Genomic DNA, 42,356 nt, shown 5'->3' on the forward strand with positions numbered 1-42,356 from the left:
CCGGCGGCGGCCCCGGCGGTCCCGGCGGTCCCGGCGGTCCCGGCGGTTCCGGTGTGACCGGTCGGCCGTACGACCCGGCGTGGCCGCCCGCGCCGGACGGCGCCGGCGCGGCGCGGCCCGCCCAGGAGTTCCGGCCGGAGAGGCCGGCGGAGGGTACGGACGGCGAGGGCGCCGAGCCCGCGGCGAGTGCTGCCGCGGCCCGTCCGGCCTGGGACGACGGCCTGATCGCGCGCCGCGCGCCGTACGCGGGGCGGGAACGGCCGGGCGGCGCGCCCGGCGACCCGGATGCCCCGGACGGGGGAGCGGCCCCCGGAGCGGGGGACGGCACCGGTGACGCGCCGGGCTCCGGAGGCGCCCCCGCCGCAGTGCCGGACGGAGGTGTGCGTACCCCGGCGGCGGGATCGGCGCCCGAGGAGAGCGGCGCGGCCCCCGCTGCCTTCACGGAACCCACGGAACCCCGGCAGCCCACGGCCGCCACGGCTGCGGTGGCTCCCGCACCTCCCGGGGCGCCCGCGGCCCCTGCCGCACCGGCCGGGAACGGGCCGGCCGCGGGAGGAGGACCGGAGTCCCGCGACGCGAGCCGGGGCGGCCCCCTCGGCCCCCGGGGGGCGGTCGGCGTGTCGGAGCCGTCCCGCGGGGACCGTACGGACCGTCGGGGCTCCGGCCCCACCGTCCGGGAGCGGGGGCCCGACGCGGTCCCGTCCACCGGGGCGGCGTCGCGGCCGCGACCCGAGCCCGTACGCCCGGAAGACGCGCCCCACGCCCGCTCCGCGCGCCCCGAGCCGGCGCATCCGGACCCGGCGCACCAGGGCAGCGCACCCCGGGATCCGGCGCTCGCCGCTCCGCCGTCGGCACCCCGGGACGTGCGTTCCGCCGATGCCGCGCCCGCGCACGCCGGCGCGCCCGGAGAAACGCCCGCGCTGCTGGGTGCACCGGTCCGCCCGGCGCCCGCGCGGCCCGCTCCCCGGCACGGCCGGGGAGCGGCGCCGGAGGCGCCCCGCACGGTCGTCGACGGCACCCTGCGGCGCCGGCTGGGCGCACTGCGAGAACTCATCGGGCTGTCCCGGACACGGCTGGACGGCGCCGTGCTCGCGGAGGCCGGCCGGGTGCTGGACGAGGCCGGCGCCCGGGCGCAGCTCTCCGGGGCGTACACCACCGTCGCCATCGCGGGCGCGACCGGCGGCGGCAAGTCCACGCTGTTCAACGCGCTGGCCGGGCGGGCCCTCTCCGAGGTGGGCCTGCGGCGCCCGACCACCGCGGAGCCCGTCGCCTGCACGTGGGAGGCCGAGCGGGAGGGCGGAGCGGACGGTCTGCTCGACCGGCTGGGCGTCCCCCCGGCGACCCGGCGCCGGGTCAAGGACGCCGAGCTGCACGGGCTGGTGCTGATCGACCTGCCCGACCACGACTCCGTCGAGCCCGGTCACCGCGAGCAGGTGGACCGGCTGCTGCGCCTGGTGGACGCGGTGGTGTGGGTGGTGGACCCGGAGAAGTACGCCGACGCGATGCTGCACGAACGCTATCTGCGGCCGATGGCGCGGCACGCCGAGGTGACCTTCGTGGTGCTCAACCAGGTCGACCGGCTGCCCGGCGAGGCCGCCGACGCCGTGCTGCACGACCTGCGGCGGCTGCTGGACGAGGACGGCGTGGCGCTCGGCGAACACGGGGAGCCGGGTGCGGAGGTGATGGCCCTCTCGGCGCTGACCGGGGAGGGGGTGCCGGAGCTGCGGCAGGACCTGGCCGCCTTCGTCGCCGCCCGGCAGGCCGCGGCGCGGCGGCTGACCGCGGACCTGGACGGGGCGACGGAAAGGCTCCGGCCCGTCTACGCCGATCCCGCGCTGCCCCGGCCGGCCGGTCTGACCGAGCAGGACCGCGAGGAGTTCGAGGACCGGCTGGCCGCGGCGGTCGGCGCCGCGGCCGCCGGGCAGTCCGCGGAACGGGCCTGGCTGCGCCATGCGGAACGGGCCTGTGGCACACCCTGGTCGCAGCTGGTCCGCTGGGTGGACACCCGCCGGCAGCGGGCCGGGGAGCAGCGGTCCGGCGGCGCCGTCCCGGGCCCGGACTCCGCGACGGCGGGTGAGGGCCCCGCGGGCGGGCCGGGCGCGGTTCCGCCGGCCGGCGGCGGGGACCCGGCGGTTTCCGGGGCGGAGCCCTCCGCCCGGTCTGCCGGGCGGGACGCCGGGGCGCCCCCCGCAGGGCCGTTCGTACGGTCGGCCCCCGACGCGGCGCACGCCGGGACGCCCGGCGGGACGGGGCGGGGTCACGCCGCGGACCCCGGGGCGCTCGACGCTGCGCACGACCCGGCGCGGGTGGCCCGTCCACTGCTGGCGCAGGCCGTCCGGGACCTGTCCGACCGTGCGGTCCGCGGACTTCCGGAGGCCTGGCGGGAGACCGTGCGGGCGGCGGCCCGGCGGGGCGCGGAGGGACTGCCGGAGGCGCTGGACCGGGTCGTCGGGGACGCGTGGGGCGGCCCCGGCGCCGTACCGGGTGACGGCCCGCCGGGTGGCGGCGCGCCGGGGGACGCGCCCAGGGCCGTGCGGGGGGACGTGCGGGGGGACGTGCCGGGGGAGGGGACGCGCCCCGCACGGCTGCCGCGACCCGCCTGGTGGGTGGCGGCGACGGCGGCGCAGGGACTGCTGATGGCCTTGCAGGTGCTCGGGCTGGTGCTGCTGACCGGAGCGGTCCTCGGAGCGTACGGCGGGGGACTGTGGGGGCCGGTGTTCCTGCTGCTGGGCGGTGCCGTGGCCGGGCCGCTGCTGGCCGCGCTCTGCCGGGCCGCGGCACGGGGGCCGGCCCGGGCGTTCGGGCGGGAGGAGGAGCGGCGGCTCCGCCGGCTGGCGGCCGCCTGCGGGCGTACCCGGGTCCTGGAACCGGTGGCCGCGGAGCTGTTGCGCTACCGGGAGGTGCGGGAGCAGTACGTCATCGCCGCCGGGGACGCCGAGCTCTGACGGGCGGTCGCAGCCAGGCGGCCCGGCTCCCGGAAGCCCTGGTGGCACGCACCCCGGAAGCCGGATGCGCCCGGGGCCGGTAGACCGGTAGGCCCCGGTCTCCTGTCCCTGACCCACGGTGCGAAGTAGCGCGTGATCACGTACTCGCTGCCATGGCGGCCTGCTCGTCGTGGTCGCGCAGCGTCTGCATGACGGTGGCCGGTGAGGGCCGCTGACGCTTCTTCAGCCGTCGCCGACAATTCCCGGGGCGCGAACCCGGCGCCGCCGGCCCGCTCGGGTGCACCGCGTCAACGCCATCCGGCTTCCGTGTCGATTCTGTCCGTGTTGCTGCGTGGGACGTCGGGGTCCCGGACGACTGCCCGGCCTCCGCTCAGCTCCTCCGCTCACTCAGAACGCAGAACTCGTTGCCCTCCGGGTCGAGGAGGGTCACCCAGTGCTGCTCGTCCCGCACGGTGTCAGCGCGCTTGGCACCGAGGGAGAGGAGCCGGGCGACCTCGGCCTCCTGGTCGTCGGGGCGGAAGTCGGGGTGGAGCCGGTTCTTCGACGTCTTGCCCTCGGGGACGGGCACGAAGAGCAGCCCTGGCATCTGGTCCGGCTCAGGCCGGATCTCGATGATCTCCTCGGATTCGTCGACCACTACCCAGCCGAGAGCCTCGGCCCACCAGCGCCCGAGAGCGACGGGGTCGGCGGAGTCGACGATGATCTGTTCCCATTCCAGTGCCATGGGCCTGAGCATAGCCAGGACCGGCGGCCCACCTACGAGGGGCGGGCTGTGGGCATCAACAGCATCCTTCCACGATCGTGCGGGCCGCTCCCGGCGCCCCTGGCTCATATCAACGACCAGGCCGGCAAGCGGCCAGCACCCAGGTCGCCCAGGCACTCAACGGTCTGCCCGCAGAAAACCCGGTCCGCCCGGGCCCGAGCGGCCGCCACGATCCGTTCGATGCGGCCCGTAGGCTCGACACGTTCGCAGCGGCGCTGCACGAACAGGGCCTCGCGCAGCCGGTCTTCCACCCACTGGACCGGAACGGACCTCCTCGGCAAGCCAGGCCGTCAGCTGCACTTCGTCCGCACGGGTCGCCGGCCGTCAGAGACGGGAGACCCGGGCCCGGTCGCCGTGGTTCCCGGGCGCCGGGCAGTCCGCGGGCCCGCACGTCCGGGACCACAGGCCGGCAAGCCCGGGGCCGGAAGTCCGGAGCCGGGAGGCGGCGCGGGGCCGGGGGCCCCCGCGCAGCCGCGGGCTCCGGTGGCGGGGGACCGTGCCCCGGGAGTCCGCCCCCGACGTGCAGGAGCACGTGAGCACCCCTTGCGGGTGACCGAGTTGTCCCCAACCGCGGGGCTGTCCACAGGCCCCGGCGAGCGGGCGCCGGTTCGTGCACGATGGCTTCCGGGCGGTGCCGCAGGCGGCGCCGCCGGCCGCGGAGAAGGTCCGCGGCTCCACGACCTCACGGGGGAGCGTCCCATGCACGAGACCCAGACGACCGTCGTCGGCAACGTGGCGACACCGGTGGACTTCCGGACGACCGAGGCGGGCGTGCCCGCAGCCCGGTTCCGGCTGGCGAGCACGGTCCGCCGGTTCGACCGCGAGCGCGAGGCGTGGCACGACGCCTACACCAGCTTCTACACCGTGTGGGCTTGGCGCAGCCTCGCCGTCAACCTCTCCTCCTCCGTCTCCCTCGGCGAACCGCTCGTGGTGCACGGCCGGTTGCGCATCCGCGAGGACGAGCGGGACGGGCGGCGGGTCTTCTCGGCAGAGCTGTACGCCTCTGCCGTCGGTCACGATCTGGCGCGCGGCACCTCGGCGTTCGCCCGGACGGGTGCGAAGCCGGAGACCGCGGCACCCGGCCCCGCACCGCCATACTGGGGCGGCCATGGGGGAGTTGGCGTGCCTGCCGGAACCGCCGGGCCGGCGTCGTGATCGTCCCGGTCCGCCGGATTCCCGGATAACGATTGCGAGTCGGTACGCGTAAGCGGCCGGATTCCTGGGGACCGTGGTGCACTTGGTCTCTACGATCCCTCTGGTACTCACGGGGGCACCAGATACTTGTTCGGCGGGGCGGCGTCGGCTCCCGACCCAGCACCGTCCCGCCCCAGAGGGGAAGAGCATGACTTCTGTACGCAGACGGGCCGTTTCCCGGCTCGCCGCCGCGGTGCTGGCCCCGGGTCTGCTCGCGGCCGGGGCGATAGCCGGTGCGGCCCCCGCGGCCGCCGACGACCAGCCGGGACAGCCGGGCGGTGCGACCGCCACCCTCGACGGGCTGAAGACCTTCGACAAGGCCGTCATTCACTCCGACGGGGGTGACAAGCGGGTGGGCGCCGGTCTGTTCGAAATGACCGTCGACGGCGGCGGCACCCTGCAGACCTACTGCATCGACATCGCGAACCCGACCACGGACAAGGCCCGCTACGGCGAGGTCTCCTGGGACGAGTCGTCGCTCAACGACAACAAGGACGCCGGGAAGATCCTCTGGATCCTCCAGAACTCCTACCCGCAGGTCAACGACCTCAACACGCTGGCCGACGCCGCCAAGCTCGGCGACGGCGAGAAGCTGACCGCGCAGACCGCCGCGGCAGGCACCCAGGTCGCGATCTGGCGCTTCTCCGACCACGCCGACGTGGAGGCCGTGGACCCGGCCGCCGAGAAGCTGGCCGACTACCTGGAGCAGAAGGCCGAGGACGTCCCCGAGCCCACGGCCTCGCTGACCCTGGACCCGCAGGCCGTCTCCGGCAAGGCCGGCGAGCGCCTCGGCCCGGTCACCGTCGGCACCAACGCCCCGTCGGTGACGGTCGGCGCCCTCACCGGCGCGAGCGCCTCCGGCGTGCAGGTCGTCGACAAGGACGGCAACAAGCTCACCAGCACCACCGACGGCGGCGAGCTGTACTTCGACGTGCCGAAGGGCACCGAGCCGGGCAGCGCCGCGCTGACCCTGAAGGCCAGCACCAAGGTGCCGGTCGGCCGCGCCTTCACCAGCCTCGGCGGCCACAAGAGCCAGACCCAGATCCTGGCCGGCTCCAGCCAGTCGACGGTCTCCGCGACCGCCACCGCCACCTGGGCGGACGGCGGCCCGATCGCGGCCGTCACCGCGGAGAAGGAGTGCACCGCGGGCGGCGTGAAGGTCACCGTCACCAACAACGGCGACGCGCCCTTCGAGTTCACCCTCGCCGGTGAGAAGAAGACCGTTCCGGCGATGGAGTCCACCGAGGTGACGGTGCCGGTCGAGGAGGACCAGCGCTACAACATCACCATCACCGGTCCGGACGGCTTCGAGAAGACCATCTCCGGCGTCCTGGACTGCGAGACCGCCGGCACCGGCGGCGGCGAGGACGAGGGCACCACCCCGCAGACCGGCTCGGACGGCGGCTCCGGTGAGGACCAGCCCGCCGAGGAGCAGGACGAGAGCGACACCGACCTGGCCGCGACCGGCAGCAGCAGCAACACCCCGCTGATCGTCGGCATCGCCCTCGCGCTGGTCGTGCTCGGCGGCGTGGCCATGGTCATCGTGCGGAAGCGCAAGCCCGCCACGGCGTCCGGCAGCGACGACTGACGGCCGAGGACGTACGGAACGGACCCGCACCGGTTCCCCGGCGACGGTGACCCGCCCGCCTCGCGGCGGATGGTCACCGGACGGTGACCGGCGGTGACGGGGCGGCCCCTGGGCGGGCCGCCCCGTTTCGGTGTCCGAGGGGATGTGCGGCAAGATGGGGTGCGTATGCCCCTACGCGGCCCGGCTGCGCACGGACCCGCGGCACCCGCCGCGCCCGGATCCCGCGGCCGGACCGCGGGCGGCAGACCCCGCGGCACGCCGGCGGACCGACCGCGGCACCCGCCGCACAGCGACCCCGCGGCGCAAGCCGCAGCCAGACCAGCGGCATGAGCCGCGCCAGAACCTACAGACTGCCGGACGGTTTCTCTTGGCTGAGTACATCTACACCATGCGCAAGGCGCGCAAGGCGCACGGCGACAAGGTGATCCTCGACGATGTCACCCTGAGCTTCCTGCCCGGGGCGAAGATCGGTGTCGTGGGCCCGAACGGTGCCGGCAAGTCCACCGTGCTGAAGATCATGGCGGGCCTCGAGCAGCCGTCCAACGGCGACGCCTTCCTCGCCCCCGGCTACAGCGTGGGCATCCTCCTCCAGGAGCCGCCGCTGGACGACTCCAAGACGGTCCTGGAGAACGTGCAGGACGGCGTGGCGAGCGTGAAGCAGAAGCTCGACCGGTTCAACGAGATCGCCGAGCAGATGGCGACCGACTACTCCGACGCGCTGATGGAGGAGATGGGCAAGCTCCAGGAGGAGCTGGACCACGCGAACGCCTGGGATCTGGACGCCCAGCTCGAGCAGGCCATGGACGCCCTGGGCTGCCCGCCCGGCGACTGGCCGGTCACCACCCTCTCCGGCGGTGAGCGGCGCCGCGTCGCGCTCTGCAAGCTGCTGCTGGAGCAGCCCGACCTGCTGCTCCTCGACGAGCCCACCAACCACCTGGACGCCGAGTCGGTGCAGTGGCTGGAGCAGCACCTCGCGAAGTACCAGGGCACCGTCGTGGCCATCACCCACGACCGCTACTTCCTGGACAACGTCGCGGAGTGGATCCTGGAGCTGGACCGCGGCCGCGCCCACCCCTACGAGGGCAACTACTCCACCTATCTGGAGAAGAAGCAGACCCGGCTGAAGGTCGAGGGCCAGAAGGACGCCAAGCGCCAGAAGCGCCTCAAGGAGGAGCTGGACTGGGTCCGCTCCAACGCCAAGGGGCGCCAGGCGAAGTCCCGTGCGCGCCTGACCCGCTACGAGGAGATGGCGGCCGAGGCCGAGAAGACCCGGAAGCTGGACTTCGAGGAGATCCAGATCCCGCCGGGCCCGCGCCTGGGCAACGTGGTGGTCGAGGTGGAGAACCTCAGCAAGGCCTTCGGGGACAAGGTCCTCATCGACGACCTGTCCTTCTCCCTGCCGCGCAACGGCATCGTCGGCGTCATCGGCCCGAACGGCGCGGGCAAGACCACGCTGTTCAAGATGATCCAGGGGCTGGAGGAGCCGGACTCCGGCACCATCAAGGTCGGCGACACCGTCAAGATCTCCTATGTCGACCAGACCCGGGCCAACATCGACCCGAAGAAGACCCTCTGGGCGGTCGTCTCGGACGAGCTGGACTACATCAACGTCGGCCAGGTCGAGATGCCCTCCCGTGCCTACGTCTCGGCCTTCGGCTTCAAGGGCCCGGACCAGCAGAAGCCGGCCGGCATCCTCTCCGGCGGCGAGCGCAACCGGCTGAACCTGGCGCTCACCCTGAAGCAGGGCGGCAACCTGCTGCTCCTCGACGAGCCGACCAACGACCTCGACGTGGAGACCCTCTCCTCCCTGGAGAACGCGCTGCTCGACTTCCCGGGCTGCGCCGTGGTGGTCTCCCACGACCGCTGGTTCCTGGACCGCATCGCCACCCACATCCTCGCCTACGAGGGCGACAGCAAGTGGTTCTGGTTCGAGGGCAACTTCGAGTCGTACGAGAAGAACAAGATCGAGCGGCTGGGCCCGGACGCCGCCCGCCCGCACCGGGCGACGTACAAGAAGCTCACCCGCGGCTGAGCCGCCGGCCGTCCCGGTGGCCCGCCGGGACGGCCTCGCCGCCCGCGGCCACCGGGCCGCCGGGACCCGAACGAGAAGACGGACGGACGGAACGTGCGGCACATCTTCCCGTGCACCCTGCGCTGGTCGGACATGGACGCCTTCGGGCACGTCAACAACGTGGTCTTCCTCCGCTACCTGGAGGAGGCCCGGATCGACTTCATGTTCCGGCTGGCGCGGGAGGCCGGTCCGGAGACCTTCAGCGGCGGCTCGGTCGTCGCCCGGCACGAGATCGACTACCTGCGCCCGCTGGTGCACCGGCACGAGCCGGTCACGGTGGAGCTGTGGGTGACGAAGGTCACGGCCGCGTCGGCCACGCTCGCGTACGAGATCAAGGACGAGGAGACGGTGTACGTCCGGGCGCGGACGGTCGTCGTCCCCTACCTCCTGGAGCAGGGGCGCCCCCGCAGGCTCACCGCCGAGGAGAAGTCCTTCCTGGAGGGATACTTCGATGACAGCGCCGACACCACGGCGACTGACCTTCGCTGACCCCGGGGAGGCGGCCGGTCTGGCCGCCTTCCTGGGCCGGCTGCTGCGCTGGGAGAAGGCGGCGGCCGTGCGGCTGCGGGCCTCCGACGGCGTGCTCGCCGTCTTCGCCCGTCCCGCCCGCTTCGAGGTGCTGGCCGTGCTCAGCGCCCGGCTGCCGGAGCCCGTGGAGGAGCTGGACACCACGGTCTCCGCGGGCGAGCTGCTGGAGGGCGTCGACGAGCAGGCGGAGACCTGCACCGTGCCGCGGGAGGTGACCGGCCCCTCCTGGGCCGGTCTGCTGCCGCCGCGCGGCGGCTGGCGCCCGCTGACCGAGCTGCCCGCGGGCGGGGTGCGGGAGACGGCGACGGCGCTGGTCGCCGAGTTCCGGGAACGCACCGAGCGGCTGGAGCCCGAGGAGCGGACCCGCGGCGCGATGGACGCCCTGGCCGAGGAGCTGTGGGGCCGCCGCCTGGGCGGCACCGCGCTGCCGCTGCGTGCCGTGCACGCCGCGCATGTGCTGGGCTTCCTGCGCGGCACCGGGCCGGTGGCGCTCTACGACACCGGGGACACCGGCGCCTGGCTGCGGCTCCGCACGCCGTACGGCTCGGTGGTGGCCCGCGCGGAAGGGCCCGCCCCCGGCCGCGGGCTCACGGTGACCCCGGTCTAGGCTTCCCGGAGCCCCGGCCGGGGCTCCGGTCAGTCCTCGGGGTCCGCGGAGTTGATCAGGGAGCCCGCCGCGTAGACCAGGTAGTCCCAGAGCTGCCGCTCGTGCCCGGGGTCCAGCTCCAGGCTCTCCACGGCCTCCCGCATGTGCCGGAGCCAGGCGTCGTGCGCGGCACGGCCGATACGGAAGGGCGCGTGCCGCATCCGCAGCCGCGGGTGCCCACGGTTGTCGCTGTAGGTGCGGGGGCCGCCCCAGTACTGGATGAGGAACAGCGTGAGCCGCTCCTCGGCGGGGCCGAGGTCCTCTTCCGGGTACATCGGCCGCAGCAGCGGGTCCTCGGCCACGCCCTGGTAGAAGCGGTGGACGAGCCGCCGGAAGGTCTCCTCGCCGCCGACCTGCTCGTAGAACGTCTGCGTCTGCAAGGTGCCGCGTGGAATCTCCATCACGCACCCATGGTCGCAGATGCCGCAAGGGGCGGTCCGCGGGCTGTCGCCTCGTGCGTGGCGGGGTGGGACGCGGACTGCCGACGGCCCGTCGGCGGTGCGCCCCCGGGGCGGTCCGGGGACCGGCGCGTCCGGGCGGAGGACCGACCCGTCAGGCAGGCACGGTGTGGGCTCGCAGAGTGAACATGCCGCCGCACCGGAAAGTGGGGAGAGGTACGGGACGCGTCCTACGGGAGCATGACCGCGTATCGTCTCCGAGTGTGTCGCGCCGGTGTTACGGCGTGCAGGGGGAGCGCCTGTGCGCAGCGCCCGGAAAGCGCGGGGTCCCGTGGCGGCGACGGCTGAGCAGGGCTTCGCCGGACGCGTGGGCCGCGCCGGGGGGTGGGCCGCGGACCACGCCCGGATCGTGATGCTGGTGTGGATCGGAGTGACGCTCGCGCTCGGGGCCTTCGCGCCACGGGTCGAGCACGCTCTCTCCGGTGCCGGGTGGTATGCGTCCGGGTCCGAGTCGGTCCAGGCCCGGCAGGTCGTCCAGCAGCGGTTCCGCGGTCAGGGCAGCTACGCGCTGCAGGTCGTGGTCTCCTCCTCCCGGCTGACCGTCTCCGATCAGGCCTTCGCCGGAACCGTCGGCGAGGTGCGGCGGATCCTCTCCGGGGAACCTGCCGTGTCACAGGTCATCGCTCCCCGGCCGGGCGTGACGATCTCCCCGGACCGGCACACCGCGGTCGTCGTGGGCGGGTCCGCCCGCTCCCCGGACGACATGGTCCGTGCGGCGAAGGACGTACAGGGGCCCCTTGCCGCAGCCGCCTCCGAGGACATCCGCGTGGATCTCACCGGCGCCGCGGGGATGTGGGCCGACTTCAACGAGGCCAACAAGTCGGCCATGCTGAAGTCCGAGGTGCTGTCCTGGCCGGTCACCCTGGCCATCCTGCTGCTGGCCTTCGGCTCCGTCGTCGCCGCCGGGCTTCCCCTGATGCTCACGATCGTCGGACTGGTCTGCGCCGCAGGCATGCTCTACCTCGGCACTCTCCTCTTCGACATCTCCATCTGGGCGATGAACTTCGCCCTCATGTTCGCCCTCGCTCTGGGCATCGACTACGCGTTGTTCGTGGTGGCCCGGTTCCGCCGCGCGCTGGAGGAGGGCTCCGACGCGCGTCAGGCCGTCGTCACGGCGATGGAGACCGCCGGCAAGGCGGTGGCCTTCTCCGGGCTCACGGTGCTGGTCTCCCTGTCGGCGGTCATGCTGGTGCCGAGTCCCGCGTTCCGGTCCATGGCGCTGGGCATCATGCTCGCGGTCGTGTTCGTGCTCGCCGCGTCGCTCACCCTGCTGCCGGCGGTACTCGGCATGCTCGGACGCCGAGTGAACAGGTTCCGTCCGCCCTTCACCCGGGGCAGGATGCACCGGTCCGGCCGCCTGGCGTCCTGGGCGGCGCGCACATGGCGCCGCCCGGTCCTCACCGGTCTGGCCGGCGTCGGGCTCGTCGCCGCCCTCGCCTGGCCGGTCGCCGGTCTCGAGACCGGCATGCCCTCCATCACCGTGGTGCCCGAGGGCGAGCAGGCCCGGCAGGGCTACCAGCAGCTCCAGCAGGCGTTCGGCACCGGCGCCCCCGCCCGGCTGCAGATCGTCGTCCCCTCCGGTGAGGCCGGCGCAGCCGTCCGCGTCGTCCGGACCGACCCCGGCGTCGCTTCCGTCCAGCCGCTGCAGCGGTCCGGTGACACCACTCTGATCCAGGCCGTCCCACGGGGTTCCCCGTCCGGCGACGAGGTCAGCGCGACCATCCAGCGCCTGCGGAGCGACCTGCCCGACGGGGCGTTGCTCGGCGGTACGGCTGCCGAGAACGTCGATCTCGAACAGAAGCTCACCGAAGTCACCCCTTACGTGATCGGCGTGGTGCTGCTGCTCGGGTTCCTCCTCCTGCTCTTCGCTCTCCGGGCACCGGTCGTCGCCGCCGTCAGCGTGCTGCTCAACGTGCTGGCGACCCTGGCCGCCTTCGGTATCGCGAAATGGATCTTCCAGGAGGGCGTCGGCCACGAGTTGCTGGGCTTCGAGCCTCAGGGCTACCTCGACGCGTGGGCACCGGTGTTCTTCTTCGCCATGCTCTTCGCCCTCGCCATGGACTACACCGTCTTCCTGCTCGCCGTCACCAAGGAACAGTGGGACCGGAGCGCCGACGCACGCGAGGCCACCGTCGAGGGCCTCGCCACATCCGGCAAGGTCATCACCGCCGCCGCCGGAGTCATGATCGCGGTGTTCTTCACCTTCGCACTCTCCGGTCCGCTCCCTCCCAAGGAGATGGGCGTCATCCTCGGGCTCGGCGTCCTGATCGACGCGTCGATCGTCCGCCTGCTGCTCATGCCCGTGGTTCTCCGCCTCCTCGGCCGGCATGCGTGGTGGCTCCCCGCCTCGCTCGACCGGGTGCTGCCCGACGTACGCTTCGGGCACTGAGCGACCCGGCCGCCCCGGACGAGCGGCCTGCGCAGCGCCGAGCGGGGCGTGCCGGGCCCCCGGCCCGGCCGGTGTTCCGGTGGGCGCCCGGGCGGCCTCAGGCGTCGTCCCAGCGGAACAGCCGGTATGCGAGCAGCGTGAGCACCGCGGCGAAGGCCAGCAGCCCGCCCATCACCGGCAGCGCCGCCTCCCAGCCCTGCCCGCGGGAGAGGACGTCCTGCATGGCCTGCGTCAGGTGCTTCAGCGGCAGGAACTCCGCGACGGTGCGGACCCACGCGGGAGCCACGTCCAGCGGGAAGAAGGCGCCGGAGAGGAAGGCCATCGGGAGCACCACGAGCTGCGCCAGCCCGTTCGCCGCCTCCTCGGTCTTCGCGAAGGCGCCGACCACCAGGCCGATCGACAGGAACGCCAGCGCGCCGGTGGCGATCAGCGGGAGGGAGAGCCACCAGTGCCCGGTCAGCCGCAGCCCGTAGTAGGGCGTCACCGCCACCCCGAGGAAGATCGCGGTCTGGGTGAAGGCGAGCAGCAGGTTGACGCCGATGCGGGCGCCGATCACCTGCCCGGCGTTCACCGGGGCCAGCCAGAGCCGGCGCAGCAGTCGTTTCTTGCGCCAGTTCACCAGGTTGAGCGCGGAGCCGAAGACCCCGCCCATGGCGACCGCCCAGCCGAGCAGGCCGGGGGTGAGGAACTGGATGGCCTTGACCGACTCGTCCTCCACCCGCTTCGCGGTGAGCGTCCAGGCGGGCGGTTGCCCGGTCGCCCGCTGGTTCGCCTGCTGGATCACCGAGTTCACCAGACCGTGCACGCTGCCGGCGCTCACCTGGTCGGCCGCCGAGAAGCGGAGCACGACGTCGTCGCCGCGTTGCAGCACCGCGGCGTCCACGTCGCCGTTCCGCACCTGGCGCAGCGCGTCCTCGCGGGCCGCGGCCGAGCCGTCGGTCTTCTCGATGCTGAGGACGTCCCGCAGCCGGGCGCGTTCGGCCTCCGGCATGGCGTCCAGCACCCGTACGTCGCCGACCTGGATCACCTCGGTCTTCGAGGCGCCGGCGTCCTTGAAGAGCGCGCCGAAGAGCATCAGGAACATCAGCGGGAAGAGCAGCATGAAGAACACGGCCGCCCGGTCGCGCAGCAGCCCCAGGGCCATGGCGCGGGAGAGGCTGAGGAAGGAGGTCACTCGCGGTACTCCCGTCCGGTGAGCTGGAGGAAGACGTCCTCCAGCGACTCCGCGCCCAGCTCCGCCACCAGCTCGGCGGGCGGACCGCTCCGCAGGATGCGGCCCCGGTCCATCACCGCGACGCGGTCGCAGAGCCTCTCCGCCTCCTCCATCGAGTGCGTGGTGAGGACCACGGTGCGGCCCTCCGCGTTGATGTCCCGCAGCAGGTCCCAGAGGTTGCGCCGGGCCTGCGGGTCCAGGCCGGTGGTCGGCTCGTCGAGGAAGACCAGCTCCGGTTCGTGCACCAGGGCGCAGGCCAGCGAGAGGCGCTGGGCCTGGCCGCCGGAGAGCCTGTCCTCGCGGGTGCCGGCTTTCTCGGTGAGCCCGACGCGGTCGAGCATCGCGTCCGCCCGCGCGGCGGGGACGTCGTAGAGCGCGGCGAAGGTGTGGAGCTGTTCGCGCGCCGTGAGCTTCTCGAAGAACGCGGAGGCCTGCAGTTGTACGCCGATCCGGCGGAGAAGGTCCGGTCGGCGCGGCCAGGAGGGCTCGCCGAGCAGCAGCGCGGTGCCTTCGTCGGGCTCGCGCAGTCCCTCCACGAGCTCGAGCGTGGTCGTCTTCCCGGCCCCGTTGGGGCCGAGGATCCCGTAGAACTCGCCGGGCCGTACGTCGAAGGAGACGCCGTCCACGGCGTGTGTGCCCCCGTACCGTTTGTGCAGCCCCGCGACGGATATCGCGGCTGTGGTCATGGGCGGCAACCTAGTGGCGGAACATCACCTTCCGGTGACGCGTGTCCTCCGGTGTGCCCGGTGTGCCGTCCGCGCACCGGCTTCCGCGGCGCCGCACAGTGGACCCATGGACGCCCCCGAGCAGAGGGCACGACGGCTCGCCCGTGAGCTCGTGGAGCGGGGTGCCCTGCGCGACCCCCGCTGGCGCGCGGCCTTCGAGGAGGTGCCGCGCGAGTACTTCGTGCCCTCGTACCACGCCCCCGCGCCCGGCGGCGGCCGCGAGCGGCTCTGGTGGCAGGACCCCGACCCGGATCGCCGCCGCCGCTGGCAGCGGGGCGTCTACACCGACGCCCCGCTGGCCACCCGGATGCGCGAGGGCGAGCTGCTCTCCTCCAGCAGCCAGCCGTCCCTGATGGCCCGCATGCTGGAACGGCTCGCCGTGCACGAGGGCATGCGCGTCCTGGAGGTCGGCACGGGCACGGGATGGAACGCGGCGCTGCTGGCCCACCGGCTCGGCGACGAGCGGGTGACCACCGTCGACCTGGACCCGGAGATCACCGAGGCCGCCCGCCGTCATCTGGCGGTCGCCGGGTACCGGCCCGCCGTGGTCACGGGGGACGGCGCGCGGGGCGTACCGGCCCGCGCCCCCTACGACCGGATCATCGCCACCTGTACGGTGCCCGCGGTGCCGCGCGCGTGGCTCGCGCAGTGCGCACCCGGCGGGCGGATCCTCACCCCGCTGGCGACCGGCCTGCTGCGGCTCACCGTGCACGACCCCGGCCACGCGGAGGGCCGGTTCCTGGACGTCCCGGCCTACTTCGTGGGGCTGCGCGGCGGCCCGCCGCCGCGGGCCGAGGTGCCGGCCACGGGCGTGCCCGCGGAGGCCCGGCGTGCGGAGTCGTTCGTCTTCCTGCTGGCCCTGACGGCGTACCGGGTGCCGCCGCGGGCGGCCTACGACATCTGGCGGGCGGAGGGACGGCCGCACCGCGAGCGGTACGGCGTCACCGTGCGCGGCGACGACCAGTGGGCCTGGCTCGACGCCCCGGACGGCGACTACCGCTGGCCCCTGGACGGCTGACCGGGGCGGCGCCGCCCCCGGCCGGGGCGGCGGGGATCAGCCCTGGTAGAGGGTGATGGTCGTCCACGCCCCCACGTGCACCCGGTCGCCGTGCCGGAGGGGGACCGGGACGAAGGGCTGGATCGGGTCCTCCGCCCCGTTGATCGTGGTGCCGTTGGTGGAGTCCTGGTCCACCACCGCCCAGGTCCCGTCCGGCTGCGCGACCAGCACCGCGTGCTGGTGCGAGACGCCCGGGTCCTCCGGCTGCCGGCCCAGGTCGATGTCCGGGGACTCCCCGGTGGACTGGCGGCGGCGACCGATGGTGACCTGCTGCCCGGTGAGCGGCAGTTCCTGCCCGGCGGCGTAGCCGGGCATGGAGAGCGACGCCGCCTCGGGGCCGCTGCGGTTCATCATCGCCGTGAAGTACTCGGGGTCCGGCGCGACGACCGCCGTCCACGGGCCGCCACCCGGCGGTTGCCCGCCCCCGGGCGCGCCCTGCGGACCGGGGCCTCCGTGCTGCCCCGGCGCGCCCTGCGGCGCGGGGTGTCCCGGGCCGGCGTGCCCGGGCTGCTGCCCGTACGGCCCGTGCTGCTGGTCGTACGGGTCCGGCTGTCCCGGCGGACCGGGCTGCGGCGGGACGCCGGGCGGTGCGGCGGGGCTTTGCGGCGCGGCCCCGCCGGGCGGGGTCAGCATCCAGTCCCCCGTCGGCTGCGCCTGCTGCGGGTGCGGGGCCTGCTGCGGCCCGCCCTGCGGCCCCTGCTGCCCGCCGGGTCCCTGCGGCGGCGGTCCCTGCGGTGGCGGTCCGTGCTGCCCCGGCTGCCCGTGCCGGCCGGGCGTGCCCGGCTGCTGCGGGGGCGGGGGGTACGGGCCCTGCGGGGCACCGGGCTGCGGTCCCGGCGGCATCCCGTGCTGCCCCGGCCCCGCCGGCTGCTGCGGGTAGCCGTATCCGCCGCCCTGGCCGTGGGCGCCCTGGTCCGCCGGGCCCTGCTGCGGGTAGCCGTAGCCGCCGGGTCCGCCCTGCGGCGGCCCGGCGGGCGGAGGGCCGGGTTGCTGCGGCGGCGCCGGGGCGGAGGCCGTCGGGGTGTTGGTCAGGAAGTTGTAGCGGCACTCCCCGCAGAAGGGCGCCTGCGCCTCGCGGGGGGTCCCGCACTGCGGGCAGCGCTCCGGCTGCCCCTGCTGGGGCGGCTGGGGCGGCTGGGGAGCGGCGGGCTGCGGCGGGGCGCCGCCCCCCGGCTGCGGATAGCCGTACCCGTGCTGCGGCTGCTGCGGCGGACCGGGCGGTGCGGGAGGGCCGCTCGGCTGGGGGTAGCCGTAGCCGCCGCCCGGGGCGGGCGGGCCGGGCGGTGCCGGGGCGGCACCCGCGTGCTCACCGGGTGCGCCGGACGGCGCGGCCATCGGGTGGCCGCACACCTCGCACCAGTCGTCGGCCGCCGACTGGTGGCCGTTCGGGCAAGTCGGCATGGTGGTGCCTCCCCCTCAGTCCTGCTCTTCCGCCTCGGAGCGTCGCACGCGGACCGGCCCCGTGGCACGCGTCTCCGAGGTTCTCTCCCTCGGCGGCGCCCTTCACCTTCCGTCGAACAGTACCGGGCGCCGCGCCCGGCGCGTCGGCCACCTTCGAATGGGGGTTCGCCTCCGAGACGCCGGTCACCGCGCTCGTGCCTCCGTGAGCCGGTGCGCCTCCCCGTCCCGCGCGCCTCTGCCGCTCCGGTACCCGTCCCGTGCCGCCGGCCGCCGGTCACGCCCGTACGGCGCCGTCCGCCCCGTCCGCCGGTGCGGGGACCGGGACCACCGCGACCGTGACGTTGTCGTGCCCCCCGCCGTCCAGCGCGTATCCCACCAGATGCCGGGCCGAGTGCAGCGGCCGCTCGCCGGCGTCCGCCGGTACGGCCGCCGCCATCTCCGCCGCGGACTCCGCGTAGTTCCACAGCCCGTCGGTGCAGACCACCACCACGCCGGCGCCTTCCGGCCGGAAGGAAGCGGTGTGCGGGTCGAGTTCGTACGCGTCCGCGCCCAGCCAGCCGGTGATCGCGTGCGCCCGGGCGTCGGCGTACGCCTCCGCCTCGCCCAGCAGCCCGGCGGCCACCATCTGGGCCGCCCAGGAGTCGTCCTCGGTCAGTCGTGCCGCCGGCGCGGTGCGGTCCCGCGGCACCCAGTACGCGCGGCTGTCGCCCACCCAGCCCACGGTGAGGTCGCTCCCGGCGACGACCGTCCCGACGATCGTGCAGGCCGGGGCGTTCTGCTGGGTCTCCCGCTCGGCCTCGGTGGCGAGCGCGTCCACCGCCTCGGCCGCGGCGAGCAGCGCCTCCCGCATGGCACGCCGGGCCTCCACGCCGCGCGGCAGCGCCGTGCACAGGGCGGCGCCCGCCGCCTCCGCGGCGGCCTCCGCCGCCTCGTCGGAGCGCGCCGCCGAGGAGACGCCGTCGCACACCACCGCGACCGAGGCGGGGGAGCCGTCCGGGAGCGACGCGGCCGCCACCGAGAAGAAGTCCTCGTTGTGGTGGTGGCGCAGGCCGCGGTCGCTGGCGCCGGCGACGCCGGGAGCCTCGCGTTCCCAGTGGTCGCGGGCGAGCGGCTGCTGGTGACCGCAGTGGGCGCAGTAGCCGCCGTCCACCCGGCCCGTCCCGCACGCCACACAGCGCACCGCCCGCTCCCGCGCCTCCTCCGGACGGTCCGTCCCGGCCGCCGGCGGCTGCGCGCCGGCCGGCGCCCCGGACGCAGCCACCGGCGCCGTCGCGACGCCCTGCGCCGGTGTGTCTGTCGCGACGCCCTGCGCCGCTGTGTCTGTCGCGACGCCCTGCGCCGCTGTGTCTGTCGCGAAGCCTTGCGCCGGTGTGTCTGTCGCGACGCCCTGCGCCGCTGTGTCTGTCGCGACGCCCTGCGCCGCTGCGTCTGTCGCGACGCCCTGCGCCGCGACGAAGGCCCCTTCCGCGGAGGCGTGTCCGGCGGGACCCGCAGGCTCCTCCGCGGCGCGCAGGTCCGCGCCGCAGTCAGCGCAGAAGCGGGCGTCCGCCGCCGGAGTCTCCGTGCAGCGGGGGCAGGCGGGCAGTCGGTCGAGCTGAGGCATCGTCACACCCATGTCCCGGGGCGGAAACGGTTCTCCCGTTCCGCCGGTTCGTTCCTTGCCGAGGCGGACGGCGCCGGCCGGGCCCGCCCGCGGTACCACCTTCCCGGGCCCGGTGGGCCCTCGTGCAGCGGAGCGCCCGGCGGGCGCGGCACGCCGGACCCGGTGGGGCCATTGTGCCCGTTCCGTCCGCTCTGTACGGCCGTCCCCCGGTACGGCGCGCGGAACCGGAGCCGGGCACCGCCCGCCCCGCCCCTACCGCCCGTACGGCTCACCGGTCTCCCTGCCGTTCCCCGTGCGCGGGCTCCCCGCCGCGCTGCCGCGGCACCAGGTACTCCTGCGCCGCGTGCTGGTAGCGCCGCACCGCGTCCTCCGCGGCCCGCAGGTCGCAGGGGGCGCTCCAGAGGATGCGGCGCGCCACGTCGTAGCGTTCGGCGAGCACCGCGTCACCCGCGGCGCCGTGCTCCGCCACCTTCGCCTTGTACGCGTCGAGGCGCCCGCGCAGTTCCGCCCGTACGGCCAGCGGGGCCGTGACGGCGGCCAGTGAGGCGCGGGCCCGGTCGAGTTCGTCCTCGGCGCGTTCCTCCAGGCTCTCCAGCAGCGGCGACAACCGGTGCCACTGCGCGTGCCGGCGGTAGTGCGCCGCACGGCTCAGCTCTTCCTGGAGCGCGGTGGGCGGCCCGCTGACCGCGGGCACCTCGGACGCGGCGATCTTCGCCAGCACCTCGCCGCGCGCCAGCCGCGCCTCGGCCAGGGTGCGGTCCGCCCGGGAGAGCATGTCCCGCAACTTCATCAGCCGCTGCTCCGCGTCCTGCCGCACCGCCAGCACGGCCTCGATCTCCCGCCGTACGTCCTCCAGGGCGCGGGCCGACGCGTCGTACCGCGCGGTGTCGGGGCGGCCGCCGCCCGGAGCCGAACTGCCCCCGTCCGGGAGCCAGAAGGCCAGCGGGTCGCGCAGCACCTCGGCACGCAGGGCGGCCAGATCGGCGGTGATGCGGCCCAGGTCGTCCCCGGACGGGTGTTCGCCGGGCCGCACACCCACCTGGTGGGCGAGGGTGCGCACCCGTCCCAGCTCTTCGGCCAGCAGGTCGATGCGGGCGGGCAGGGCCGACCACACGGCGTCGGCGGCGATGACCACGTCCAGCGCCTGCGCGTACCAGGAGTTCATCCGGTCCACGAGCGCGGAGAGGGTCAGCTCCTCGCTTCCGGAGCCCCCCGGGCCCGTGCGGTCCCCCGCACCGTCGCCCGCCGTCTCCGGGGCTGCGGCCGGCACGGTGACCGTGCCGCGCAACAGCGCGGTGAGCTCACCGAGGTCGTCCCGGGTGGGCCAGCGGTGCCGGGCGCGCAACGCGTGGGCGGTGCGCAGGGTTTCCGTGTAGCGGTCGAAGCACGTCCACAGCCGGCCGACCAGCTCCTCGGTCGCCGCCCAGCGGCGCGCGGTGACCCCGGTCAGGTCCGCGCCCTCCAGCAGCCTGCGGCCCGCGTGGTCCTGGAGCGCCAGCAGGGTCGACTCGACGGTCTCGTGCTCCGTGTCGAGGCGGGCGAGCGCACGGTCCGCCTCCTCGCGGCTCATCACCGGTCCGGCGGGTCCCGAGGGGCCCATCGATCACCTCGCTGCTTCCTCGTGTGCTCCGCGGTGGTCCTGCGCTGCCCGCCGTCGCAGTGGCCCCGGCGTGCCCGGTGCCACGGCCAGCAGTATGGCGGCAGCGACGCCCCGCCACACCGCCGACGACGGGATCTCCCGGCGCGCCCCCGCGGCGCGCCTTCCCCCACATCCGCACCTCCCGTCCACACGTGGACCGCACCCGTCGCGGTTCCTTCCCCTACGATGCCGTCGCATGCCGCCGAACTCCGCGCCCGGCTCCCCGCCGTCCTCCCCGGCGCTGCGGGTGCCTTCCGGACTGGCCCCGCCGGACGGCCACGCACCCGGTGCCGCGGTTGCGCGGGACGCCGTGCCGCTCAGCCCGTTCGTCGTGGGCTGCCTCGGGCTGCTGGGTCTGTGCGCGGGCGTCGCCGCGGTGCAGGCGGCCTTCCGGGCGACCACCCCGGGATACGGGGCCGTCGTCCTGCTCTGCACCCTCGGCCTCGCGGCGCTCCTCGCCCGTCCGCTCGTCGGTGCTCTGCGCGGGATCCGGCAGCAGCGCGTCCTGGCCCGCAAGCCGGACGCCCTCGCGGTCGACACGCACGGCGTCGCGGCCCGCTGTGACGGGCGGGCGCCGTTCCGCTACGCGTGGAGCCAGGTGCGGCGTCTGGACGCGGGAGCGGGGGACTCCGCCGGCTGGCTGCGGCTGTGGCTCGTGGACGGCGTCCCGGAGCCGCCGCGCCTGCCCGCGTCGCGTCGTACGCCGGAGGGTGCCCTGCTGGTGCTGCGCTTCGGCGACGGCGCGGAGCGGCCTGCGGTGGCGGAGGCGGTACGCCGTTACGCGCCCCCCGGGGTCCGTACCCGCCTCTGACCCGGAGGTGCCGGGCAGGGACACCCGCCCTGTGCCGTGCGCTCAGTCCGCACCGGAGGCGCCGGGGCCGGCCGTGTCGGCGGGCCCGGCAGAACCGGCGGACCCGGCGCGCGCGGGGGACTCCGCCGCTGCGGCCGTCCCCGCGGGCCCGGCCGGCGGCGCGTAGTGCGCGCGCAGCCGGGCGTACGCCGCACCGCCGGCGCCCAGCCGGTCCAGCCCCAGCAACGCGGCGCCCAGTACCGGGGGAGCGGCGACCGGCCGGGGCACCGCCCGCGGCGCCCGCTCGGCCAGCCGCTCCGTCAGCCGGTCGTGCAGCAGCGGATGACGGGCCGCCAGCACGCCGCCGCCGAGCAGCACCGGCGTCCGGACTCCGAGCAGCCCGAGCCGTTCCAGGGTGACCGCCGCCAGCGCGACCACCTCGTCCGCCTGGCGGTGCACCAGGCCGCGGGCCACCGCATCGCCCGCGTCGGCCACCGCGAAGAGCACCGGCGCCAGCTCGTTCCGCCGTTCCGGCGCGATCCGTCCCAGGTGCAGCGCCTCGATGAGCTCCGCCATGCCGGACAGGCCGAAGTGGGCCGGCAGCGCCCGCTCCAGCTCCGTGCCGCTGCCGCGCCCGTCCGCGGAGCGCGCCGCGTGCCAGAGCGCCTCGCCGGCGAGCCCGGCGCCGCCGCCCCAGTCGCCGGAGAGGCGGCCCACGGCCGGGAAGCGGTGCGTGCGGCCGTCGTCCGCGCGGCCGACACAGTTGATTCCCGCGCCGCAGACCACGGCGACCCCGTGCCGCACGGAGCCGTCGTCCGGCAGGCCCGCGCGCAGGATCGCGAAGGTGTCGTTGCGCACCCGGGTGGCGTGCCCCCAGCCCAGCCGGGTGAGCGCGGTGCCGAGTTCCCGCTCCTCGGGCGGCAGGTCGGCGTTGGCGAGACAGGCCGACACCTCCGCGACCAGCGGCCGGTCCGTCTCGCCGCCGGGGCCGAACCGCTCCCGGCCGCCCCCGGCCGCGACCACCGCACGCGCCACGGTGCGGGCGAGCGCACCGACGGCCGCCGGCACGCCGACCGCGGGCGGCTGGAAGCCGCCGCCCCGGGCCGTTCCGAGCACGGTGCCGTCCGCGGACACGACCGCCACGTCCGTCTTGCTGTTGCCGGCGTCGACGGCGAGACAGGTGTCTTCCGCTGCCGGGTCTGCCGCCGCACCGGCCGCCGGGCCCTGCGTCAGGTCCACGGCAGGTACTCCCGGTTGTGGGCGAGCAGCCGGTCGGTCAGGCCCTCGGCGGCGGTGTACCGGCCCACCAGCGGGTGGGCGAGCAGCGCGCGGAAGACCCGGTCCCGCCCGCCGTGCAGGGCGGCCTCCAGGGCGAGCCGTTCGTACGCCGTCACATGGGCCACCAGCCCCGCGTACAGCGGGTCCAGCCGGGGCGCGGGCAGCGGCACGGCACCCTCCCGGGAGACCCGTGCCGGGACCTCGACCACCGCGTCGTCGGGCAGGAAGGGCAGCGTGCCGTCGTTGCGCACGTTGACCACCTGGACGGCGCCGGCGCCTCCGTCCCCGGGGCCCCCGGCGGCGCCGCCCGGGTCGCCGAGCAGGGCGGCGGCGAGCGCGACCGCCGCCTCCGAGTAGAACGCGCCCCCGCGCCGCGCCAGCAGCTCCGGCTTGGTGTCCAGCGCCGGGTCGGCGTAGAGCTCCAGCAGCTCCCGCTCCATGGCCGCCACCTCGGCGGCCCGGGACGGCTTGCTCCGCAGCTCCTCGACGACCTCGTCGTGGGCGTAGTAGTAGCGCAGGTAGTACGAGGGCACCACGCCCAGTCTCTCCAGTACGGGCAGCGGGAGCCGCAGGTCCCCGGCGATCCGCGGGCCGTGCTCGGCCAGCAGCCGGGGCAGCACGTCCTCGCCGTCCGGCCCGCCGCGCCGTACGCCCAGTTCCCAGGTGAGGTGGTTCAGCCCGTAGTGGTCCAGATGCACCGTCTCCGGCGGGGCCTCCAGCAGCGCCGCGAACTTGCGCTGGAGATGGATCGCGACGTTGCACAGCCCGACCGCCCGGTGGCCGGCCTCCAGCAGGGCGCGGGTCACGATGCCGACGGGGTTGGTGAAGTCGATGATCCAGGCACGGGGGTTACGGCGCCGCACCCGCTCGGCGATGTCCAGCACCACCGGCACCGTGCGCAGCGCCTTGGCCAGCCCGCCCGCGCCCGTGGTCTCCTGGCCCACACAGCCGCACTCCAGCGGCCAGGTCTCGTCCCGTTCCCGGGCCGCCTGGCCCCCGACGCGGAGCTGGAGCAGCACCGCGTCCGCGCCGTCGACGGCGGCGTCCAGGTCACCGGTGGCGGTGATGCGCCCGGGGTGGCCCTGCCGGGCGAAGATCCGCCGGGCCAGCCCGGCCACCACCTCCAGGCGCCCGGCGTCCGGGTCGGCCAGCACCAGTTCGGTCAGCGGCAGCGTGTCCCGCAGCCGGGCGAAGCCGTCGATCAGTTCGGGGGTGTAGGTCGAGCCGCCGCCGACCACGGCGAGCTTGCAGGTCATCGGCCGTGCGCTCCTGTTCCGGTTCCGGTCGGGGCGGCGCTGTGCTGGGCCGCGCCCGGGGCGAGGTGATCGTGGGTGAGCGGGGGTGACGGGTCAGCGCGCGGTGTCGAACACCTCGTCCCGGGTGGTGATCAGGGCGCTCTCCAGGGCCCCGCTCAGCACCGGGTGCGCGGTGAGCGCACCCGGCACCAGCCGGGGCCGGGGCACGGCCAGCTCCGCCAGCTCGGCGCGGATCCGGGCGCGCAGCGGCTCGCCGCCCGCGGTGAGCACCCCGCCGGAGAGCACGATCAGCGCCGGGTCCAGCACCGCGACCAGCGCGGCCAGACCGACGGCGGTGCCGGTCGCGAAGCGGTGCAGGAGCGCCGCGGCCTCCGCGGGGCCGGGGACCGCGAAGGCGTCCGCCTGCGTCCCCCGCCGCCCCGGGCCGGACCCGGACGCGGACCGGGAGCCGGGCCCGGAGCCGTCCGCGGTGTGGGCGTCCGGCTCCGGCCCGGCCGGGGTGGTCGCCCCGTCCGGGCCGCCGGTCCGGGACGCTGCTCCGTCTCCTTCCGCCTCCTCCTCCGTGCCGGCCACGGCCGCGGCCCGGCGCAACAGCTCCGCGGCCGCGTGGTGCGCGGGCACGCCCCGGTCGTACACCAGCCCCAGCTCCCCGGCGAGGCGCAGCACCGCGCCCGCGCCCGCGAGCTCCTGGAAGCCGCCGCTGCCGGTCCGCGCCGCGTCCCGGACCAGCGGTGTCCCCGGCACCGGCAGGAAGCCCAGTTCGCCGGCGCCGCCCGTCCAGCCCCGGTGCAGCCGCCCGTCGATCACCAGTGCGGCGCCGATGCCCTCCTCGTTCCAGAGCAGGACGAAGTCCCGGGGGTCCCCGGCGTCCCCGCGCGCCGCTCCGAGGCGCTGCTCCGCGACCGCGACGAGGTTCACGTCGTTGTCGTACTCCAGCGGCATGGGCAGCGCGGCCGCCAGTTCCTCCAGCAGCGTGGGGGAGTGCCAGCCGGGCAGGTGGGAGGCGTAGCGCAGCCGCCCGGTGTTCGGGTCGAACGCGCCGGGGGTCCCGACGACGATCCGGTGCAGCCGGGAGCGGTGCAGGCCCGCGGCCTTCACGGCCCCCTCGACGGCGCGTACCACCAGGTCGCAGGTGCTCGGCCCGGTCTCGCCGGAGCCGCGGCGGCCGGGTGTGGGCAGTGCGTACGTGCCCACGGTGCGCCCGGTGACGTCGGCGACGGCGGCCCGGATGCCGCGGGCCGTGACGTCCAGCCCGGCGACGTGCGCGGCCTCCGGGTTCACCGCGTAGAGCTGTGCGTTCGGGCCGGGGCGGCCCGCGCTGGTGCCGGTCACCACCACCAGCCCCGCGGCCTCCAGCCGGGCCAGGAGCTGGGAGGCGGTCGGCTTGGAGAGCCCGGTCAGTCTGCCGATGCGGCTGCGGGAGAGCGGGCCGTGAGCCAGCAGCAGGTCCAGGGCGGCCCGGTCGTTCATCGCGCGCAGCACACGGGGTGTACCGGGCGACGGATGCTGCTGCACGGTCTCTCCCTCGGGGCGGCCGGCGAACCGGCGACACTGTTAGGAAGGTTTCCTGTTTTCGCCGGTGACCCTAGGGCGCCGCCCCCGCCTCGTCAACACCCGCGGGGCGGGCGCCGCCTGCGTGGGCGAGTGCGCTGCGCGTGCGGCAGCCGACGATCGCCGGGGCCTCCTGCACGAGCGTGTCGTCGGTGAGCGCCTCGACCATGAACAGCGCGAAGTCCACCCGCCGCGTCCGGTTGCCGGCCAGCACCGGATCGCCCACGTGCCGGCTCCACACCGGCAGGCCCTGGCTCTCGCCCTCCTCCAGGGTGCTGCCGCGCACCACCGTCCACCGGGTGCCGCTGGTGAACACCCGGCGGCACGCCTCCACCTGGTCGTCGATCTCGACGGCGCGGATCAGCCTGCCCACCCAGGCGGAGATCCGGACCCCCGCCCGGAACAGGCGGGAGTACCTGTCCCGGCTGTCCCGCGTGATGTGCCAGCCGCAGGAGAAGACCAGCCGCGCCTGCGGGGACGCGTGGTCGAGCACCGCCTGCGCGGTGCCCGACGCGTACTGCTGCACGCCCCACGGCACCAGGACCGTCAGCACCCCGTCGCACCCGGTGACCGCCCGGCGGATCACCTCCGGGTCGTCGGTGGGGCCGGGGACCACGGTGATCCGGCCCTCGAACGCGGCCAGCTTCGGCACGCTGCGCTCCCGGCACACGCCGACCACCTCGTAGCCGCGCTCCAGCGCGTGCCGGACCAGGTACTGCCCGAGCTTCCCCGAGGCCCCGACGACGCAGACCTTCCTCACCCGCTCCGTGCCCATGGCGCAGTCCCTCCGCCGGAATGCCGGCTCCCGGCCGGCCTTATGATGTAAGGCACGGTAGCCTTACGCCGTAAGACGGTCAAGAGGACGCAAGGAGGAGACGGCGGACATGGCCGAGGGACGCAGGAGCCGGCGCGGCACGACGGAACGCACCCCGCTCAGCCGGGAGCGGGTGGTCCGCGCCGCGATGACGGTGGCGGACGAGAAGGGGCAGGCCGCCCTCACCATGCGGGCCGTCGCCGAACCGCTGGGCGTCGAGGCGATGTCGCTCTACCACCACGTCACGGGCCGGGAGGACCTCCTCGACGGCATGGTGGACGCGGTGTTCGGCGAGATCGACCTGCCGTCGCGCGACACGGACTGGCAAGGCGCCATGCGCCACCGCGCGCACTCCGCCCGCGCCGTGCTCCGCCGCCATCCCTGGGCCGTCGCCCTGCTGGACTCCCGCTCCCGGCCCGGCCCCGCGACCCTCCGCCACCACGACGCCGTCCTCGGCGCCCTGCGCGCCGGGGGCTTCTCGGTCCCCATGGCCGCGCACGCCTTCTCACTGATCGACAGCTACCTGTACGGCTTCGTGATCCAGGAGCTGAGCCTGCCGTTCAGCGGCCCGGCGGAGCGGGACGAGGTCGCGGGCGCCATCCTGCGCGAGATGCCCGCCGGCGCCTACCCCCACCTCACCGAGCTGGTCACCGAGCACGCCCTCCAGCCCGGCTACGACCACGCCGACGAGTTCGCCTTCGGCCTCACCCTGATCCTGGACGCCCTGCACCCGGACGAGTGCGGGCGCGCCTGACGGCTTCCGGGCCCTCCCCGGCGCGACCTGAGCGCCCGGACGAGGCGTGAGCGCCCTACCGCCCCGGGGGCCCGGCCTCCCGGGACGGTCCGGCGCCCGGGCGGGACGCGAGCGCCCGGCGGGGCCCGGCCCGGGGCCGCCCGCGGCCCGTCTCCCCGGAACGGCTGCGCCGCACCGATCCGGTGCCGCAGCCCGGTCGGCGACCAGGGCCGGCTCCCGCGGCGTGCCCGGCTCCCAGGGCGTGCCCGGCCCCCCCAGGGCCGTCACTTCTCCAGGGACAGCCGCCCCGCCTCGGCGGCCAGCGCCTCGTCGTCCACGATCTCGATGCCCCGCATGTCCAGCGCCTGCTTGATCCGCCAGCGCAGCTCGCGCTCCACCCCCAGCGCCTTGCCCGGCATGGTCTTGGCGGAGACGCGCACGGTCATCGACTCCAGCGTCACCTCGTCCAGCCCGAGCACGGTCACCCGGTCCCAGAGGACCTCGTCCCACGGCTCGGCCTTCGACATCGCGTCCCCGGCCTCGGTGATCGCCGCCCGCACCTCCGCGAGATCCTCCCGCGCGCGTACCTGCACGTCCACCATGGCCGTGGCCCACCCCTGACTGAGGTTGCCGACCCGCTTGATCTCGCCGTTGCGGACGTACCAGATCTCGCCGTCGTCGCCGCGCAGCTTGGTCACCCGCAGGCCGATCTCCAGCACCGTGCCGGTCGCCTCCCCGGCGTCGATCCGGTCCCCGACCCCGTACTGGTCCTCCAGCAGCATGAACATGCCGGTCAGCACGTCCGTGACCAGGTTCCGCGCGCCGAAGCCGATGGCCACGCCGGCCACACCCGCGCTGGCCAGCAGCGGCGCCAGATTGATCCCGAGCGTCGAGAGCACGATCAGCAGCGCCGTGCCCAGGATCAGGAAGGAGGAGAGGCTGCGCAGCACCGAGCCGATCGCCGCCGATCGCTGCTGCCGCCGCTCGGCGTTCACCAGCAGCCCGCGCAGCGCGTTCCCGCTGGCCTCGGCCTCCGCGTTGCGGTGCATGCGGGCGATGAAGCGGGTGATCGCGCGCCGCACGACCGACCGCAGCAGCACCGCGATCGCCATGATCAGCAGGATGCGCAGTCCCACCGAGAGCCAGAGCGACCAGTTCTCCTCTATCCACCCCGCCGCACTGCCGGCCGTCCGCTGGGCGTCCTCCAGGGACGGCGTCACCTCGGGCGGGGCGGTGTCGTCGGAGGTGCCGGGCTCGGGACTCGCGCCGGTGACCCAGGGCATGGACCAGGACACTGCGGAACCTTTCGTGCGGCCGTGCGTCCGCGGGGACCGTACGGACGCGCCTCCACACTAATGGCGCACCGGGGCCCGGCCGGCGGTCACCGACACGTCCCGGTCACTGCCGTTCCCCGCCGGCCGGGGGGCGCTCACCCGGCGCATACGGGCCATGGCATGCGCCCCCCGCCGCGGCGATCAGGCCCTTTCCGCGCTGCTCTGCGCCCCCTCGGAGGGGCGCGGCGGTCCTCGCCGGGGAAGGAACCTGTGGTGGAAAACACGCTTGGTGCGTTATACGGCCGTGGTGGCGCAGTCACCGGGGCTCGGGACACACTGAGGGGAGATCGTCCCGGCGCGAGCCACGCGCCGCCGACGTACAAGGAGGCACCGTGCCGCACGTCCTGGTCCTCAACGCGTCGTACGAGCCGCTCGGCGTCGTACCGCTTCGCCGCGCGCTCATCCTCGTGCTCAACGACAAGGCCGTGTGCCTCGAGGAATCCGGCGCCCTGATGCACAGCGCAACCCGCGTCATACCCGCCCCCAGCGTCGTCCGTCTCAAGCGGTTCGTGCGCGTGCCCTTTCGCGGCACCGTGCCGTTGACCCGCCGCGCGCTCTTCGCGCGCGACGGCGGCCGCTGCGCGTACTGCGGTGGCGTCGCCACCAGCGTCGACCACGTGATCCCGCGCAGTCGCGGCGGCAAGCACACCTGGGACAACGTCGTGGCGGCCTGCCGCCGCTGCAACCACGTCAAGGCGGACCGCCACGTCGCCGAGATCGGCTGGCGGCTGCGCCACAAACCCGCCCCACCCTCCGGCCTCGCCTGGCGCATCATCGGCACCGGCCATCGGGACCCACGATGGCTGCCGTACTTGCAGCCGTACGGCGCGGACGACGCCCTCGCCCGGATCGACGGCAGAGCACCTGCCTGAGACCGGGCTTTTGTGTGTCTGCACGGCACCGGACCGTCACCGGCCCGGTGCTCTTCGTCGCTCCCGTGGAGGGCCTGTGACCGGGTGGGGGTGACCCGGGCCACACCGGCCGCACACGCATGGTGATCACTCGTCCGGGTGACGTAATCTTGTTGTGATCACGATGATCGCCACGCAACGGTGGGCGCGTCCTGCGCACCCCGCGCGGTGATCACCGCCCCCTGTGCCCGGCACGGCGGCGGACGGTGGCGTCGGCGTGCGGAATCTCGCACTCACCGGCGAGCAGGCCGGGCTGCCCGCCCGGGAGGGGTGCTGGTCTGCTCCGGTGGCCCCGCCGGGGGTCTTGCGGGCGCGTCTCAGCAGACCTGCAACAGGACTGTCACAGGAGGACTGTCACAGGGCTTGGCGATCCGGCCTGCGGCACGATGACGGTGGTCTGGCCGGACGGATGTGCTGCGGAGGGGGCGGCAGTTGGGGCTGGCAGAGGAGATCGCGGCCGTGCATGCGCACGAGGGGGACCCGCAGGCTCTGGTGGGGGAGTTCCGGCGTGCGGTGCTGCTGGTGCCCGTGGCCGGAGGCGGGCTGATGACCGCGGTGACGGGTGGGGTCCGCTGGATCTACGCGTTCACCGGGGAAGAGTCCCTCGCCCGCTTCGCGCGGGCCCGGGACGCGCCGCCGGATGAGCCGTGGGAGTACCTGGAGTTGCTCGGGGCGCGGCTGACCGACGCGGTGATCCCGGACATGGACGGCCCCGCCGGTGTCGCGGTGGACGTGGCGGACGAGGGCGCTGCGATGCTCTTCCCGCCGGCGAGGGGGATCGTGCCGGACGACGTCGCGGTGGACGTCGGTGTCGCAGGGGAGGGACGGTCCGGGCTGTGAGCGGTGACGGGGACCTGAAGATCAGCAAGGAGTCGGCGAACCGCATCACCCAGGGGTTGCGGGGGGCGATCGGCGAGCTGAAAGAGATCGGGGGCTTTGGTGCCTCGACGGACTCGCTCCAGGGCTCGGGGGTCGGGGATCTGACCCTGACGAAGATGGAGGCCGGCGGCAGCGGGCTGGCCACCGCTTTCGAGGGGTTCTGCGAGCAGTGGGAGTGGGGGGTCCGGGCCCTGGTGCAGGACGCGAACCAGATCGCCGCGCGCCTCGGTCTCGCTGCGGGGCTCCTGCACGCGGAGGACCAGTACTGGAACGGCACCTTCAAGATCGTGGCGAACGCCGCGGCGGGGAATCCGCATCTGAGCGAGGAGGAGGTCACCTCCCAGGGCTGGGGCGAGCTGTTCGACGGCGGCACCTACACGCCCGACTACAGCACCGAGTCGTGGGAGAAGGCCGGCGCGGAGAACATGCAGACCTGGAAGGACACCGGGCGGGCGCTGCTCACCGAGGGCTCCGGCGGACGGCGGACCGACCTGGTCAACGACCTTCTGGGCGTGGACGACAAAGCTTTCGACGCCGCAGTGGACGACGCCTTCGGGCCGTCGCCGGAGGAAAGGGCACAGGCGCCGCACGACGGGGGTGCGAACTGATGGGCATCGGCGACCTCATACCGGACTCCGTCGAGAACAAGGTCGAACAAGGCCTCGAAAAGGCCGGCGAGGTCATCGACGAGGGTGGCGACCTCGTCGCCGGCGGCCTGGACAAGGCCGGCTGGGAGAGCGGCGCCGACTGGGTACGGGACAAGAGCGACTCGGCGGCGAACGCGCTGGGTGCGGATGTCGACGAGATGCAGCTCGGGGACACCGAGGACCCGAAGAAGCTCATCCACGGCAGCCCCGGGAAGCTACGGTCCACCGCCGGGCATCTGACCGACCTCAAGAAGGCCTTCGACAACGTCGGCAAGGGACTGAAGGGCCTGGACTCCCAGGAACTCAAGGGGGAGGCCGCGGACGCCTTCCGGGAGAAGGTGTCACTCGAACCGAAGAAGTGGTTCACCGCCGCGGACGCGTGCGAGAAGGCCGCGAAGGCGCTCTCCGACTTCGCCGGGACGGTGGAGTGGGCCCAGGGCGAGGCCAAGAAGGCCATCGAGAAGTACAAGAAGGGCAAAAAGGCGTCCGAGGAGGCGCGCGCCACCCACAACGACAAGGTCGAGGCGTACAACACGGCGGTGGACGAGTACAACGCCGCCTCTCCCTCGGAGCGCGACCCGGACTCCCTGCCCCCGAAGCCGGGGGCGTTCCACGACCCGGGCAAGGCGGATGTCGAAGCGGCCCACGACCTCCTGAAGAAGGCCCGGGAGCAGCGGAACACCGCGCACGACAAGGCGGAGAAGGCGGTGGCGGCGGCCCGGGACGAGGCGCCCGCCAAGCCGTCCTACAGCGAGCAGCTCGAAGCCGGCGTGACGGGCTACGCGCTGCACCTGTCCCACATGAGCGGCGGCCTGGTGAAGGGCACAGCGGGCGTCCTCAACTTCGCCCGCGGGCTGAATCCCACGGACTGGTACAACGTGACGCACCCGGCCGAGTACACGACCACACTGAACAGCACGGCGGCGGGCCTGGTGCGGATGTCCAACGACCCGTGGGGCACGGCCCAGAACATGTGGGAGACCTTCCAGAAGGCCCCGTCCGAGGGGTTGGGGCGCCTCCCTGCCGAGCTGATCGGTACCCGGGGCCTGGGAAGCGTCAAGAAGGTCACCTCCGCGGCGCGGCATCTGGACGACGTGCCGCCGGGACGGAAGACCCTGGACGGAGACGGCCCGGAGGCGCACGCGAATCCCCCGGAGAAGAAGCCCTCCGACGGCACGGACCCGGTGGACCTGGCGACGGGCAAGATGTTCCTGCCGCAGACCGATGTCGCCCTGCCGGGGGCGTTGCCGCTGGTCTTCCGTCGCTGCGTGGAGTCGGGCTACCGGGTGGGCCGCTGGTTCGGCCGGTCGTGGACGTCCACCGCCGACCAGAGGCTGGAAGTGGACTCCCAGGGCGTGGTGTTCGTCTCCGAGGACGGCCGCCTGCTGGCGTATCCGCACCCTGCTCCCGGCGTGCCCACGCTTCCGTCCGCGGGAGACCGCTGGCCGCTGGAGCGTACGCAGGACGGCGGCTACACGCTCACCGACCCGGATACCGGCCACGTCCGGCACTTCGCGCCGCCGGCAGGGGGCGAGCCCGACGGCGAGGCCCGTATCGAGCAGATCACCGACCGCAACGGGCACCAGATCGTCTTCGAGTACGACGACGGGACCGGCGCCCCGCTGCGGATCGTCCACAGTGGCGGTTACGCGTTACGGCTTGCCACGGAAGACGGCCGGGTCACGGCGCTCTCGCTGGCGGGCGCCGGGCCGGACGGTTCCGACCAGGTGCTGCTGCGGTACGGCTACACGGAGGGCAACCTCACCGAGGTGACCGGCTCCTCCGGGGTGCCGCTGCGGTTCGCGTACGACGACGAGGCACGGGTCGTGTCGTGGACGGACACCAACGACTGCCGCTACGACTACGTCTACGACAACCGCGACCGGTGCATCGCGGAGGGCGGTACCGAGGGCCACGTCCAGGTCCGTATCGACTACGACGGCGTCGACCAGCGCACCGGCCACAAGGTCACCACCCTCACCACCCCGGACGGACACTCGACCCGCCGTCTGATCGACGACCGCTGCCGGGTGGTCGCGGTCACGGACCCGCTGGGTCACACGGAGCGCTTCGAGTACGACGCCCACGGGCAGGTCGTGGCCCGCACCGACGCCCTGGGCCGCACCACCCGCCTCACCCGCGACACCGCCGGCCGCCCGACGCAGATCACCCGCCCCGACGGCACCCGTACCCGCGTCACCTACGACGACCTCGGGCTCCCCGTGGAGATCCGGGAGCCGGACGGTGCCGTGTGGCACCAGGAGTGGGACGACCGCGGCAACCGCACCGCCGTCACCGACCCCCTCGGCCACACCACCCGCTACGCCTACGACGCCCACGGCCACCTGACCGCGACCACCAACCCCCTCGGCGAGACCACCCGCGTACGCTGCGACGCCGCCGGCCTCCCCGTGGAGATCACCGACCCGGCGGGTGCCGTGACCCGCTACGAGCGCGACGCCTTCGGCCGCCCCGTCGCCGTGACCGACCCGCTGGGCGCGGTGACCCGCCTGGAGTGGACGGTCGAGGGCCGGCTCTCCCGCCGGGCCGCTCCCGACGGGGCCGAGGACTCCTGGACGTACGACGGCGAGGGGAACTGCGTGCGGCACGTGGACGCCGCCGGCGGCGTCACCACGTACGAGTACACCCATTTCGACCTGCTTGCCGCGCAGACCGGGCCGGACGGCGTCCGCCACGAGTTCGAGCACGACACCGGACTCCGGCTCACCCGGGTCCGCAACCCGCAGGGCCTGACCTGGTCGTACGCCTACGACCCGGCGGGCCGGCTGGTGGCCGAGACCGACTTCGACGGGCGCACCCACACCTACGCCCACGACGCCGCCGGGCAACTCGTCTCCCGCACCACGCCGCTGGGCGAGACGGTCACCCTCGAGCGCGACGCGCTCGGGCAGGTCGTCCGCAAGGACGCCGGGGGCGCCGTCACCACCTTCGCGTACGACCCGGCCGGGCGGCTGACCGAGGCCGCCGGCCCGGACGCGGAGGTGCGCCTCCAGCGCGACCGGATGGGCCGCATCAAGGCGGAGATGGTGGACGGACGGGTGCTCTCCCACTCCTACGACGCCCTCGGCCGCCGCACCCGACGGGTCACCCCGACCGGCGCCGTCTCGTCCTCCACCTACGACTCCGCCGGCAACCGCACCGCGCTCGACGCCTCCGGCCACACCCTCGACTTCGCCCACGACGCCGCCGGTCGCGAGACCGCACGCCGCATCGGCGACGCGGGGCTCGCCCTGGCCCAGGTGTGGGACCCGGCCGGGCGCCTGACCGCCCAGTCCCTCACCGGGCCCGGCGCCGCCACTATCCAGCAGCGCGCCTACACCTACCGCGCCGACGGCTACCTGACCGGCCTGACCGACCGGCTGGTCGGCTCACGCTCCTTCGACCTGGACGCCGCCGGACGCGTCACCGCCGTACACGCCGCCGGCTGGACCGAGACCTACGCCTACGACTCCGCCGGCAACCAGACCCACGCCGCCTGGCCCACCGGCCACGCCGCGGCCGAGGCCACCGGCCCCCGCACCTACACCGGCACCCGCATCCACCGTGCCGGGCGCGTCCGCTACGAACACGACGACGCCGGGCGCGTCACGCTGCGCCGCCGGACACGCCTGTCGAAGAAGCCGGACACCTGGCACTACACCTGGGACGCCGAGGACCGCCTGACCTCCGTCACCACCCCGGACGGCACGGTCTGGCGCTACCGCTACGACCCGCTGGGGCGCCGCACCGCCAAACAGCGCCTCACCGGCACCGGCGAGGTCGCCGAGGAGATCCGCTTCACCTGGGACGGGCCGGTCCTCGTCGAGCAGACCACCGCCGACCCGGACCTCCCGCACCCGGTGACCCTCACCTGGGACCACGACGGGTTCACCCCGCTCACCCAGACCGAACGCCGCCTCACCGACGAGACCGGCCAGGCGGAGATCGACGCCCGCTTCTACGCCATCGTCACCGACCTGGTCGGCACGCCCACCGAACTCGTCGACGAGCACGGCCGGATCGCCTGGCACACCCGCACCACCCTCTGGGGCACCACCACCTGGAACCGCGACGCGGACACCTACACCCCCCTCCGCTTCCCCGGCCAGTACTTCGACCCCGAATCCGGCCTCCACTACAACTTCCACCGCTACTACGACCCCTCCACGGCCCGCTACACCAGCCCCGACCCGCTCGGCCTCGCCCCGGCGCCGAACCCGGCGACGTATGTCGACAACCCGCAGGCGTGGACCGATGTGCTCGGCCTCGCCCCCGACTACGGGGACGAAGTACCGTCACACAAGAACCTGCCCAGCCGAAGCGCAGCTTTCCGGGAAGCAAAGAGAGACTTGGGAATTCCAATGACTCAGAATCCTGAGTCAATTTCCAGGGTTCCCATGACTGACAAGTTCGGCAGCGCGATTATGGGAGACAATGGGCAGCCGATCATGACGCGTGAGTACGTCTTTACTCGAGGTGATGGTAGTAAGGTGATCATTCAAGACCATGCGGCTGGTCATCAGTTCGGCGAAGGTGGCGTAGGGGACCAGGGCCGTCACTTCAATGTCAGGCCGTTCGATAACCCGCGGACTGGGAAGGTTCCTGGTACGGCTCAGCACTACGAGTACTGAAGGAGTAAGACGTGTCGTGGACAACGATACTGTCGGATGCGGGGGGAATCGACCATGTCTATGGCGGCTACCCTCCCGAGCTGGCTCAGGTGCGGTTGCATGAGGTGACGGTTCACCGAGATGGCCCGCGGGTGACTCTGCGCCTGGATTTGCCGCTGTATCCGCAGAGCCCGCCGAAAAAGTGGCTTACCCAGGGATTCAACACGGTCCAGATAAATTTGATGTTGGTCGGCGTCCGGGGGATTTCTCTTCTGGGGTTCTCGGCGAATCCGTTGGTGGATGTTGAGATTCGCGAGACTGGTTCTGGGTGCGTTGAGGTGAAAATCGATGCACCTGAACTGAAATTCAGCGCCACGGGGATGAGCCTGTTGGTTTCGAATGTCTCTGCTTATATGGATGGCTGACCGGTAGTGTCCCGGAACGGTGCGTTTCTCGAGCGTTCGTTTGAGCATGGTCAGCGTCACGCACCAGTCTGCGGAAGCGCGTCAGTTGAGGTATCGCGTCGAGGAAACATGTTCCGTGCGGAGCATCGCGCTGCACAGTGTTCATGGCTGGTACGCGCATTACGACTGGCTGCTGCCATCCGAATTCTGACGTAGCGTATGAAGGCTGCGGACTCCTTCCTTGGTGAGTCAATGGCCACAGTCGGCGCATCATTCTCATGATGCAGATGGCCAGTTCATTGTGACCCATTACCTCAGGTGCTCGGCTCCGTCGCCTCTACCGGAGAATGAGGTTTACCCTCTCCCTGCGGCACTGTGCGGCTCTTGAGTGTCCGTATAAGCGTGGCCAGCGTCACGTCGTTCATCGTGAGTAGGTGCTCCGGGGCGTCGCTCTCGCGTAGCAGGGCGCCGATGTCAGTCCTCACGGCGATCTCGATGCAGTTGTCGCCGTCGTCGCCTCCGGAGAAGGAGGATTTTTGCCAGTCGTAGGCACGGGGCATGGGTACTTCACAGCTCCTTGAGAAGTCGGTGCAGGAAGTCGCGGGAGTCGGAGGGTTCGATCGCCGCTTCCATGAGTTTTCGGAAGGTCTGGCGGTATTTGTTGAGCTGGGCTTCGGCGTAGAGGTAGTTGTTGCCGCCGTGGCGGTCGAGCTGGATGGTGTCGAGACGGGGCGTAGGGCCGCCCGCGTGCAGCATTGAGTACCCGGCCCCAGCGAAGCCTTCAGCGGTGAAGGGGATGACGTGCACGCTGATGTTGTCGGCGGTGGATGCTTCGATGACGGCCTGAAGTTGGCGGCGGGCGGCGGGGCGGTCGGCAACCATGATGCGTAGCGCCGCTTCGTGGACGATGGCTACAAAATCCGTCGGCTGCGCGCCTCGTAGCACAGTCTTGCGTTGCATGCGGTGCTCTACTCGTGCTTCGAGGTCCGGCGCGGAGAGCTCCGGGAGCGCATAGGAGAAGACCGCCCGGGCATAGTCGGGTGTTTGAAGCAGTCCAGGAACATGTACGATCGCGGCCATTTGCAGGAAGGCCGCGTGGTGCTCGAGTTCGGCGAGATCGAGGAAGCCTGCGGGGAGGGTGTCGCGGTAGGACTCCCACCAACCCCTGTGGCGTTCGGTCGCCATCGCTGCCAGAGCATCCACCAAGTCCCTGTCGTTGCAGGCGTAGTGCGCGGCAAGTCTGCGCACGCGGGCGTCGCTCACGCCGACTCGGCCGGCTTCGATGTGCGAGATCTTCGTCTGGTCGATGCTCAGGTTCCTCGCCGCCTCTCGTGCGGTGAGACCGGCCTGCTCGCGCAGGAGACGCAGCTCGGCGCCGAGGCGTTCCTGGCGGGCGGTGACGATGGCCCTGGCTGGCATCTGCTTCCTTCTTCCGGCTCGTTGAGAGTCTGCCGCTCGGCGGGGACGTGGGTCCACTGGCGGTCACCTTAAGGGTCAAGGTTGACCCGGAACATGTCTGACCCGTACGTTCTGTGACGCGCCGCTCACCGTGTGAGTGCCCGTAAGACGGAAGCGCACCGTACCGCCCTGCTCTGGAGTGCGCCCAGCGGCGGGGGACCGGCGGCAGAGCCACCGCGAGGCGCCGCGACGCGACGGCGGAACTTCCCCTTTCCCTGACGGAGGTCCGCATGAAGGCTCCCGAACTCGGCAGCGCGCGCAGCGACTGCTGGGAGTACACGCTCTACGTCCCGCACGATCCCCGGGCCATCGGTGTCGCCCGCTCCACCCTGCACGCGGTACTCGTGCAGAACGACCTGCCGCAGCTCATCGACACGGCGACGCTGCTGGCTTCGGAACTGCTGACCAACGCCTACCGGCACACCGACGGCCCCGCCTCGCTGCGGCTGCGCTGGCGGCACGGCGTACTGCGGGTCGGTGTCTGGGACACCGACCCCACGCCGCCGGTGAAGGCGGAGTTCGGCCCCGGGCTGGAACGGGGGCGAGGGTTGCTGCTGGTCAAGGTGTGTGCTGACGACTGGGGCTGGTTCCTGCTCGGCGAGGACGTCTTCGGGGCTCGTGGCAAGTACGTCTGGTGCGAGCTGGGTACGCCGCGCGACCCGCACGACTGGACGATGGCGGCGTGAGGGCGCAAGACGTGCCGCTGCGGGCGCTCGCCGACAAGGCGGCCCGGAGGACCGGTCTGCGTGCGGAAGTCGTGGGCGGGGCGGTCGTGTTGTCCCCGCCGCCTTGCGGCAAGCACTTCGGGGCGGCGGCTCGTGTCCGCAGGCAGCTTGAGAAGCACGTGCTGGACACCTTCACCGTGGCGGAGGTCTCCTCTGTGAGGGCTCTGGACGGTTCGGACGACTATGCCACGCCGGACCTGATGGTCCTGCCGATGGCGTGGGAGGAGTCCGACGAGTGGCTGGCCGATCCGGACACCGTGGAGCTGGTGGTGGAGGTGGTCTCCCAGTCCAACCACTCCAAGGACACCACTCAGATGCCGGCCTGGTACGCGGCGGCACGGATCCCGCTGTTCCTGCTGGTCGACCCGCGTGACGGGACGTGGGTTCTCAGGGCCCGGCCGGATGGGGCCGGGCGGGAAGCCGCGTACAGCGAGGTCGTCCGTGGGCGGTTCGGTGAGGTGGTCCCCCTGCCGGAGCCGTTGGGGTTCGAGCTCGCCACGGAGCTGCCGGTGTACGGGGAGGTGTCGGGCACGGCGTCGCGGCGAGGGCCGTGCCCGGGTAGGCCGGGTGCGGCCTGTCCCTGGCTGGGGTCACTGCTCCGCGGGCTACGGGGGGAGGGGTGGTGGGTGGCGGGTTCGTTCTGGTTGCTGGTGGCGGGTGGCGTGGTCGACTGGGGTTCACCCGCCTGTGACGGGGCTCGGGCGCATGTCCGGTCGGTGGCCGGTGACGGGGTTGCGGTGGCGGGCTGCTGCCGCGTGGTGGCTTGGGTTCGTCTTCTCGCTCTGCTCGTGTCACGCCGGTGGCACTGCGGGGGTTCGTCTGCGGGCCGTTCCTGAGTACGCTCACTATGCCGACATCGCCCACTTCATGGCCAACCTGCCCCTCGGCAGCATGGCTGACGGCGAGACCTCCACCCGGCGACGATGGCACAGCCTTGTCACGGCTACGTCCATCGCGGCGATGCTCTCACCACGTTGCATCATCTCGATTGGCCGTGTCGACGCCAACGACTGGTACGCGTGCGGCGAGCACGGATACGACTGGTACTGGGGCCCTGGCGGCGTTATCCCCGTGACCTGCGCGCCGCGAACTGAGCTGAGCACCCATCCGCCGGCGCCTGCCGAGCCCCTCCTCTGCTGTGCGCCCGCTACGCATAAGCGTGAACACCGGTATCGCCTGCGCGGGGGCGACGACCGCGTCGTCCTCCGAATCGACGACGGCCGCCTCGTCGTGGAGATCTCGAGGTCGGCCGCCGTCGCTGGGTCTACCGGGGCTGACGCGGCATCACGTCGGAAAGCGCTCGGTCGCGCATCGACCTCAGGCGCTCCAGCTCGTCGCCGTGCGAGCCCAGCACCTTGTGCTCGATGTCCTTCTGCGTGTCACGGAAGACGGCACGCATGCCGGCCTCCTGCTGGCAACGGGCGTCTGCCGAGGCCACGTTCAGTTCGTGTCGCGCCGCCGCCTGTACCGCCGCCGAGCCCCGGCCAGCCGCCTTCTCCACCCGGCGGGTCACGTTCGCCTGCGCCTCCTGCAGCGCATCGAACGCGTAGCCGTCGGCCGCCATGCAGCGGGACCAGTCGCGCTGGGCGGCGCGTACGTCGGGGTGCCGGCCGACCCGGGTGATGACCTGATTGCTCAGCGCCTGGAAGACGTAGTACAGCCGGTCCCACCGCTCCCCGTAGAGCTCATCACGGGCCTTCGCCGCGCAGCCGTCGGCGGAGAGCTCCACCGCCTGGCCCCCGGGCAGCCGGATCGTCATCCGCTGCGAGCCGAGGAGTGCGCGCTCCCAGGCCCGGCCCCGCTTCGCCGCGCCCGAGCGGTCCCCCCGCGACGGCTCCGCCCGAGGAGAACCGGCGGAACCGCGCTCCGCCATCAGGCGGGGCGTGATGCGGTATCCGTCCACCCCCGCCTCGCTCTCCTCGAGCAGGCCGTACGGATCGTCCGGTTCCCAGGGGTCCGCGGGGCTGCCGCCGGGCCGGTAGGTGAAGCCATGGCGGCGCATGCAGCGTTCGGTCAGTCGCCCTTCCGCCGCGTGAAGCGCCGCGTTCTGCTCGGCCGTGAAGTATACGGCCGAGTCGAACGGGTACAGGCGGGAGCCGGCCGGGCCGGGATCCAGCGCGGCCCCGCAGCCGCCCGCCAGCAGCGTCGCCGCGAGGACGACGGCCGTTCCTCTCATGCGCCGCATGGATTCCTACCCGCTCAGCAGCGGCTGCCGTACCACTTGTTGGAGTAGGCGTGATGCCAGATCTGCGACCCTGCGATCGACTTCCAGCCGGTGTTGAGGTTCAGTGGGTAGCGCGTGCCTGTGTAGTTGGTGCCGGAGTAGATGTAGACGTTGCAGTACGTGCCGTTGTTGTAGATGGACTCGGCGCCCCGCCACTTGGCGTATCCGGACAGGTTGGTGTTGTTCTGCCAGACGGGGCCGGGCGACCCGGCCCAGTTGGGCGACGTGTAGGCACATGTCGCCCCCTCGGGGCAGGCGCTGGCGGCTGCTGGCGATGCGGTGGCGGCGACGCCCGAGGCCGCGAGCGCGAGTGGGGCCAGCAGAGCGATGGCTTTCTTCATCGTCCCCTCGTTTCCTTGCCGTCTGTGCGGCGTCATGGTCGTGCGCCAAGGACCTTCCCGGCGCGTCACTCATGCTGGCCCGCAGCGCTCCGAGGGTCGTGAGCGCCGTGTGCCAAGCCGTTGGCGTGGCGCGCCACACCCGCCTGCAGCCGGTACTCGCTGGGCGTCATGCCGTAGGCGGTGCGGAACGCCCGGGTGAAGTCCGCGGGGCGGGGAAAGCCCCACCGGGCGGCGATCGCCTGGATCGAGCGGTGCCGCTGCACGGGGTCGGCGAGGTCGCGGCGGCAGCCTTCCAGCCGGACGTTCCGCGTCCAGGCGCGGACGCTCGTACCCCGCTGCTGGAAAAGCCGGTGCAGGGTGCGTACGGAGATGTGGTGTGCCGAGGCGACGGTCTGCGCCGACAGGTCCGGATCGGCGACGTGCTGCCGGATGAACCCCTGCACCCGCAGGAAGAGCGCGTGCTGACGGCTCTCCACAGGCAGCCCGGTTTCCGCTTCGAAGCAGTGCGCCACGCTGCCGCCGAGCAGGTCGACCAGGACGGTGGCCAGCCTCGCCCCGTCGGACGGGCGGTACTGGTGCTCCCTGCTCGTCACGTGGGTGAGGAACTGGGTGAGCAGCTGCCCGAACCCGCCGACCGCCGTGAACCGCGTGGCGAAAAGCCCGTCGAGCAGGTGCGGGCGCACGGGCAGCAGCGACTTCGGTACCTGCGCCACGATGTGGGCCACGCTGCCCTGCTCAACCGTGGCCCACCCTTCGAAAGGCTGCGAGGAGTCGTACAGCATGAGGTCACCGGCGCCGAACCTCACCTCCCGTCCGGCCTGTGACAGCGCCATGCTCCCGCGTACTGTCAGCGACAGCTGGCAGGATTCGGGGTCGCCCTGCCGGATGAGCCTGGACGTCCTTGCCGTGGTCAGCGGCAGATACGTCATGGCGGTGACCTGCGCCGGGCCGAGATCAAGTACGGTCGCCGCGGCCCGGAAGTCGGCGGCGTGCTCGCTGCGCAGCGTCGTGGACATGAGCATCGACACGGTCAAGTCGTGCCACCACGTGAAGCGGTCGGCCCGGCATAAGTCGTCCGTGGTGAGTTCGGTGACGATCACACTTTCCCCTCGTCGTTGTTCCCCGACGTTCCCCCGTCGCGTTGTCGGCCGCAGCGTAACCAGGGGACGTAGGGCCCGGACAGGGGCGAATCGGTCGACGGCGCCGGCCCACGAAGCGTGACGCGGGTCGCGAGTCGTAAGCCCGCCTCCGTGCAGAGCAGACGGCTGCGAGTCTCCAAGGCGTCTCCGCCCTGTCGTCCGCCGTCGCGAGCCATGGCCGCGCCCGGGTGACACTGATCCGGCCGGTCAGGAAGGGCTCGAGGACATCCGTACGGGGAAGCAGCCTCTGATGCCGGGCCGAGTCCGGCACGGAGATCGCCCAGGTGCGGTCCAGGGCCACGCGGAGATCCGCGATCGTCTGCAGGGGCGTGGTGGCGGCCAGCCCTCGCATGCGCATCACCCGTTGCCCGTTCAGCCGGTGGAGCACCATCCCCGGGCGCTGCCCATGGAAGGAGGAGGCGGCGACATGGATCGCAGGATCGGGCGGGGGCCTTCGATGCCGAGCAGTTCGGCTGCCGTCGGTCGGACGAGCACGTCCTCAGTTGGGGCTCCTCGCCCACTGAAAGGTGCATATCGGTCAGCCGGTGGTGTGCGGACGGATCGTGGCGTAGGCGGCCCCCGGGTGCGGCATTGCCGGAACAAGGGGCCGCTCCGCTAGGCGCCGGCGGCGGAGGGCAGCGGGACCTCAGGGCCGCAGGCCACGCGTACCCCGCTCCGGAACGGCCCGCAGGTGAACGCCGCAGTGCCACGCACGCGCAACGAGCGGAGCGAGAAGACGAAAGCTCAGGCACAGCGCGGCAGCAGCGCGCCACGGCAACCACGTCACCGGCTACCGATCGGCCATGCCGCCCGGCTCCGTCACGGAGGGGTGAACCTTGGCCGACCACGCCACGCGCGCCCGCAGCGTGAGCGCGCCCCAGCGAGGCACCCCTCCCCTCGTAGCCCGCCAAGCAGTGACCGCAACAACCGTCCAAGCCGCAGGCGGCAGGCGGCGCGTACCCCACCCCACCGGGGCCGCGCCGCCGTGCCGCCGTGCCGCCGTGCCGCCGTGCCGCCGTGCCGCCGTGCCGCCGTGCCGCCG

The 42,356-nt window shown here is 73.6% G+C and carries 35 protein-coding genes; 17 read left to right on the forward strand and 18 right to left on the reverse strand.

Going from position 1 to position 42,356, the window contains the following annotated elements; all coding sequences use genetic code 11:
• Window positions 1-617 precede the first annotated feature (617 nt).
• Window positions 618-2,945, forward strand: a complete 2,328-nt coding sequence (locus tag HOY81_RS18575) for a GTPase (RefSeq protein WP_237321573.1) — start codon at window positions 618-620, stop codon at window positions 2,943-2,945.
• A gap of 370 nt (window positions 2,946-3,315) precedes the next feature.
• Here HOY81_RS18575 and HOY81_RS18580 read toward each other — a convergent pair whose 3' ends face one another.
• Both HOY81_RS18580 and HOY81_RS18585 read right to left on the reverse strand, forming a co-directional pair.
• On the reverse strand, window positions 3,316-3,669 hold the full coding sequence (locus HOY81_RS18580) for a VOC family protein (RefSeq protein WP_237321574.1): 354 nt from the start codon (window positions 3,667-3,669) through the stop codon (window positions 3,316-3,318).
• Between the two features lie 104 nt (window positions 3,670-3,773).
• Window positions 3,774-3,959 carry a hypothetical protein gene (locus HOY81_RS18585; protein WP_237321575.1) on the reverse strand — a complete coding sequence of 62 codons (186 nt, stop codon included), beginning with the start codon at window positions 3,957-3,959 and terminating at the stop codon, window positions 3,774-3,776.
• Between the two features lie 448 nt (window positions 3,960-4,407).
• On the opposite strand from HOY81_RS18585, the gene HOY81_RS18590 reads away from it, so the two are divergent.
• The 5 genes from HOY81_RS18590 (at window position 4,408) to HOY81_RS18610 (ending at window position 9,696) form a co-directional block, all read left to right on the forward strand.
• On the forward strand, window positions 4,408-4,863 hold the full coding sequence (locus HOY81_RS18590) for a single-stranded DNA-binding protein (protein ID WP_237321576.1): 456 nt from the start codon (window positions 4,408-4,410) through the stop codon (window positions 4,861-4,863).
• Between the two features lie 187 nt (window positions 4,864-5,050).
• On the forward strand, window positions 5,051-6,490 hold the full coding sequence (locus HOY81_RS18595) for a thioester domain-containing protein (protein ID WP_237321577.1): 1,440 nt from the start codon (window positions 5,051-5,053) through the stop codon (window positions 6,488-6,490).
• A 367-nt stretch (window positions 6,491-6,857) separates the two neighbouring features.
• Entirely contained in the window at window positions 6,858-8,522 is a 1,665-nt protein-coding gene (gene ettA, locus HOY81_RS18600) for an energy-dependent translational throttle protein EttA (RefSeq protein ID WP_237321578.1), read from the forward strand.
• 93 nt (window positions 8,523-8,615) lie between these two features.
• Window positions 8,616-9,050, forward strand: a complete 435-nt coding sequence (locus tag HOY81_RS18605; protein ID WP_308341112.1) for a thioesterase family protein — start codon at window positions 8,616-8,618, stop codon at window positions 9,048-9,050.
• Window positions 9,013-9,696 carry a hypothetical protein gene (locus HOY81_RS18610; protein WP_237321579.1) on the forward strand — a complete coding sequence of 228 codons (684 nt, stop codon included), beginning with the start codon at window positions 9,013-9,015 and terminating at the stop codon, window positions 9,694-9,696. The genes HOY81_RS18605 and HOY81_RS18610 overlap by 38 nt, the downstream gene beginning before the upstream one ends.
• A gap of 29 nt (window positions 9,697-9,725) precedes the next feature.
• Here the strand turns inward: HOY81_RS18610 and HOY81_RS18615 are convergent, their stop codons facing one another.
• Window positions 9,726-10,139, reverse strand: a complete 414-nt coding sequence (locus HOY81_RS18615; RefSeq protein ID WP_308341113.1) for a globin — start codon at window positions 10,137-10,139, stop codon at window positions 9,726-9,728.
• A 325-nt stretch (window positions 10,140-10,464) separates the two neighbouring features.
• Here HOY81_RS18615 and HOY81_RS18620 point away from each other — a divergent pair, with 325 nt between their 5' ends.
• A complete protein-coding gene (locus HOY81_RS18620) occupies window positions 10,465-12,582 on the forward strand; it encodes an MMPL family transporter (RefSeq protein ID WP_237321580.1) in 2,118 nt (705 codons plus the stop codon).
• Between the two features lie 97 nt (window positions 12,583-12,679).
• Here HOY81_RS18620 and HOY81_RS18625 read toward each other — a convergent pair whose 3' ends face one another.
• Both HOY81_RS18625 and HOY81_RS18630 read right to left on the reverse strand, forming a co-directional pair.
• On the reverse strand, window positions 12,680-13,756 hold the full coding sequence (locus HOY81_RS18625; protein WP_237321581.1) for an ABC transporter permease: 1,077 nt from the start codon (window positions 13,754-13,756) through the stop codon (window positions 12,680-12,682).
• A complete protein-coding gene (locus HOY81_RS18630) occupies window positions 13,753-14,481 on the reverse strand; it encodes an ABC transporter ATP-binding protein (RefSeq protein ID WP_237321582.1) in 729 nt (242 codons plus the stop codon). The genes HOY81_RS18625 and HOY81_RS18630 overlap by 4 nt, the downstream gene beginning before the upstream one ends.
• 106 nt (window positions 14,482-14,587) lie before the next feature.
• Here HOY81_RS18630 and HOY81_RS18635 point away from each other — a divergent pair, with 106 nt between their 5' ends.
• A complete protein-coding gene (locus tag HOY81_RS18635; protein ID WP_237321583.1) occupies window positions 14,588-15,538 on the forward strand; it encodes a methyltransferase domain-containing protein in 951 nt (316 codons plus the stop codon).
• A gap of 36 nt (window positions 15,539-15,574) precedes the next feature.
• Here HOY81_RS18635 and HOY81_RS18640 read toward each other — a convergent pair whose 3' ends face one another.
• From HOY81_RS18640 to HOY81_RS18650, 3 genes are all read right to left on the reverse strand, one after another.
• Entirely contained in the window at window positions 15,575-16,978 is a 1,404-nt protein-coding gene (locus tag HOY81_RS18640; protein ID WP_237321584.1) for an FHA domain-containing protein, read from the reverse strand.
• Between the two features lie 274 nt (window positions 16,979-17,252).
• Window positions 17,253-18,581 (reverse strand): PP2C family serine/threonine-protein phosphatase, encoded by a 1,329-nt coding sequence (locus HOY81_RS18645; RefSeq protein ID WP_237321585.1) that lies wholly within the window; start codon window positions 18,579-18,581, stop codon window positions 17,253-17,255.
• 268 nt (window positions 18,582-18,849) lie between these two features.
• Window positions 18,850-20,181 carry a hypothetical protein gene (locus HOY81_RS18650; RefSeq protein ID WP_237321586.1) on the reverse strand — a complete coding sequence of 444 codons (1,332 nt, stop codon included), beginning with the start codon at window positions 20,179-20,181 and terminating at the stop codon, window positions 18,850-18,852.
• Window positions 20,182-20,416: 235 nt separating this feature from the next.
• On the opposite strand from HOY81_RS18650, the gene HOY81_RS18655 reads away from it, so the two are divergent.
• Window positions 20,417-21,031, forward strand: a complete 615-nt coding sequence (locus HOY81_RS18655) for a hypothetical protein (RefSeq protein WP_237321587.1) — start codon at window positions 20,417-20,419, stop codon at window positions 21,029-21,031.
• A gap of 42 nt (window positions 21,032-21,073) precedes the next feature.
• Here the strand turns inward: HOY81_RS18655 and HOY81_RS18660 are convergent, their stop codons facing one another.
• The 4 genes from HOY81_RS18660 to HOY81_RS18675 all read right to left on the reverse strand — a co-directional run bounded on the left by HOY81_RS18660 (window position 21,074) and on the right by HOY81_RS18675 (window position 25,870).
• A complete protein-coding gene (locus tag HOY81_RS18660; protein ID WP_237321605.1) occupies window positions 21,074-22,243 on the reverse strand; it encodes an N-acetylglucosamine kinase in 1,170 nt (389 codons plus the stop codon).
• A complete protein-coding gene (locus tag HOY81_RS18665; protein ID WP_237321588.1) occupies window positions 22,240-23,544 on the reverse strand; it encodes a 6-phospho-beta-glucosidase in 1,305 nt (434 codons plus the stop codon). The genes HOY81_RS18660 and HOY81_RS18665 overlap by 4 nt, the downstream gene beginning before the upstream one ends.
• Window positions 23,545-23,637: 93 nt before the next feature.
• A complete protein-coding gene (locus HOY81_RS18670; RefSeq protein WP_237321606.1) occupies window positions 23,638-25,014 on the reverse strand; it encodes an ROK family transcriptional regulator in 1,377 nt (458 codons plus the stop codon).
• Between the two features lie 115 nt (window positions 25,015-25,129).
• Complete coding sequence (locus tag HOY81_RS18675) at window positions 25,130-25,870, reverse strand: NAD(P)-dependent oxidoreductase (RefSeq protein WP_237321589.1); 741 nt, start codon at window positions 25,868-25,870, stop codon at window positions 25,130-25,132.
• 109 nt (window positions 25,871-25,979) lie between these two features.
• Between HOY81_RS18675 and HOY81_RS18680 the strand changes: the two genes are divergently transcribed.
• On the forward strand, window positions 25,980-26,663 hold the full coding sequence (locus HOY81_RS18680; RefSeq protein WP_237321590.1) for a TetR/AcrR family transcriptional regulator: 684 nt from the start codon (window positions 25,980-25,982) through the stop codon (window positions 26,661-26,663).
• Window positions 26,664-26,926: 263 nt separating this feature from the next.
• On the opposite strand, the gene HOY81_RS18685 is transcribed toward HOY81_RS18680, so the two are convergent.
• The gene (locus HOY81_RS18685; RefSeq protein WP_237321607.1) at window positions 26,927-27,925 is read right to left on the reverse strand and encodes a mechanosensitive ion channel family protein; all 999 of its coding nucleotides are present in this window, start codon (window positions 27,923-27,925) and stop codon (window positions 26,927-26,929) included.
• 383 nt (window positions 27,926-28,308) lie between these two features.
• On the opposite strand from HOY81_RS18685, the gene HOY81_RS18690 reads away from it, so the two are divergent.
• From HOY81_RS18690 to HOY81_RS18710, 5 genes are all read left to right on the forward strand, one after another.
• Window positions 28,309-28,848: an HNH endonuclease gene (locus tag HOY81_RS18690; protein WP_237321591.1), complete on the forward strand. Its 540-nt coding sequence runs from the start codon at window positions 28,309-28,311 to the stop codon at window positions 28,846-28,848.
• Between the two features lie 471 nt (window positions 28,849-29,319).
• Window positions 29,320-29,727, forward strand: coding sequence for an SseB family protein (locus tag HOY81_RS18695; RefSeq protein ID WP_237321592.1), 408 nt, complete (start codon window positions 29,320-29,322; stop codon window positions 29,725-29,727).
• Complete coding sequence (locus tag HOY81_RS18700; RefSeq protein WP_237321593.1) at window positions 29,724-30,374, forward strand: hypothetical protein; 651 nt, start codon at window positions 29,724-29,726, stop codon at window positions 30,372-30,374. The genes HOY81_RS18695 and HOY81_RS18700 overlap by 4 nt, the downstream gene beginning before the upstream one ends.
• The gene (locus HOY81_RS18705; RefSeq protein ID WP_237321594.1) at window positions 30,374-35,044 is read left to right on the forward strand and encodes a putative T7SS-secreted protein; all 4,671 of its coding nucleotides are present in this window, start codon (window positions 30,374-30,376) and stop codon (window positions 35,042-35,044) included. The genes HOY81_RS18700 and HOY81_RS18705 overlap by 1 nt, the downstream gene beginning before the upstream one ends.
• A gap of 11 nt (window positions 35,045-35,055) precedes the next feature.
• Window positions 35,056-35,448, forward strand: coding sequence for an Imm50 family immunity protein (locus HOY81_RS18710; RefSeq protein WP_237321595.1), 393 nt, complete (start codon window positions 35,056-35,058; stop codon window positions 35,446-35,448).
• Window positions 35,449-35,741: 293 nt separating this feature from the next.
• On the opposite strand, the gene HOY81_RS18715 is transcribed toward HOY81_RS18710, so the two are convergent.
• On the reverse strand, window positions 35,742-35,987 hold the full coding sequence (locus tag HOY81_RS18715; protein ID WP_237321596.1) for a DUF397 domain-containing protein: 246 nt from the start codon (window positions 35,985-35,987) through the stop codon (window positions 35,742-35,744).
• 7 nt (window positions 35,988-35,994) lie between these two features.
• A complete protein-coding gene (locus tag HOY81_RS18720; protein WP_237321597.1) occupies window positions 35,995-36,846 on the reverse strand; it encodes a helix-turn-helix transcriptional regulator in 852 nt (283 codons plus the stop codon).
• Between the two features lie 269 nt (window positions 36,847-37,115).
• Between HOY81_RS18720 and HOY81_RS18725 the strand changes: the two genes are divergently transcribed.
• Together HOY81_RS18725 and HOY81_RS18730 are read left to right on the forward strand one after the other, a co-directional pair.
• On the forward strand, window positions 37,116-37,571 hold the full coding sequence (locus HOY81_RS18725) for an ATP-binding protein (protein WP_237321598.1): 456 nt from the start codon (window positions 37,116-37,118) through the stop codon (window positions 37,569-37,571).
• On the forward strand, window positions 37,568-38,446 hold the full coding sequence (locus HOY81_RS18730; protein WP_237321599.1) for a Uma2 family endonuclease: 879 nt from the start codon (window positions 37,568-37,570) through the stop codon (window positions 38,444-38,446). Before HOY81_RS18725 ends, HOY81_RS18730 begins: the two co-directional genes overlap by 4 nt.
• A gap of 428 nt (window positions 38,447-38,874) precedes the next feature.
• On the opposite strand, the gene HOY81_RS18735 is transcribed toward HOY81_RS18730, so the two are convergent.
• The 3 genes from HOY81_RS18735 to HOY81_RS18745 form a co-directional block, all read right to left on the reverse strand.
• The gene (locus tag HOY81_RS18735; RefSeq protein ID WP_237321600.1) at window positions 38,875-39,786 is read right to left on the reverse strand and encodes a hypothetical protein; all 912 of its coding nucleotides are present in this window, start codon (window positions 39,784-39,786) and stop codon (window positions 38,875-38,877) included.
• Window positions 39,787-39,809: 23 nt separating this feature from the next.
• Window positions 39,810-40,175, reverse strand: a complete 366-nt coding sequence (locus HOY81_RS18740; protein ID WP_237321601.1) for a peptidase inhibitor family I36 protein — start codon at window positions 40,173-40,175, stop codon at window positions 39,810-39,812.
• Window positions 40,176-40,240: 65 nt separating this feature from the next.
• Complete coding sequence (locus HOY81_RS18745) at window positions 40,241-41,275, reverse strand: helix-turn-helix domain-containing protein (protein WP_237321602.1); 1,035 nt, start codon at window positions 41,273-41,275, stop codon at window positions 40,241-40,243.
• Window positions 41,276-42,356 lie beyond the last annotated feature (1,081 nt).

Origin of the sequence: Streptomyces sp. JJ36 (assembly GCF_021696945.1) — a bacterium.
Taxonomy (GTDB): domain Bacteria; phylum Actinomycetota; class Actinomycetes; order Streptomycetales; family Streptomycetaceae; genus Streptomyces.

Coding starts and splice junctions, on each gene's coding strand:
- HOY81_RS18670 (WP_237321606.1), bottom strand. CDS start 25,014: ATGAACGACCGGGCCGCCCTGGACCTGCTGCTGGCTCACGGCCCGCTC.
- HOY81_RS18635 (WP_237321583.1), top strand. CDS start 14,588: ATGGACGCCCCCGAGCAGAGGGCACGACGGCTCGCCCGTGAGCTCGTG.
- HOY81_RS18610 (WP_237321579.1), top strand. CDS start 9,013: ATGACAGCGCCGACACCACGGCGACTGACCTTCGCTGACCCCGGGGAG.
- HOY81_RS18580 (WP_237321574.1), bottom strand. CDS start 3,669: ATGGCACTGGAATGGGAACAGATCATCGTCGACTCCGCCGACCCCGTC.
- HOY81_RS18740 (WP_237321601.1), bottom strand. CDS start 40,175: ATGAAGAAAGCCATCGCTCTGCTGGCCCCACTCGCGCTCGCGGCCTCG.
- HOY81_RS18725 (WP_237321598.1), top strand. CDS start 37,116: ATGAAGGCTCCCGAACTCGGCAGCGCGCGCAGCGACTGCTGGGAGTAC.
- HOY81_RS18680 (WP_237321590.1), top strand. CDS start 25,980: ATGGCCGAGGGACGCAGGAGCCGGCGCGGCACGACGGAACGCACCCCG.
- HOY81_RS18595 (WP_237321577.1), top strand. CDS start 5,051: ATGACTTCTGTACGCAGACGGGCCGTTTCCCGGCTCGCCGCCGCGGTG.
- HOY81_RS18735 (WP_237321600.1), bottom strand. CDS start 39,786: ATGAGAGGAACGGCCGTCGTCCTCGCGGCGACGCTGCTGGCGGGCGGC.
- HOY81_RS18675 (WP_237321589.1), bottom strand. CDS start 25,870: ATGGGCACGGAGCGGGTGAGGAAGGTCTGCGTCGTCGGGGCCTCGGGG.
- HOY81_RS18720 (WP_237321597.1), bottom strand. CDS start 36,846: ATGCCAGCCAGGGCCATCGTCACCGCCCGCCAGGAACGCCTCGGCGCC.
- HOY81_RS18630 (WP_237321582.1), bottom strand. CDS start 14,481: ATGACCACAGCCGCGATATCCGTCGCGGGGCTGCACAAACGGTACGGG.
- HOY81_RS18640 (WP_237321584.1), bottom strand. CDS start 16,978: ATGCCGACTTGCCCGAACGGCCACCAGTCGGCGGCCGACGACTGGTGC.
- HOY81_RS18655 (WP_237321587.1), top strand. CDS start 20,417: ATGCCGCCGAACTCCGCGCCCGGCTCCCCGCCGTCCTCCCCGGCGCTG.
- HOY81_RS18645 (WP_237321585.1), bottom strand. CDS start 18,581: ATGCCTCAGCTCGACCGACTGCCCGCCTGCCCCCGCTGCACGGAGACT.
- HOY81_RS18590 (WP_237321576.1), top strand. CDS start 4,408: ATGCACGAGACCCAGACGACCGTCGTCGGCAACGTGGCGACACCGGTG.
- HOY81_RS18685 (WP_237321607.1), bottom strand. CDS start 27,925: ATGCCCTGGGTCACCGGCGCGAGTCCCGAGCCCGGCACCTCCGACGAC.
- HOY81_RS18650 (WP_237321586.1), bottom strand. CDS start 20,181: ATGGGCCCCTCGGGACCCGCCGGACCGGTGATGAGCCGCGAGGAGGCG.
- HOY81_RS18715 (WP_237321596.1), bottom strand. CDS start 35,987: ATGCCCCGTGCCTACGACTGGCAAAAATCCTCCTTCTCCGGAGGCGAC.
- HOY81_RS18705 (WP_237321594.1), top strand. CDS start 30,374: ATGGGCATCGGCGACCTCATACCGGACTCCGTCGAGAACAAGGTCGAA.
- HOY81_RS18665 (WP_237321588.1), bottom strand. CDS start 23,544: ATGACCTGCAAGCTCGCCGTGGTCGGCGGCGGCTCGACCTACACCCCC.